Here is a 57,671-nt window from a genome sequence, read left to right as displayed (position 1 = left end):
GGTTTGACACTTATTCCTGTTGCGATTGGCAATATGGGAAATAATAGTGAAAAACCAACTGCACAAAGTTTGCTGTTAGCTGCTGTAACGATTTTGATTATACTGTTAGTAAATATCTTTGCAAAAGGCTTTCTTAAATCCATTTCCATTCTGATTGGCTTAATTATTGGAACGATTATTGCTAGCTTTATGGGCTTAGTAGATTTTGCGCCAGTAACTCAAGCTCCTCTTGTACATGTTCCGACACCGTTTTATTTTGGAATACCTAAGTTTGAACTTTCATCCATCGTCATGATGTGTATTATCGCAACAGTTTCTTTGGTAGAATCAACAGGTGTTTATTTTGCACTTTCAGATATTACAAACGAAAAGTTAGACAGCATTCGTCTGCGAAATGGTTATCGTGCAGAAGGACTTGCAGTGCTTCTTGGCGGTATTTTTAACACTTTCCCTTATACAGGATTTTCACAAAATGTTGGTTTGGTCAAACTTTCTGGAATTAAAACACGGCTCCCAATCTATTATGCAGCAGGATTCTTAGTCTTGTTAGGATTGGTACCGAAATTCGGCGCTTTGGCACAAATTATTCCAAATCCTGTACTCGGTGGTGCCATGCTTGTCATGTTTGGTTTTGTTTCTGTCCAAGGAATGCAAATGCTAGCACGAGTTGATTTTGAACACAATGAACATCATTTCTTGATTGCCGCTATGTCTATTTCTGCAGGAGTCGGCTTAAATGGAAGCAATCTTTTTAACAGTTTGCCAACTGGCTTACAAATGTTTTTCTCAAACGGGATTGTTATGGCGAGTGTCATTGCGATTGTATTGAATCTTATTTTAAATCGTGAGAAGAGATAAAGCTCGACAAGAGGCTGGGAGGATTTCCTCCTAGCTTTTTTGACTATTCTAAGTGCTTATAGTATAGTTAAGAGAGAAAGTATTGTTTGAGGAGATTGTATGTACCAAGCTCGCAATTTAAAAGAAAGAATGACCTTATTTATCTCGATTTTTTTGCCAATTTTGATTTATCAACTGGCCAATTTTTCAGCCTCGTTTGTGGATACAACCATGACAGGGCAATACCATACGTTGCATTTGGCGGGAGTTTCAATGGCGACTAGCTTATGGAGTCCATTTTTTACTTTTTTGACTGGTATTGTCTCAGCCTTGGTTCCGATTATTGGACATCATCTAGGACAAAAACAGGAAGAAAAAATCGCTTCTGATTTTTATCAGTTTATTTATTTATCTCTCGGCTTGTCTCTTCTCTTGTTTGGGCTCGTTTTTCTAGGTGCACCGCTTGTTTTGTCCAATATTGGATTAGAACCATTAGTAGCAGAAGTCTCTATACACTACCTCTGGTATTTGGCATTTGGTATTATCCCTTTGCTTTTATTTAGTGTTGTACGCTCTTTATTAGACGCATTAGGATTGACAAGATTATCCATGTATCTTATGTTGCTCTTGCTACCGTTGAATGCCAGTTTTAACTACATTTTAATTTATGGAGCATTTGGCTTCCCAGAAATGGGCGGAGCAGGAGCGGGGCTAGGGACTTCGTTGGCTTACTGGGTGCTGTTAGTCCTTTCGGTGGTAGTTGCCAAAAGACATCCTAGAATAAAAAAATATCAATTATGGAAAATTCGACCTTTGGATAAAGAAGGATTGCAGGAAGGGATTCGTCTCGGTTTTCCTATTGGCGGGACTGTCTTTGCAGAAGTTGTGATATTTTCAGTCGTAGGTTTGCTCATGGCTAAGTTTTCTTCGTTAATCATTGCCAGTCACCAATCTGCTATTAGTTTTTCCAATCTTATGTATGCTTTTCCTATGAGCATTTCTAATGCTATGGCGATTATCGTTTCTTACGAAATTGGCGCAAAGCGTTTAGACTATGTCAGAAAATATTGTGTTTTGGGAAGATTGACTGCGCTTGGGTTCGCTGTTTTCACGCTGACATTTTTATATCTTTTCCGTTATCAAGTCGCTTCATTGTATGGAACCAACAAGGAATTTATACGTTTGACGTCCATTTTCTTAACTTACAGTTTATTTTTTCAATTAGCAGATACTTTCGCAGCGCCTCTTCAAGGAATTTTACGTGGTTATAAGGATACAAAAGTGCCATTTTATTTGGGATTGATTGGCTATTGGGGGGTGTCGCTACCAGTTGGGTTACTATTGGATCACACGACAAATTTAGGTCCCTTTGCTTATTGGATTGGTTTAATCTCTAGTCTGGTCGTTAGTGGCATTTTATACCAACTTCGTCTTAATCATATTCAAAAAAGAAATTAGCTTAAATGTTGCATCTACATCATTTATCATTTTGAATAAAAAAAAGAATCTCAGATTTTTTCCAAGATTCTTTTTTGTTATTTTGTACGCATTTCACCTTGTGGGAAATAAGTCCCTTCTGGCATATCGTTGATGATGACATGAACAGCAGATTGTGGCGCGCCAGTATTTTTCACGATAGCAGCAGTAACTTCTTTTGCAAGAGCTTTCTTTTGTTCTAACGTGCGTCCTTCAAATAAATCAATTCTGACAAATGGCATTTCATTTCTCCTTTTTATTTTTGATATTTTTATTTTATCACAAATTAGGTTTTAAAGCGTGTCAGAATGTGGTAAAATAAGAAGTATTAAAAATTGGAGAATTTGGAACGAATTAAAGAAAATGGCTCAGTTGTATTATAAATATGGCACGATGAATTCGGGCAAAACAATCGAAATTTTAAAAGTAGCACACAACTATGAAGAACAAGGCAAAGGTGTTGTCATTATGACGAGCGCACTTGATACACGTGACGGTTTTGGCGTTGTTTCTAGTCGTATCGGAATGAAGCGAAAAGCAATTGCAATAGCAGAAGATACTGATATTTTCCACTTTATTCAGGAAATGCCCGAAAAGCCTTATTGTGTATTGATTGATGAAGCGCAGTTTCTATCTCGTCGTCATGTCTATGACTTAGCGAGGGTAGTTGACGAATTAAACGTACCAGTTATGGCTTTTGGTTTGAAAAATGATTTTCGCAATGAGTTATTTGAAGGCTCGAAATATCTCTTGCTTCTAGCAGATAAAATTGATGAGATTAAAACAATTTGTCAATTTTGCTCCAAAAAGGCAACCATGGTATTAAGAACAACGAATGGTAAGCCGGTCTATGAAGGTGAGCAAATTCAAATCGGTGGGAATGAAACATATATTCCTGTCTGTCGGAAGCATTATTTTAAGCCAGAAATTGACGAAATGAAGAGTTAAGGAGAGGTGTAGCAAACGATGAATATTTATGAACAACTACAAGCCGTTGAAGATCGCTATGAAGAGTTGGGGGAACTTCTGAGTGACCCAGATGTTGTTAGTGACACCAAGCGTTTTATGGAATTGTCCAAAGAAGAAGCGAGTACACGCGATACGGTAGCAACTTATCGTGACTATAAAAGGGTGCTCCAAAACATCACAGATGCCGAAGAAATGATCAAAGACGCTTCTGGCGATGCTGATTTGGAAGAAATGGCAAAGCAAGAGCTCAAAGATGCAAAAGCTGAAAAAGAAGAATACGAGGAAAAATTGAAAATTCTTCTTTTACCAAAAGATCCAAACGATGATAAAAACATCATCTTAGAAATCCGTGGTGCAGCAGGAGGTGATGAAGCTTCACTCTTTGCTGGTGATCTTCTGACAATGTATCAAAAATACGCCGAATCGCAAGGATGGAAATTTGAGGTTATGGAAGCCTCCATGAATGGAGTCGGTGGCTTCAAAGAAGTAGTAGCGATGGTTTCTGGTCAATCCGTGTATTCCAAATTAAAATACGAATCAGGTGCTCATCGCGTACAACGTGTCCCAGTAACAGAAAGTCAAGGACGAGTTCACACTTCAACAGCAACCGTCTTAGTCATGCCTGAAGTTGAAGAAGTGGAATATGATATTGATCCAAAAGATCTTCGAATTGACATTTATCACGCTTCTGGTGCTGGCGGTCAGAATGTCAACAAAGTTGCAACAGCCGTTCGGATCGTTCATTTGCCGACAAATATTAAGGTTGAAATGCAGGAAGAACGAACCCAACAAAAGAATCGCGACAAAGCTATGAAGATCATTCGTGCGCGCGTAGCGGACCATTTTGCACAAATTGCGCAAGACGAGCAAGATGCTGAGCGAAAATCAACTATTGGTACTGGAGATCGCTCAGAGCGAATTCGTACCTATAATTTCCCACAAAATCGTGTGACAGATCATCGTATTGGTTTAACGCTGCAAAAGCTAGATACGATTTTAGCTGGCAAACTGGATGAAGTTGTTGATGCCTTGGTATTGTATGACCAAACACAAAAACTAGAAGAATTGAATAAATAATGAAATTAGCTCAAATTCTTGCTGAAATGGAAAAACAGCTTGAAGCAGTTGGCGAAGAAGCTGAAAGTCTCTCCTTTACTTTTCAAGTTTTTAGAAACTTATCTTTTACCCAATTTGTGTTGAAAATGCAGGCAGAAGCAACAGAAGATGATATAGAATTACTGAAAAAGATTCAATCTCAATTATTAGTTCATAGACCTGCCCAATACATTATTGGGAACGCAGAATTTCATGGACACTCGTTCAAAGTAGATGAACGAGTGCTAATTCCCCGACCAGAAACTGAGGAATTGGTCAACCTTATCTTGTCTGAAAATCAAAATAGCAGTCTGAAAGTTTTGGATATTGGCACTGGAAGTGGAGCAATTGCTCTATCTTTGGCTGCTGAGCGTGCGAATTGGCAGGTCACGGCTTCCGACATTTCCCAAGATGCTCTGGATTTGGCGCAAGAAAATGCGGAAGCAATTGATGTAGTGATTGATTTTGTTCAGTCTGATTGCTTTCAGGCGATTACAGGAAAGTATGATATTATTGTATCCAATCCGCCCTATATTTCAGAGACGGACAGAGAAGAAGTAGGACTAAATGTCCTTGCTTCAGAACCTCATCTTGCTCTTTTTGCTGAAGAAGACGGGTATGCTGTTTATCGAAAAATTGCTGAGAACGCCCAAAAACATTTGACAGAAAAAGGTAAAATCTATCTCGAAATTGGCTACAAGCAAGGGGAACATGTAAAAAAATTATTTGAGTCTGCATTTCCAAAAATGAGAATTCGCGTCTTGCAAGATCAATTCGGAAAAGATAGAATGGTAGTGGTAGATAATGGATAAAATTGAGGAAATACTGAGCAGCGGAGGAGCGGTCGTGCTGCCAACAGAGACTGTATATGGTTTATTTTGTAAGGCACTGGACGAGCAGGCCGTCAGTCATGTCTATGACTTAAAAGGTAGACCTCGCGAAAAGGCCTTGAATTTAAATGTTTCAAGCTTAGAAGAAATTTATCAATTTTCCAAACATCAGCCTCAGTATTTAAAAAAGCTCTATCAAGCCTTTTTACCCGGTCCTTTGACCATTATTTTACAAGCTAATGAACAAGTTCCGATTTGGGTAAATTCAGGTATGAAAACAATTGGTTTTCGTGTCCCTAGTCATCCTAAAACATTGGACTTGATTAGAAAATTTGGACCTCTCATTGGTCCGTCCGCAAATTTATCTGGAAAGAGTAGCGGAGTAAACTTCCAGCAAATTATGACCGATTTCAATCACGAAGTTCTTGGTATAGAAGATGATGCTTTTCTAACAGGACAGGATTCAACTATTTTGGATTTATCTGGTGAAACAGCATATATTCTACGCCAAGGTGCTGTCACTTGCGAAGAAATTCTCGCTAAAATTCCAGAAATTCACTTCTAAACCTTGACTAAATAGGTTTTAGCCCCGCTTTAAGAGAAGGGAGACTCTTATGATTTTTGACCATAAAAACTATAAAGAATATGACGCTGAGCTTTGGGAAGCCATTGCTGCAGAAGAAAAACGTCAGCAAAACAATATTGAATTGATTGCTTCAGAAAACATTGTTTCAAAAGCTGTTATGGCAGCACAAGGTTCTATTTTAACCAATAAATATGCCGAAGGTTATCCAGGTCGTCGCTATTATGGTGGTACGGACGTTGTGGATGTGATTGAGACATTAGCAATTGAACGTGCTAAAGAAATTTTTGGAGCAAAATTTGCCAATGTTCAACCCCACTCAGGCAGTCAGGCGAATTGTGCGGCTTATATGGCCTTAATTGAGCCAGGTGATACAGTAATGGGAATGGATCTTGCAGCAGGCGGACATTTGACACATGGCGCAGCTGTTAGCTTCTCTGGGAAAACCTATAACTTTGTGCCTTATAATGTCGATCCTGAAACGGAACTTTTAGATTTTGATGCTATTTTGGCGCAGGCTAAAGAAGTCAAACCTAAATTGATTGTTGCAGGTGCTTCTGCCTATTCACATATTATTGATTTTGCTAAATTCCGTGAAATTGCAGATACTGTCGGAGCCAAACTCATGGTAGACATGGCTCATATTGCCGGTTTAGTTGCTGCTGGTTTGCATCCAAGTCCAGTACCGTATGCACATATTACGACAACTACCACTCATAAAACCCTTCGAGGACCTCGTGGCGGCTTAATTTTGACCAACGATGAAGAATTGGCGAAAAAGATTAATTCCGCAATCTTCCCAGGAATTCAAGGAGGACCGCTAGAGCATGTCGTGGCAGCTAAAGCAGCTGCTTTCAAAGAAGTATTGGATCCAGATTTCAAAGTTTATGCTCAGCAAATTTTGGATAACGCTAAGGCAATGGTTCAAGTATTCCAACAACATGGTAATTTCCGTGTTATTTCAGGCGGTACGGAGAATCACCTTTTCCTTGTGGATGTGACCAAAGTCGTTGAAAATGGAAAAATCGCTCAAAACCTTTTGGATGATGTCCATATCACTCTCAACAAAAACTCTATCCCTTATGAAACCTTATCTCCATTTAAAACAAGTGGCATTCGTATTGGAACTGCAGCTATTGCAGCTCGTGGCTTTGGGGTAGCTGAAAGTACTAAAGTAGCAGAATTGATCATCAAAACATTAGAGAATGCAAACAACGAAGCTGTTTTAGAGCAAGTCCGTGCAGAAGTTAAAGAATTGACCGATGCCTTTCCACTATATGAGGACTGAAATGGACATTTACGTAAAAAAAGCTATTATTCATCAATTTAGTCCATCAGACACCGACCTTCTTTTAGCAGATAAATATCTTAATATTACTCCTAAAATTGAAGAATATCTTCGCAAGAAGATTGAACGTGTCTATTCAGATGAGGCCAAAACGGGCATTTTTACCGAAGATAATGTCTTTTTATCACATATGACAAAAGACCTTTTAGAAACCTCTGTCAGTATTGCCAACCTCTGGAAAGAGGAGTTTTCGGTGAGCGAAAATCAGAAAACCAACGATTTGATTTTTGTTCAATTTGACAAGGAAGGAGTAGAGCATTTTGCTTTTTTGCGTATCGCTCTGCGGGAAACCCTCACCCATTTAGGTGGAGAAGTAGAAAATCCTATCAAGATTACCCAGAACAACTTGCCGGGATTTGGTACAGGTGCTGATGAGGCCTTGGTTATTAACCTTCAATCTCGTAAATACCATTTGATTGAAAAACGGATTAAATACAATGGTGCTTTTCTCAATTATTTTTCTGATAATCTATTACAAGTCCATCCTGAAATTTCTCCCAAGAAATCTATTAAAGCCTTAGAAAAAACGGCTCAAAAAGTTGCAGAGAGCTTTCATCAGGATGACTTTCAATTTCAATCCAAGGTTAAATCATCTATTTTTAAAAACTTAGAAGAAAATGATGAATTGTCTCCGGAAAAATTAGCAGATGACTTGTTTGATAACAATCTGACAGCTCGTTTGACTTTTATTGATCAGGTTAAGGAAACAATTCCAGAAACTGTTAAATTTGATGAAATTGATAGTAGTCGTCAGAAGAAAAAATTTGAAAACCAAAAACTCTCCCTTTCAAATGGAATTGAGCTTATTGTCCCCAATAACATCTATCAAGATGCGGAATCCGTAGAATTCATACAAAACGAGAATGGAACCTATTCCATTCTCATCAAAAACATAGAAGATATCCAAAGTAAATAATGTTTAAAATTCTTAGAAAATTGATCCTTCTCATTCTTTTAATCTTTGTTGGTTACAAGCTTGTTCAAGTTCATCATGATGTCAAGCAAGTGATGAACTACCGTAGCTTAGTAAGAGAAGTGCTAGACGAGCAAGATACTGCGGCCAATGAGGAACTAGTCCTTGCTATGATTTACACAGAAACAAAAGGAAAAGTTTCTGATGTCATGCAATCTAGTGAAAGTGCGACGGGTCAGAAAAACTCTATTTTAGATAATAAAGAAAGCATTCGTCAAGGTGTTCAGACTTTATCTGCGAATCTAAATGTAGCTCAAGAAAAGAAAGTAGATGTTTGGACCGCTGTACAAGCCTATAACTTTGGTCGAGCTTACATCGATTATATTGCAAAACACGGTGGCGAAAATACCCTTGATTTGGCAAAAAAATACTCCAAAAATGTCGTCGCACCAAGTTTAGGAAATGTGACCGGCAAAACCTATCCTTATTACCATCCCATCGCCCTCCTTCATGGCTCTAAGCTCTATATCAATGGTGGGAATTATTATTACTCCCGACAAGTTCAGATGAATATGCACATCATGAAAGTGATGAATTGGTTTTAATAAATCAAAAGGTTAGAGAGCTTTGTTTTCTAACCTTTTTAGATTAGTAATAGAAAACAGCAAAAAGATTGTTTTTTCTAAATATTTAAAATATTTCATATTTCTACTTTTATTTTTAAAACGAGAGTGCTATAATAATCACGTAGAATTCTATAATAATCAAAACGGAAGGATTTGAAAATATGAATTTTTCAGGTAAAACAGCAATTGTTACCGGTGGTGCAAACGGAATTGGCAAAGAAGTTGTTCGCGGTATTGTTGAAGGTGGTGGTAATGTCATTATTGCCGACATCAATCAAGGAGCAGCTGAACGAGTGATTGCCGAATTTGGAGCAGAACACACGAGCTTTACTTATATGGATTTAGGAAATCATGAATCTATTGTAGAAGCAATGAACAAAATAATCGCAACAGCTGGTAAAATTGATATCTTAGTCAATTGTGCTGGTGTTATTAGTGCGAAACCATTTGAACAATTAACTTACGATGAATGGGAACGCACCATTCGTATTAACCTCTCTGGTTGTTTTTCAACTATTAGTACTATTTTCCCACATTTTATTGAACAAAAGGGGGGAAGAATTGTTAATGTTTCCTCAGTAGCTGCAAAATTAGGCGGTGGTTTGCTTGGAACAGCTGCTTATGCGTCTTCTAAAGCTGGTTTGAACGGTCTTACAAAAGCAGTAGCAAAAGAAGGAGGCAAATATGGTATTGCATGTAATGCGGTTTGTCCTTCTTTTACACGAACGGATATGACTACTGTATTGTCAGAAGACCCTGAAAAGAGTCAGCGTGTCATCAACATGATTCCACTTGGACGTCGTGCAGAACCTGTTGAAATTGCTCAAATGATTCTTTTCTTTGCTAGTGACTTAGCCAGCTTCGTGTCTGGAGAAATCGGTGATTGTGATGGCGGTATCACGCTGGATGGCTAATTTTTTATCGAAAAGATGTATGGCATTCAAGCCTTGTTAAATAAAAACAAGGCTTGAATATATAGAGGAAATATGATTATGAAAATTTTTAATAAGAAAATTAAGATTCCTGGTGATACAATTATTGTTCCCATGTTTATCGGCTGTGTGATAAATACATTTTTCCCTCAAGTGTTGAAAATTGGAGGTTTTACAACCGCTATAGTTCAGGGAGCTGGTCCGCTCGTTGGAGCTTTTCTATTCTTTATAGGAGGAACAATCTCGTTAAAGAACACTCCAAAAGCTGTTGGGCGTGGAGCGGCTATTATCACATCTAAGATTGTCATTTCAGTTGTTTTAGGTCTGTTGGTAGCAAAAGTCTTCAATGATAATTTTTTAGGTTTAAGTGCTTTGGCGATTATTGGAGCTATGTCTGTCGCTAATAACGCTATGTATGCTGGAATTGTAGAAGTTTACGGAAATGAAATTGATGCAGGTGCTGTTGGTATTACTACCTTAAGTGTTGGACCGATGGTGACAATGGCAGCTCTCAGTAGTGCTGGTCTTGCTAACATTTCTATTTGGAGTTTAGTAGGAACTATTTTACCACTTGTTTTAGGGATTGCATTAGGAAATGCTTTTCCATATATGAAAAAAGTTCTATCAAATGGTGTGACAGCAATTATTATCATTGTTGGATTCTGTTTAGGAGCCAACATGAGCTTTATGCAAATTATTCAAGGTGGTTTACCAGGTATTATACTCGGAATCATTACAACCTTAGTTGGAGGCTTCTTTGCTATTTTTGCAGATAAAGCTACAGGTGGATCAGGAATTGCTGGTGCAGCTATTTCAAGTACAGCAGCTAGTGCCATAGCTACTCCAGCAGCTTTATCGGCTGTAGATGCTTCCTTTAAAGCTGTTGAAGCTACAGCTACCACCCAAATAACAGCATCCGTTATTGTAACAGCGATTTTAACACCAATTTTGACAGCTTGGGTAGCTAAACGTGTAGATACTACAAAACAAGTGAAAACAATGAATTGATTTTAAAAGTTCACTTGTTGTTTGATGATAACGTTTAATAGTTTACTAAAGGGGAGTTTTTGGGACTTTCCTTTTTTACTATTCAACAAATCGCCTTAAATCCAAAACGTCATTTCAAACAAATCAATTGTCATTTATATTGTTACATGTTATACTTAAAAATATATCTCACAGAAAGAAAAGCTAAACATGATGAAGAAAATAGCCCTAATTACAGGAATTTTAACAATTTTGATTGCTATTTCTACTTTTTTATTTTACCGTGTCAATGCTGAAGGGAAATTAGACAGACAGAAGTATGTGCAATCAACTACTCCAACCCTATTCTTTCATGGTTATGGAAGTAGTGCCAATGCGGAGCGGCATATGACGAATGCAGCAAAAAAAGCAGGGGTAACAAAAACAGTTATTCGAGCAAATGTTGATAGAAATGGTGCAGTTACGTTAAGGGGAGACATTCCCAAAGGTGCTATCAATCCAATCGTAGAAGTGAATTACGAAGATAATCGCAATCCCATTGATGTTGGACGATATGCAAAAGCTGTCGTCAGCAAGCTACAGGAAAAGTATGGCTTTACAAAAATGAATATGATAGGTCATTCTTTAGGGAATATGTCGATTTTGTATTATCTTTTAGAACATGCTCAAGATGAGAACTTGCCACAGCTGCAAAAACAAGTGAATATTGCAAATTTCGCTGCCGGTTTAGAAGCTATGGGCTTATCATCTGATGTGAAAGTTGACAAAACAACTGGTCAACCTAATCAAATTACGCAAACTTTCCAAAGATTATTACCATTACGTGAAGTATTCCCACAAAATCAAATTGATGTGCTAAACATCTATGGGGATTACAAAAATGGCTCCGATGGTTCCGTTTTAAACGCTTCATCTCGCAGCTTGAAATATCTGGTTGCTGATAATGCCAAATCTTATCAAGAAAAGAAAATTACCGGCAAACTAGCACAACATAGTCAACTGCACGAAAACTCAGAAGTAGACAAGTTATTGATTCAATTTCTATGGGGAAAATAAACTGATAAATTAAAAAGCTAAACTTTGAGAAATAAGAAGAAGTTTAGCTTTTTCTATTTATTGACTTTCAGTCCGTCTCGCGACCTTCGGTGCAAGACAAATAAACCGCTCGCTAATGAACTGCACCTCAATCATTAGTTTTTGTCTCTAACTTTTTAGGTGCAGTTCATAGACTGGTAATCATGATTTTTATTCCCACTCAACGACTAAATAAGGTCGTCAAATCGTTTATATAACAGTGTTTTTAGCGTGTGGTTATGATTTTGGAGACAGTTTTGGAGACTCTCTCAGTATTGCTTGATTTCCATTGAAATTAACTTTTGTATTTTTAGCGTGTTGTATATTGATTAATCCAGTCATTTCATTAGCCAGTTCCTTATCAACTCCTGACCACATATGAGCATAGTGCTTCAAAGTGATTTCTGGACTTGAGTGTCCTAGTCGTTTTGAAACGATCAGCACCGATGCGTTAAGCTCGTTAATAAGGTAGGATGCGTGAGAATGTCGTAAACCTTTTGCTTGAATCAATGGGACATTTGCTAATTTGGCATAACGCTTAATGATTCTTGAAATGGTTGATTTAAGCATAGGGTTACCATCGTAACTTAAAACAAAATTTACTTTTCCAAGTTCAGATTGACGTTCTTTCCATGCTTTCAAGATTTGGATGGTATCATCATCTAAAGTAACGATACGGAGACCAGCATCTGTTTTAGTGTGGTTCTGTCTTTGCCAATTATTCTTATTAGTCATAATCAGCATATGAGCCACTCTGAGCTCTTTTTTCTCAAAATCAATATCGTTCCACCAGATTGCTGTTCCTTCGTTCACACGCACCCCGGTACAGAAGTAGAGCCACAGCATAACAAAGCATAAATGCTCATAGAAATCAGAAATGCAGATATTGCTAATAACTTCTTCAAAGTCGTTTTTTGTCCAATACTCAGCGATACTTTTCCCTTTTGGAATAGATTTTACTTTCATTGAAACATTCTTCTGTAGATATTGCATATCAACAGCGAAATCCAATGACTTTCTAAAAGTTCCAAAAGTAAGACCTGCATAGGCTTGCGAATAATTACCACCATTTTTAGCTAATAGCCATGTTCTAAAGTTCTGAACTTCACGAACAGTTATGTCTTTGAGTTTTTTCTTCCCAAATCGATTGAAAACAATTTTTAAGGACGGCTGACGTGTTGCATAAGTATGTTCGCTTACTTCTGACTGATAGTAAGGTAAATAAACTGTATTCATGAACTGCTCATAAGTCATATCGTAATTAGAGTATCCATCTGACTGAAGATAGTCATTTTTGACCCTAATCGCTTCTGTATAGGCTTCTTTTGTAGTAGTGAATTTTTTACCATTTGAGTCTTTACGAGACTTTTTCTTGATACGTTTACCAGTGATTTTATCGTTACCTAGGCTAACTTCATAGTAGAATTGACCTTTATCATCAATATACACATCTTGGAAGTTTGTTTTAGCCATAAATTACCTACTTTCTATTCGTTCAGTAACTTAAAGCCAAGAATCTCCTCAACAGCTTCGATTGGAACAGTTCCTAATCGTCTATTGTTGTAAATGGTATACCCTTGTTGTACCATATTCAACTTAGTTTGTCTAATAATTTGTTGAGCTGTAGCTTTTGCGTAGCCTAGTTTAACCAAATCATCAGAAGTAATAGTCAACAGATTTTTACTATTCATTTTCTTCCTCCTTCTTGATATTGTTACGCTGAGGATTGCAACGCCGAGAATCAAGATACTTAGCAAAGAAGTAGGTACGTTCAATGATGAGCCCAAGAAGGGGAGTATGATTCGCACGTGCATACCATACTAGCTCTTCAAACTCAGTGAAGTCATTCTGTTCAATGATATCCACCACCTCTTGCATGAAGTCATCTGAGTTCATCTCTACAAGGAACTTATCAAGGTTAAATCCACAGCCTACCTCAATATCATTCAGATCATATTGCGTTTTATCCTTATTCTCAGCGTGGGTAAAGTAGTCAAAGAGTCCTTTTGGAGATTGGACAACTTCCACGTGAGAAGGGCCGTTCAGCTTATCTTTGATTAGTTCAGATACTTGTTTGTAGCTCTTGAGTGAATCGAAGAAGAATGCTCCGTGTTTGTGAGCCTTTTTCAATTCTCCTGTTTGGCGATTGATGTCTTTATCGTGCCACGGGCTCAAGATAAAGGGAATATGCAATTCTTCAAGAATTACAAGATAGTCTGCAGGGGCGCTCTCTTTGTAGAATAAGAATGTCCACTTGCTAGAACGTTGTTCTTTTGCCATTTTTCACCTCATTTCTGTGATTACTGATTATTGGATAAATGGGGGGTCGTAGTAACCCCCATTTATCTTGGTCAATAGAAAAGAAGGGAGCTATTTGGCTACTGCTAAACGCAAGCCATAGCCCCCTCTTTTACCGTTTTTTACCAACTAACCAAAGGTTATTGCGACCCCGATTAGGTGCAGAGAAGTAGTAGTCAGGATGCTGACTAGATACTTCCTCTTTTAGTTGGGAAGTCATATCACTCAAGACTTTTTGCCCCTGCTGGTCTCTTGGGACTTTAATGAATACTCTGACTTCATCTTTTTGGATGTCTACAACACTCTTACGAGCACAACGATTGAAGCTGCCGTTGATTGGGTTGTGGGTTGTAATGGTTTGGTTATCTATTGTTGTGACTTTCTCTGATTTTTCACGTTGTGTCAGGAAATTACGGAGCTTGAAAGTGTGGTAGATGGATTTGAAATAGTTGAAAAGATTATCAAATCGAACACGATTCATGATTTCAAGCGTAACGGATGCAAACAATGCACCTAGTAAGTAGCTCATAACCGTATAAGAGTATTGGCTTCCCATTGTTAGATAGCTACTGACTTGCGAAAGGTCAAGGGCGATAGGAAGCGTTAGGGCAATAGTGCTCGCTAGAAAGTCTAATGACCATCCAAGAAATCCTGTTATAAGTGAAAAGAGAATCAAGTAGATGTTGAGGTTGTAAGTCCTCATGAAGAATGATTTTTTTATCATTAGAGAATACCTTCCGTTGTGTAGTATGTAGGACAAAGTAGCGGGAGTACCTGATAGGGATGCTCATTGTCAATGACCTGTATCAAGCCAGTGCCGTGTCCAGTCGGAATAACAATACCTTCAGGATTTAGGTCAGGGAACAAAAATTGAACAGATTTGCTATTTATATTTCCAATCTGAATTAGAACATTAAGCTGTTCCCGTACTGATACTGGAATCGTGGTGTGGTCAAATCGCTGGCTTACTAAGAGCAAGTGAATTTTTGTAGCCCGTCCAAGTAGAGCAATTTGTGACAAAAGAGAGAAAAAAGATTCCTTGATTGCCTTATTGACTCCCTCTGAAAGAGCCAGTACCTCGTCCATGACAATTGTGAGATGTGCGAATTCATGACGGGGATTGTCATATAGAATTGCTTGACGTTGTTGAATCAGATTTAGGCATTGACTTAAACGCTCATTGACCTCTGAAACGAAATCAGACTTAGAACGGTTCTCCACGGGATGAATGACTGCGATTTTGTGTTCGCGAGCCCAACGACTTGGGGAATCAAACTTAGGGTCTACGATGATGAGGTCGCTCTGATTTTTGAGAACGGAGAGCAGGTAGGTAAGGGCATAACTTTTCCCTGAGCCCGAGTTTCCACAGATAGCCATGTGGTTCACCTTATCAAGATTGAGAGTAAAATTTTCCATAATTGGAATCTGATTCTTTGGTAGGTTGGATGTGTACTTGTCAAGGTCAGGGATGACCAAACGTTTTGAGATACCCACCTTCCAAGGGAAGAAGAGCCCACGCTGAACATGAATGTCATCTGTCTTGAGAGGGATAAAGTAAGTGGCATTCTGTTTCAGAAGTGTATAGTGAGGGTACAAGGAAGCGTTAGCAATCAAGAAGATTTTGTTATAGAGTTCATCATCTAGGATGTAGGCACAAGGAAGCCTAGGGATGAAGATGAAGCCACCCTCTTGAATGACAATATTGAAGCTATTGGTGTAGCTTGTTTCCCCCTGCATCAGAGCCCCAAGAGCCATGTTGAGGCTCTGGAGCAAGTAAGATTGCAGGACAGTATCTGCTTTAGTTGCCATTATTTGACCTCCTTGATACCGTCAGCTTTGAAGTAGACATTGTAGCGAACCTCAACGGCTTGGAGATTTTCAAATTTAATCAAGCTTAGAAATTCAGGAAGTTTGACCTTGTCTTCAAATTTTACTTGGAAAGGTTCAAGCCCTTCTTGAACAAAGGTTGCCTTGTAGGCGATAATCTCACCGGTTGGCTTTCCATCTTCAAAGAGTTGTTGGGGTTCAAGCTCAGTGCTTAAACTGTGAATCGGTTTAGTAGGAATGACATATTCCGTTGCAGTTGTGGCTGAGTAGCCACCTTTCTTGTGTTTGGTTTTAATTGCCATGGGTTTTATCCTCCTTTATGGCTTAATTGTTTTGTTAGGGGGACGTGCTCAGTTTGAGTCGTGAGCTGGACTGTCTTAGCTAAGTACATATCTATGATAGACGTTTTAGACTTTTCTTGATTTCAAGATTTTTGAAAGTGTAGCACTCAAAGTTGTGCTACGAGTGAGACGAATTCGATTAACCATTCAACTAGGCTATCAGCAATTTGGTAAGATGTTTCTTCCTTTGGAAAATCAGGGAAGAAATCATATAAGTCAGTTGCCAAGGTTGAGAGATTTTGTTGAATACCTTTCTTTTTGGATTTGAAAAGATGCTTTGTGGAATCGTGTCCTTCAGAAAGAATAAGTTCTGTCAATTGAGTAATGAGCGACTTGCAAAAGTCAATACTAGGGAAGAAAACACTCTTTACATTAGGAAGATTTAGTGTTTCTTGCAAGGCATCCACAGTGTCTAAGGTAATATTTCGTTTACCTCTTAGGATTTGACTAACGGCAGGAGCAGAGATTTCTATAGGTTCATCAAAATTATAATAAAAGATACTGTTCTGAGCTTTACCTTGCTCAATCAATTCTTGTTTGATAGCTTGACCAAGTAATTCACAATAGAGAGTTTTAACTTTAGCTTTTAGCATAAGTTGTCCTTTCCTGTCCTCAGATGGAAAGAAACAAATGAGCTATTACAGTTACCGAGTAGATGCAAAAATGGCACAAAAAAGAAACGGTGAAACAGTAATATGCAAAACTAAACCTTTACCGCATAGTAATCATATTGTTTCGATCCGTCCTTTGCTGGCCAGCTTTTGGACTTTTTATTTTTTGAGATATAAATATCCCTGATATTATTATAAAGTCAAAAAACGTGGTATAATTTAGGCGTAAATAATTTATTTTAATGAAGGAAATACCAGGTTTTGTATGAAGTTCAAGAATACTAAGAAATACTTGCTCGATATTGCTTCCCTTCGGTTAGATTGTAAAGTGAGAGAGATAAATAGAGAACGTAAAGAAGTATCTTCTCGGGAATACTATTGGGAACATGGTAAAAAGAAAAAACAGAATCCAAAATATAGCAAGTTGTCAAATGAAGAAATATATTCAAAAAATGCCCCTTTAATTGGACAAATTCGAGGAAGAAAAATAAATAAAAAAAATCCTCATTTATTTACCAATTCAGCAGTTAGGGCAATTTACAATAATTGTAAAATTAGTCCAACCGATACCAGCTTTGGATTAAATGAAGAAGAACAAATCAATTTTAGAAAACGAAATATGATGTTCAAATCATATGACGAAATTTTTTTCGGAAGTGAGTCGGAACAGCGTACAATGGAGACGTTTTTTCCAACAGCATTGATGCTAGATATTTTGTATGAAAAATATGATGAAAACTTATGGAGAATTGTTTTAGGTTATGTCCCATTAAATATTGTGTTTGAGAAAATAAAGCAAAATGTCAAAGATACTAAAAAGGTGTATAGCCTTCTTGTTAAGGATAACTGGGAATTACTTATGACAGGTATTTTTAGAGCCAGTGAAAGATTTGGTACACATGAGAATTCTTTTGAAGATATCTTTACATTGGATATAGAATACTTTGTAAGTTTTTATAATTCATCCTTCCCGAGTAGGCAGGAGGGGGAGAATAGATTGGCAAAGATTGAAAGAGTTTTATCTTTGTTTTATGAGGAGGTGTTGAAAGACAAGTTTGAGCAATTTATAAATGAGAGAGAAGGATTTGAATATCATAGTATTGAATCTATGGTTGCTATTCAAAAAGAAGCTCAGGGATATAAGAAGAGAATTATTGAATTTGAATCTTCGAAATTATTAGGAATTTATAGCTCTTCTTGGGATGATAATTTTTTAGACGAGCTTGAGGCTCTCAATGCAAAAGAAGAACTAACAGATGAATATTCGGATTTGCTCCATGTTACTAGGATATCCAAATTGATTGACAGAGTTTTTGGGGAAATGACTGTTTTACAGAGTAAACATGAAGACAGTAATCACTGGGGTGGTAACTATCTTGGGTATATCAAAAAATATCAAAAAGGGAATGAAATATTAGCTTATTTTTCCTCTGGTGACTCCGCTGAATTAAAGCCATTGATACTAGACAGTGAAAAACAAGCAGACCGATGGAACGAACATCTTAGAAGGAGATTATACATCAAAAAGCATCCTAATAGCTATTTAGCAAAAGAAGAACGAGAGCAAATGGAATGGTTTAGAGATAGGAGAAATAAAAAACTTTGAGTTTTATGTCTCAAAGTTTTTTGGATATGTCTAAAAAATTATTGAAGACTGAATTTTTATCCTTAAATGGTATAATAGAGTGAATATGAAAAATTGGTAAAGGAGTATCCTTTAGTGCATTGCTCACACAATATACTAAATAACTATTAAATCCCTTTTGCTGATGAAATATGTGAGGTATGTGATGTTAGATAAGGGGAACAGTGATCAGTCTAACAAGACTGTGATGACACTAAAGGAACAGAAGAATCAAGCAAATGAGTTTGTTGCACGTTGGAAAGATAGAGGGAATGAACGACAAGATTCACAGCCTTTTTGGCTTGACCTTTTGCAGTCAGTTTATGGCATTGAAAAGCCAACTGAGTATATCACTTTTGAAGATAAGGTTATGCTTGACCATACCAGTTTCATTGATGGCTATATTGAAAAGACTAAAGTCTTGATTGAGCAAATATGAAGAACTTATTAAAGAAAAATAATCTCCCTAAGACTGGACATACTGGTTAAGGGTAAGGGGTGTAGCGAGGTGGACAATGTACATAACCAACTGGATTAAAGATAGACTGAATCAGAAAAAAGAAAAACTAGAATCCGTTTCATATACGAATGTAAAGGAACTTGCATTAACTAAAATGTCAGATTCTCCAATATTGTTTGTTGACAATGGAAAAGAAAACATAGGTTACGATTACCAAACGTATGAGAATATTACTTATTTATTAAAAAACGGCGGTAGTCTCAACTACCTTATAGCTGATAGAGACATAAAAATTTCTTCTCATAAATTTGTACCCATTGAAGATAAAGGAAAAAATCTTTACGAATTAGATCTTGGTAAAATAGATGTATTCCTTAAGGATTTGAATTTAGGATATTTTCATGAACAAGACCACTATGGAGGAGCAACTTATACACTTTCATCATACATTTTAATGGCATTATGCTGTGACAATTACAAACATTACGATATTGAACTCAGTATATATCGAGAACGTGATGCAAGAGAAGCGTATGATGCAGGAATTGACATCTATTACTCAGTAATGAAGCAAAATAAAAATGTTAGCCAAATTCTTCCTCGAAACAGCATAATCCTAAAAGCTGAGGAGCGTGAAAGTGATATAGTTTATTATAAACAGCTTATTGAAAAATCAGAAAAAAAGTTACTTTCTCTGCCTAGTAATAGAGTTTGGGAAACTATACCTACACAACCAATATACATTTTTCACTATAAAATAGATGCCCCAGCATTCAGTAGTTCTATAAGAAAAATTGAAATGAAGGAAATTGATAACTTTTACATTTCTAAGTCTGGAGAATACATTAAACATAGTGTAGTGGAAAGAATTGGATTAGAAGGTTATTCTTTGATTCACATCACATTTTCTAGAGAGTTAAGCAATAAACAAAAAGAAAAATTAGACAACTATTTTTATAACGATTTTTCATTAAAAAAAATTCCTTTAGATGACTATAAGCAAATTGCGACACAAAAAGTAAAAAAATTAAACGAGCAAATCGAACAAGGATTAGATATTTTTGAAATTATCTCGGGAAATAAATACTAATGTTAAAGCTACATAAAAAAAGAGGCAGGTGTAAATACCTGCCTTTTGGATACCTCTGTCAAAATGAAATAAAAAAGAAGTTCATAAATCGAACTTCTTTTGGAGACACTTTGGAGACAATTCAAATGAATTCACCCCATTTTTAAGACCAATTAAAACAATTCAAATGCTGTTAAATTAAGGTTTCTTAGCCAAAGTTACTCTTATATTTTACTCCCACTCAACCGTTGCTGGTGGTTTGCTGGTAATATCGTAGACAATACGATTAACATGATCTACTTCATTGACGATACGAACAGAGATTTTTTGTAGTACTTCCCAAGGGATTTTAGCAAAATCTGCTGTCATTCCATCGATAGAAGTAATAGCACGAATGGCAATGGTATAATCATAAGTTCGACCATCACCCATAACACCGACTGAGCGAACACCAGTATTCACAGTGAAGTATTGCCAAATATCACGATCGAGTCCAGCTTTCACGATTTCTTCGCGGAGAATGGCGTCGGATTCACGTACAGTGGTGAGTTTTTCTTCTGTAATTTCCCCCATGACACGTATAGCAAGTCCTGGACCTGGGAATGGCTGACGCCAAACAATTTCATCTGGCATACCAAGTTCTGTACCAAGCGCGCGAACTTCATCTTTGTAGAGGGTGTTCAGAGGTTCAATCAGCTTGAACTGCATGTCTTCTGGCAGACCACCAACATTATGGTGAGACTTGATAGTTTGAGCAGTATCTGTACCAGATTCGATAACGTCAGTATAAAGCGTTCCTTGTGCGAGGAATTTTACATCTTTCAACTTACTTGCTTCATCATCAAAGACGTAGACAAATTCATTGCCGATGATTTTACGCTTTTGCTCTGGATCAGAAACACCAGCTAATTTATCAAGGAAACGTTTGGCAGCGTCTGCTTTGATGATATTCAGACCGAATTTTCCTCCAAGGGAATCCATAACTTGATCTGCTTCGCCCTTTCGGAGCAATCCATGATCTACAAAGATGCAGATAAGCTGGTCTCCGATAGCTTTTTGAAGGAGAACGCCAACAACGGATGAATCAACACCGCCTGAAAGCCCGAGAAGAACACGTTTATCGCCAACCGTTTCTCGAATTCGCTTGATTTGCATTTCAATAAAGTTATCCATTGACCAGTCGCCTTTGGCGCCACAAATATTCAAAGCAAAATTGCGTAGAATGTCATACCCATAAACAGAGTGGCGTACTTCAGGGTGAAATTGAATGCCATAAATCTGCTTTTCAGGTTGCTCAATAGCTGCAAATGGACAGTCGGCAGAAGTACCAGTACGTACAAATCCTTGAGGAATTTCGGTGACAGCATCTCCGTGACTCATGAGAACGATTTGTTTTTCAGGAGTTCCTGCAAACAGTTTAGAGACAGTATGAGTGAGCTCGGATTGACCGTACTCACGGTTTCCGGCATTTCCAGCAGGTACAACTTTCCCACCTAATTTGTGAGTCAAAAGCTGCATTCCATAGCAAATTCCCAAAATTGGAATACCCAATTCTAAAATTTCAGGATCAATGTCAAATGCTCCTGCTTCATATACAGACTTTGGTCCACCTGACAAAATGATTCCGACTGGATTTATCTCACGAACCTCAGCAGCTGTGATTTTATTGCTTTTCAGCTCAGAAAAAACACCAATCTCGCGGATTCTGCGTGAAATAAGCTGATTGTATTGGCTCCCATAATCCAGTACAATAATTCTTTCGACATCTTGCAATTCAGTTGTAGTTGTCATTTCTTCCCTTTCTTAAAAGACTTTTCTTTGTTTATTCTAACACAAAATAAAGACTTTTTCCAATAACATTAAGTAGCGATTGACTTTTATTTCAATTGATAATACAATGAAGAGAGGAAACCATTCTTGAAAGGGGTTACTATGCTTCCGGCTTATATTAAAATTCACGATCAAATAAAAAAAGAAATTGACGAGGAAATCTGGAAAATCGGGCAACGTCTGCCAAGTGAGCGCGATTTAGCTGAACAATTTGAGGTTAGCCGCATGACACTTCGTCAGGCAATCACTCTTTTAGTCGAAGAAGGAGTGCTAGAGCGTCGTATGGGTAGCGGTACATTTGTAGCCAGTACACGGGTTCAGGAAAAGATGCGCGGCACAACCAGCTTTACAGAAATCATCAAATCCCAAGGCAAGACACCTTCAAGTCAATTGATTTCTTACCGTCGAACACTGCCAAGTAAAGAAGAGGTCGAAAAATTAGGAATTGAGAAGACGGAAAACGTTGTCCGAATGGAGCGGGTGCGGTATGCGGATAATATCCCCGTAGTTTACGAAGTCGCTTCCATTCCAGAGAAATTCATCAAAAATTTTAATAAAGAAGAAATTACGAAGCATTTTTTTCAAACCTTACAAGAACATGGCTATAAAATCGGAAAATCTCAACAGACCATTTATGCTCGTCTTGCCAAGGAAAAGATTGCACATTATCTAGAAATCCCTAGAGGACGTGCCATTCTTGGTTTGACACAGATTTCTTACTTTGACAACGGTACCGCTTTTGAATATGTTAAAAGTCAGTATGTCGGCGAACGATTTGAATTTTATCTGGAAAATAACTGATTTAAATTACATAATTTAATATACGTAAACACTCTTAGTGATTTAAGAGTGTTTTTTAGTGAGTAAAGCTCTTCACTAGTAGAGTTTATCTGTATTTTTTGATATAATAATCTTTATGGAAATTGAAAAAACCAACCGAATGAATGCTCTTTTTGAGTTTTATGCAGCGCTTTTAACAGATAAACAAATGAATTATATCGAGCTTTATTATGCAGATGATTATAGTTTAGCTGAGATTGCTGAAGAATTTCAAGTTAGTCGTCAGGCTGTTTATGATAATATCAAACGAACAGAAAAGATTCTGGAAGACTACGAAAAGAAGCTCCACATGTATTCAGACTATATCGTCAGAAGTCAGATTTTCGATCAAATAATGGAAAAGTATGCAGATGACACCTATTTACAAGAGCAAATTGCAATTTTATCCAGTATTGACAATCGAGAATAGTGAATTGTCGACTCAAAAATACCAAAACATCATCAATAACAATAACTAGGAGAAATAAAATTTATGGCATTTGAAAGTTTAACTGAACGTTTACAGAATGTTTTTAAAAATCTACGCAGAAAAGGAAAAATTTCAGAGAGCGATGTTCAAGAGGCAACCAAAGAAATTCGCTTGGCACTCTTGGAAGCCGATGTGGCTTTGCCAGTTGTTAAAGACTTTATCAAGAAAGTTCGTGAGCGCGCTGTCGGACACGAAGTCATTGATACACTAAATCCTGCTCAACAAATCATCAAGATCGTTGATGAAGAATTGACCGCTGTATTAGGCTCTGATACGGCAGAAATTATCAAATCTCCAAAAATCCCGACTATTATCATGATGGTCGGTCTTCAAGGTGCTGGTAAGACTACGTTTGCCGGAAAGTTGGCCAATAAACTCAAGAAGGAAGAAGGCGCTCGTCCTTTGATGATAGCTGCTGATATTTATCGTCCGGCGGCCATTGACCAGCTTAAAACTCTTGGTCAGCAAATCGATGTACCAGTCTTTTCGCTAGGCACAGCAGTACCAGCAGTAGATATTGTTCGTCAAGGTCTGGAGCAAGCCAAGGCTAATCACAACGACTATGTCTTGATTGATACGGCAGGTCGTTTACAAATTGACGAAAAACTCATGAATGAGCTGCGCGATGTCAAAGCACTGGCTCAACCAAATGAAATCCTCTTGGTCGTAGATGCTATGATTGGTCAAGAAGCCGCCAATGTAGCTCGCGAATTCAACGCTCAGTTGGAAGTGACTGGGGTTATTCTGACCAAGATTGACGGCGATACACGTGGTGGTGCAGCCTTATCTGTCCGGCAAATCACTGGTAAACCAATCAAGTTCACTGGTACTGGTGAAAAAATTACCGATATTGAAACCTTCCACCCAGACCGAATGTCTAGCCGCATTTTGGGCATGGGAGATATGTTGACCTTGATTGAAAAAGCTTCTCAGGAATACGATGAACAGAAATCACTTGAGATGGCTGAAAAAATGCGAGAAAACACTTTTGATTTCAATGATTTCATCGACCAGCTAGATCAAGTGCAAAACATGGGACCAATGGAAGACTTGCTAAAGATGATTCCTGGTATGGCTAACAACCCTGCGATGAAGAATTTTAAGGTAGATGAAAACGAAATTGCTCGTAAACGTGCCATTGTATCATCTATGACACCTGTCGAACGGGAAAATCCCGACCTTCTTAATCCAAGTCGTCGCCGTCGGATTGCTGCAGGTTCTGGTAATAGCTTTGTCGAAGTGAATAAGTTTATTAAGGACTTTAACCAAGCAAAATCCGTCATGCAAGGTGTCATGTCTGGCGATATGAATAAGGTGATGAAGCAAATGGGGCTCAATCCTAACAATTTACCGAAAAATATACCAAATATGAACGGTATGGATATGTCAGCCCTTCAAAATATGGACATGTCCGCTCTAGGAGGTGCTGGAAATCCTGACATGAGCCAGATGTTTGGTGGCGGACTTAAAGGAAAAATTGGTGAATTTGCAACCAAACAAGCCATGAAACGTATGGCAAATAAAATGAGAAAGGCTAAGAAAAAACGGAAATAAACATATTTTGTAGTAAATGATGATTGGAATAAAGCAGTTCAATTTGGTGGGCTGTTTTATTTTTTTGAAAAAACTGAGGACAATTACAACGCGCAGGTATCTGTCGTGCGTCGTGCTATGATAAATCAATATTGTCTTTATGCAAAATACTTACTGAACTAGAAAATATAAAAAAACAAAACCAAGATATTCAAAACGATAACGATATAACGATATTGATAATATAATAAGATCAGTTGTATAAAATTCAGTGATTCCAACCGATCTTATTTTGTATTGTGTATTATCTATTACAAAGTAAAGAAACGAATCTTTCAATAGCCCCTTACACACATCTTTCCGAAAAACTATAATTTTCTTGAAAAAAATACAGGAGTGTGCTATACTTCTATTATAGTATAGAAAATGATGGAGAATATCTTAGTGAAACGCGAAATATTGTTAGAAAGAATTGAAAAACTAAAGGCCATCATGCCTTGGTACGTTTTGGAATACTATCAGTCTAAATTGACTGTTCCATACAGTTTTACAACCTTATATGAATATCTCAAAGAATATGACCGTTTTTTTCATTGGATTTTAGACTCTGGAATTGCTGATGGGTCACAGATTGCAGAAATTCCTCTGTCAGTATTGGAAAATATGACTAAAAAAGATATGGAAGCGTTTATTCTTTACTTACGGGAGCGTCCATTGCTGAATGCTAATACTACACAGAACGGAGTATCGCAAACCACCATTAATCGCACTCTTTCTGCTCTCTCTAGCCTTTATAAATATTTAACTGAAGAGGTGGAAAATGAGAATGGGGAACCTTATTTCTATCGTAATGTCATGAAAAAAGTGTCTACTAAGAAAAAGAGAGAAACTTTAGCTGCGCGCGCTGAAAACATCAAACAAAAACTCTTTTTGGGCGAAGAAACTGAACAATTTTTGAATTATATTGATGAAGAATACCCTAAAAATTTATCAAATCGGGCTCTCTCCTCTTTTGACAAAAATAAAGAGCGAGATTTGGCAATCATAGCACTGCTTCTTGCATCTGGTGTTCGTCTATCCGAGGCAGTAAATCTTGATTTGAAAGACCTAAATCTCAAAATGATGGTCATTGAAGTTACTCGTAAGGGCGGGAAAAGAGATTCTGTCAATGTAGCAAGCTTTGCGAAACCTTATCTAGAACAGTATTTAGTCATTCGTAAGGCTCGATACAAAGCCCAAAAGCAAGATACCGCCCTCTTTTTGACAGAATATAGAGGGGTTCCCAATCGGATTGATGTTTCTAGCGTAGAAAAGATGGTTGCTAAGTATTCTGAAGATTTTAAAGTTCGAGTGACGCCTCACAAACTCCGCCATACGCTGGCTACTCGACTTTATGATGCTACTAAATCTCAAGTTTTGGTCAGTCATCAGCTAGGACATGCCAGTACTCAAGTTACAGATCTCTACACCCATATTGTTAATGACGAACAAAAAAATGCATTGGATAATTTATAAAATAAAAAGTTTGCATAATTTAAGGTATGCAAACTTTTTATTTGAATTGAGCTAAATGCTGCTAGTTTGTGCCCATGCTCATAGTTTCTGGTAGGGTACTACCACCGTCAATGACAATTTGAGATCCTGTAAGATAGGAGGATTCGTCACTACCTAAAAAGGCAAAGAGTTCCCCTACTTCTTGCGGTTTAGCTAATCTTTTCATTGGGACAGCGGTCGCAATATCTTGAATAGGAACTTCTGGATGTTCTGGGTTGGATTCCAGGGCCATTTTTTCGACCATCGGTGTCCGAGCATAGCCTAGCTGGCTGCAGTTAACCCGGATATTGCGATCGGCATATTCTACTGCCAAGGCCTTGGTTAAGCCGACCAGAGCTGCCTTGGTCATCGCGTAAGCTGCTTCTCCAGCATCAGCAACCAAATCGCCTGTCACAGATGATGCGATGACGATAGCGCCTGCTCTCTGTTTCAACATGGGCTTGATGGTTGCCTGACAAGTGTTCCAAACGCCCTTGATATTGACATTAATATGTTGATCCCGTATCTGGTCTGTCATTTCTTCAAAGGGCGCCAGCTTGCAGATACCAGCATTACAGCAGGCAATATCAAGATGCCCAAAGGCTTGGATAGTCTGAGAGACAGCCGCTTCCAAATCTTCTAGACGACTGACATCACCGATATAGCTGATAATATCTATTTGGTAGCTGTCACAAAGTTCTTGAGCAGTTGCTTCTACTTGAGGGTCTCGATCGAAAAGGCAGAGCTTGGCGCCATATTTAGCATAGACTGAGGCAATGCCCTGACCCAGACCGACAGCAGCTCCAGTAATCAAAGCAACTTTTCCATCTAATTTAGCCATAGTAACCATCCTTTCTAAAACGAAGAAGTTTGACAGATTTTTGTGACATTTTATGATGTATTTCTAACTTTAGTCTAGTACTTTTCTAGTTGCTTGTCAATATAATAATGAAGGAAAACCTCGCATTTGCTATGATGTTTCGTCCTCTTTATAAAAAATCTATCCAATAATTTCTGTAGGGTTCGATAATAAGGAACTTGCTCCAAAGCAGATATTCTCCAAACGATTATTGGCTGTGGTGTATCCCATAAGCATCTGAACATTCTGATAACCAACTTCTTCAAACTATAGAAAAAACATCCTTAGTTAAATAAATGTAAGAATGTTTTTATTTTGTTATAGTCTTGTGATTTAGCCAACCACTGCTTCTGCAATTTCTTCTTGGCTAATTCCAGCGAAATAGCGAGAAATATCCAGGTTTTCAAGAGCATTTAAAACATCTTCTCTTTCATATTTAACACCCTTGAGGACTTCTTCTACTGCTGCTACATCTTCGATTCCAAAAAAATCTCCGTAAATTTTGATGTTTTCGATTTTTGACTGAACAACATTGGCAAAGATTTCCACTTTACCGCTAGTAAATTTGGTACTACGATGAACATTGTACTCTGGCGATTTGCCATAGTTCCAATCCCAAGTAGCAAATTTAGTTTCCTTGATATGGTTGATTTCAGCTAGTTCATCATCGGAGAAGACATATTCTGTCATTTCTGGATATTCTTTCTTCATATAGTCTAGCAGGAGGTCGCGAAATTGCTCGACAGTAATCTTTTCAGGCAATTCATCAATGATATTGGTTACACGAGCTCGAACAGACTTAACACCTTTGGACTCGAACTTGTCCTTGGAAACTTTTAAGGCATTCGCTAAGACGGATAATTCTACGTCAAACAGCAAGCAACCGTGATGCATGATTCGGCCATTGATGTAGGCCTGAGCATTGCCACAGAACTTTTTACTGTCAATTTCCAAATCGTTGCGCCCTGTAAATTCGGCTTTTACACCTAATGCTTCCAAGGTCTTGATGACCGGAATAGAGAAGCTCTTAAAATCAAAGGCTTTGTTCTCAGATTCTTTGGAAATGATGGTGTAGTTGAGATTGTTATAGTCGTGATAGACGGCTCCACCTCCACTGATACGACGAACAACCTCAATGCCATGCTCTCGGACATAGTCACGATTGATTTCTTCAATAGTATTCTGATGACGTCCGACAATGATAGAGGGTTTATTGATCCAAAGTAAGAAAATCATATCTTCATCAAGGAGATGCTTGAAAGCATATTCCTCAAGAGCGATATTGAAAGCTGTATCGTTACTATTATTGATAATGTATTTCATAGTGCCTCTTATCTTTTCTTTGGAGCATGAATAGCCATGCCGAGTACGTCTGCAAATGCTTCGTACATAACTTCTGAGAATGTCGGATGACCGTGAATGGTTTTGAGCATTTCTTCCACCGTGATTTCCATTTCGATGATAGTAGAAGCTTCATTGATTAACTCAGCTGCTGCAGGGCCGATAATGTGAACACCGAGAACTTCTCCGTATTTCTTATCAGCAATCACTTTGACAAATCCTTGAGCAGCATCAGATGCAATTGCTCGTCCGTTTGCTGCGAAGTTGAATTTGCCGATAGCTACATCGTATTTTTCGCGAGCTTGTTCTTCTGTCAGACCGACTGCCGCAACTTCTGGTAAAGTGTAGATGGCTGCTGGAGTTAGATTTAATTTAGCAACTACGTGATTGCCTTTGAGAGCATTCTCTGCAGCTATTTCTCCCATACGAAAGGCTGCATGCGCCAACATCTTGGTACCGTTAATGTCTCCTGGTGCGTAAATTCCTGAAACAGAAGTTTCCATATATTCATTGACCTTGATGCGACCACGGTCTAGTTCAAAGTCAACCTCGCCAATTCCCTCCAAATCAGGTACGCGTCCAATAGAAAGCAAAGCTTTATCAGCTATGATATCTTCTTTTCCTGCAACTTTGATGCGGAGCTTGCCATTTTCTTCGACAATTTCTTCCAACTTGGTCTCTGTCAAAATGGTCATGCCCTTGCGCTCAAGGATGAGCCGAAGGTTTTTAGAGACTTCTGCATCCATAGCTGGAACAATCCGATTCATCATTTCGACAACCGTCACCTTGCTACCAAAGGTCATGAAAGCCTGTCCTAGCTCAATACCAACAACGCCACCACCAATGATTATTAAACTTTCTGGAACTTCCTTCATATCCAGAATATCATCGCTAGTCATAACAAGTGATGATTCCATGCCTGGAACGTTAATCTTGCTGACTTTTGATCCACCAGCTAAGATAATCTTCTTGGTCTCAAGAAGTTCAGCACCATTCACCAAGACATTCTTATCTTTGGTAATGGTACCAATTCCTTTGTAAACATCAACGCTGTAGCTGCGAAGCAGACCTGCAACGCCTCCGACAAGTGTATTGACAACCTTGTTTTTGGTTTCCAAAACTTTATCCATATTGACAGTAAAGTTTGGATTTTCAATGATAATACCACGATTTGCTGCATGGGCTAGACTTTCAATAATTTCAGCATTGTGGAGGTAGGTCTTAGTCGGGATACAGCCACGGTTGAGGCAGGTTCCACCTAGTTCAGATTTTTCAACAAGGGCAATCTTGCCTCCTAATTGAGCTGCTTTAATCGCTGCCACATAGCCAGCTGGTCCGCCACCAATAACCACAATATCATAAGCGTCATTACTCTTATTATCGTCGTTAGAAGTTGTGGTTGCAGTTGGTGTTGGACTATCATCTGAAGTAGCCAGAGCAGTCGGAATATTTTCTCCTTCTTCGCCCAGATAACCGATAACTTCCGTTACAGGAACAGTCTCACCATCTCCTTTCAAGATAGCAATCAAGTAGCCGTCTTCCTCTGCTTCTAACTCCATGCTGACTTTATCTGTCATGATTTCCAGAAGGATCTCTCCTTCTTTTACAAATTCGCCAACTTTTTTATTCCATTGAACAATCTGTCCTTCTGTCATATCAACGCCGGCTTTTGGCATAATTACTTCTAAGGCCATGTTTTTATTTTCCTCTCATTTTAACTTTTTTTACACCAACATTGAAATCGGATCTTCAATCAGTTCTTTTAGGTCTTTCATGAATTTAGCACCTGCCATACCGTCCACAACTCGGTGGTCAATAGTTAATCCAAGACTCATGATTGGTCGAATAACAATCTCTCCGTTCACTACGACTGGTTTTTCAACGGTTGAGCTAACGCCCAAAATCGCTGAATTGGGTTGATTGATAATTGGGCCGAACGATTGAACACCAAACATTCCTAGATTACTAATCGTAAAAGTTGAGTTTTGCAATTCGCTTGGTGCTAATTTTCCATTTAAAGTCCGTTCAATCACATCCTTAAAGGCAACGACTAACTCAGACAGACTCATTTTTTCGGCATTGTAAACCACTGGTGTCATAAGCCCATTGTCCATCCCAACAGCCATAGCCAGATTGACATAATTGTGCATAATAACAGTCTGCCCGTCTTCTGTCAGAGACGAATTGAGATAAGGGTGCTTCATTAAGATTTTAACAACTGCCATAGAAAGTAAATCCGTAACCGTCATTTTCTTTCCTGTCGCTTCCATAATTGTCTCTAAAACCCTCTTGCGCAGCGCCAGCAACTCTGTCATATCTACGTCATAATTGAGAGTGAAAGTTGGTGCTGTCAGATAAGAATCCACCATTCGTTTAGCAATGACCTTCCGCATTGGCGTCATTGGAAGGCGCTTAATTTCTCCATAAGGAGTGGTGTTGTCAGGTATTTCTTCCGCTTTCTCAATTTGAGCCGGAGACTTGATACTGTCTGAGTCAACATTTTCAGGCAGCAAAGCCAGAATATCCTTTTTCATAATCTTGCCGTGCACGCCTGTCCCTTGGATTTCCTGCCAAGCGATGTTATTTTCTTCTGCAATACATTTTGCAAGGGGCGTAATTTTCACAATATTGAATTCTCGATAACTTTCAATATCTTCTTTGTGAATGCGTCCCTTTGCGCCAGTACCAGATACGTCATAGAGATTGATACCCAAATCATCTGCTAATTTTCTAGCAGCAGGGGTCGCTCTTAACTTATCATCAGTCATAGCTTCTCCTATTTCTTTTTTTTATTGATTGTTCTTTAATCTTGGACTGTTTTTGTTTTTACATAATTTTAGTTATGTAAAAACGTTGTAGCCAATATCAATTTCAGTTTTATTCTTTATTGTAAGTCTTACGGATAACCTCTTTGATACTTTCAACTGTCGGAATCATAGCATTTTCAAGATTCTGAGCATAGGGCATAGGAACATCTTCGCCAGCACAACGGCGAATTGGTGCATCCAAATAGTCAAATGCTTCTGATTCAGAAATAATAGCGGAAATTTCACCGATATAACCACTAGTTTTATGGGCATCATTGACTAGAACGACTTTTCCTGTTTTTTTGACTGAGTTGATAATGATATCCTTGTCCAGAGGCACCAAGGTACGAGGATCAACCACTTCTACTGAAATGCCTTCTTCTACCAATTCTTCAGCTGCTTGCATAACCCTACGGAGCATTTTTCCATAGGTCACAACTGTCACGTCCGTTCCCTCTTTTTTGATGTCACCAACACCGAGAGGGATTGTATAATCAGGATCAAGCGGAACTTCGCCTTTTTGGTTGAATTCTGATTTGTACTCAAGGATAATAACAGGATTGTTGTCGCGGATAGAAGATTTTAGCAACCCTTTCATATCCGCAGGAGTGCCAGGTGCCACGACCTTTAAACCTGGAATGTGGGTAAACCAAGATTCCAAAGATTGTGAGTGTTGAGCAGCTGATCCGACACCATTTCCAGCTGCGCAGCGAATTGTCATCGGAACTTGACCTTTGCCACCAAACATATAGCGAGTCTTAGCGGCTTGATTAACAATAGCATCCATGGCAATGACAGAAAAATCCATAAAAGTCATATCTACAATTGGGCGTAGCCCAGTCATGGCTGCTCCTGCTGCTGCTCCAGAAATAGCTGCTTCCGAAATCGGACAGTCACGTACACGCTCTAGCCCGAACTCTTCCAGCATACCAACAGATGTTCCGAAATCTCCACCAAAGACTCCGACATCTTCTCCCATCAAGAGTACATTTTCATCGCGACGCATTTCCTCAGACATGGCAAGGATAATGGTATCACGGAAGGACATTGTTTTTGTTTCCATTTTATCTCCTCTCTTAGTCCGCGTAAATATCTTCAAAAGCTGACTCAAGCGGTGGGAATGGACTTTCCTCTGCAAATTTTACAGATGCTTCCACTGCTTCTTTAACCTCTGCTTGGATAGCTTCTAACTCTTCGTCGCTTGCAATCTGATTTGCTAGCAAGTATTTACGAAGATTTTCGATTGGGTCTTTTTTCTTCCACTCCTCTACTTCTTTGCGCGTTCGATACTTACCAGGATCAGAAGAAGAATGTCCTAACCAGCGATAAGTAACACTTTCAATCAAGACAGGCCCTTTACCACTTCGAACGTATTTAACAGCTTTTTGAAAACCTTCATAGACCTCAATAACGTTGTTCCCGTCTGGGATAAAGATGCCAGGAATACCATAGGCAGCACTCCGCTCATGAATGTGCTCTATATTGGTCATTTTCTTAATATCCGCAGAAATACCATAGCCATTATTGATACAATAGAAAATCACTGGCAAATTCCAAATAGAAGCCATATTAACCGCTTCATGAAAAATACCTTCGTTCGTTGCTCCGTCACCAAAGAAGCAAACCACGATTTTATCTGTTTGGTGCATTTGCTGAGTGAGGGCAACACCGACTGCAATTCCCATGCCTCCGCCAACGATACCATTTGCTCCTAAGTTTCCGGCATCCAAATCAGCAATGTGCATGGAGCCACCTTTTCCTTTGCAGGTTCCGTTATATTTGCCCATGATTTCTGCCATCATGCCGTTCAGATCAATTCCTTTGGCAATCGCCTGACCATGACCACGGTGGTTAGAAGTAATCAAATCATCAGGATTGAGGGCCAGCATAGCTCCAACGCTAGCTGCTTCTTCTCCAACAGAAAAGTGAGTCATTCCTGGAACTTTCCCCTTTTTTACGAGTTGGGCAATTTTTAAGTCCATCCGACGGATCTCTTCCATCTTACGAAACATCTCTAGCAAAAGATTTTTATCTAAAGTTGACATAGTCGAGCCTTTCTATGAGTGTAATTCTATAATTTCATTCTATCCAAACTAAAAAATACTGTCAAAATTTATGCTTGAACAATTTCACAAAGAAAAATCAGCTAACCTTGCTGGCAAGCTGATTTGAATTGACTAAATAAAAATTTCACAAATAGATTTTTCTACTTTTTCCCAAAATCCTCTATCATTTGATCGATTTCCGAACGACTTGGTGTTGTCAAAATATAATGAACATCTCCTTGTAAGTCTGCAAATGCCTTTGGCATGATTTTGACTGCTTTTAATTTATCGCCGTACTTTGCACGCAATTCTTCTTCTGAATACACATAATTTGAGGTTGAACGGCGTGAAGTAACCAAGCCATATTGTGCTTCGACTTGAGGTTGTGGGAAAGGTTCGCCATTCACAATATCTGCATATCCACGATAAAGGTCAATGGAGTGAGCAAAGTTATACAAATCAATCGTAAAAGCACCTGCTGGACGATTATTGTATTCTATGGCAATATAATCATCTCCGTCACGGAAAAATTCAATATGGAAGAAGCGTTCTTTCATGCCAAACGCTTTAATGATAGCTTCCCCATATTGACGTAACTTGGGATCCATGTCTTTTATAATATAATATGAGTTTTCATAATGATTCAAAACTAAGTCTAAAGGGGTATAAGCATAATCAAAAGTTGTTGAAAACACAATATTTCCTTTTGAATCCAGTAATCCGTCAAACGTACAAATTTGTCCAGAATCAACGAATTTTTCAAAGAAATAAACGGTTTGCTTATCCCACTCTTGTTTAAATTGTTCAACATCTTCAGTGGTTTCCAATTTATAAGTTCCTGCTGCGCCAACTCCATTGTCTGGCTTCGCAATCATCGGAAGTCCAATTTTACTGACAGCCATGTCAACTGCCTGCAAGGTTTTTACAATTTGACCAGGAACGACAGGAACTCCAGCCTTTTTAAAGAGTTTCTTCATTTCAGACTTAAATTTTGTCTTTTTCAAGTCTTTTGGCTTTGGTCCTACAACATTAAATTGTTCACGTAATTTTGCGTCTTGGTCCAACCAATATTCATTGTGTGACTCAATGCGGTCAATTGGTCCGTGCTTGTAAAAAAGGAAAGCTACAGCACGTTTCACTTCATCGAGATTTTCTAGATTTTCCACACGAAAATATTCTGTTAAAGCATTTTTCAAAGGTTGATCTAATTGATCATAAGGCTCTTGCCCAATCCCTAAAACAGTAATTCCTTTGTTAGCAAGTTCAACGGTAAATTGTTGAAAATTTTGTGGATAATAAGGTGAAATAACGATATAGTTCATAATATTGTTTCCTTTCTAATCATAAGTTTAATTGACTGAGAAAATAAGGCATTTGCTTGCGCCACCAAATCCAGTCATGCGAAACATCATATCCCCATTCAGCAAACCATGCAGGAATGTTCTTATGCTCGAAAGCTTCTTTTAAGGTGTAGAAAGAAGGTAGTCCATCCTGCTCCCATGCACCAAGTCCTGTACAGACAATGATATCAGCATTGCGATAGCGGTCAATAAACCAACCATCGTTTTGATTCCAAATGTAATCTGCTGGTGAATTTTGATAAATTGCTTCATCATCTAAATAATCACCGACAAAGAAGCGGGCATCGTAAACTCCGCTGAGGGCGATGACCTTGTTAAAGACATCGGGGTGCTGGAGAAAGAAATTAACAGCGTGATAGGCTCCCATGGAACAACCTGTCGTCATCATTGGATCAAACCAACCTGTTTTATGCTTGATAAAAGGAATGGCTTCCTCAATGACATAGCGCTCATAAGCTCGGTGCATTTCCGCGCGGTCGTGAGGAGCTTTCCAATCAGCCAGCCAGCTTTCACTATCTACACTACTCAAAGTGAAGAATTGAATTTTTCCTGTTTCGATAAACCATGAACAAGCCTCAATCATACCAAAATCTGCATATTCATTGTGACTGCCACCAGACGAAGCAAAAACGACTACAGGTATTCCAGCGTTCCCGTAACGATTCACATACATTTCACGATTTAAATGACCACTCCAATGACTTAAAAATTCAACGTGCATATAAATTCTCTCCTCATATTCTTAATTAATTTATTTACCATTTTTCGCTAAAGAAGCGAAGACAGGCAGGTAAATGCTCAGCCCAGACTACTTCATTGTGTTCTGCCCCAGCTTGGATATGAAACAACAGATTTTCCAAATCCAAACCGCCCGCTATTAACTGACGGAAGTAGGTTAATGACGAATCAATATAAGCTTGCTTGATATTGCCAACCATCAAGGTTTTATCGGTGTCATCTGCTTCTTCTGTTCCAACATAAATATAAATACGCTGATCTGCTAATAAGTTATGGCGTTCTATATAACGATTGAACGCTTCCTGATGCAGCCAGTTTGCAGATGAGAAAACACCCAAGCAGCCAATTTGCTCTTGGTATTCAATTCCCATAAACTGTGTAATGTTTCCGCCTAAAGAAGAACCAACCATAGCCGTGTGCGCTCGGTCTGACTTGGTACGATAATACTCGTCAACAAAGGGTTTAACAACTTCCATGACAAACTCCGCATATTCTGTCCCCTTGCCGCCAAATTGCATACCTGGAATAGTTGATTCTTGATATTTCCATGCAGAATACTCATTCATTCGATTAAAACCGTCATTGTCAATCGCCACCACAATCATTTTTTCAATATCGGGATTTCTCTTAATCGTTGGAATGATTTTCCAAGAATGTCCACTAAAAGACTCTTTACTATAAAGGATATTTTGACCGTCGTGAAAATAAACTACAGGATAGGATTTCTGAGTATCTTGCTCATAATTTCTAGGAAGTAGCACTCGAACACGACGCTTTTGTTTGCTATAAGGCACTTCTAATGCATGTTCCCTTACTTCAAGGTAAAAATAGGATTGATTCATTGTCAGAAAACTTTCTATTTTCAAAATTTTTATCTATTATATCATAAAATATGCAAAAAAGTTAGGGAATGCCTAACTTTTTTAATACTTTTATAATAAATCATCATTATTTCTATCCTTTCCAAAAGAAAACTAGAGATTTTGATAATTTTCGATAGCTTCTAGCGCTCGTTTTGATATTTTTTCATAGCGTTCTTTTTTGTCTCGAATGCGTGGACCGTCCAACTCCTTGATAATTCCAAAATTGACATTCATCGGCTGGAAATGTTTGCTATCAGCATGCGTGATATAATGAGGTAAGCTTCCAATAGCAGTTGTTTCTGGAAAGACCAGAGCTTCTTCTCCATTGAAAAGTCTAGTTGCATTGATACCGGCTACCAGCCCAGATGCAGCGGATTCCACATACCCTTCTACACCGGTCATCTGACCTGCAAAAAAGATATTCTCTTGTTTTTTAGACTGGAACGTCTGTGTCAGGAGATTTGGTGAATCCATGTAAGAATTGCGGTGCATAACTCCATAGCGAACAAATTCTGCATTTTCTAATCCCGGAATCATCCGAAAAACGCGCTTCTGTTCTCCCCATTTGAGATGAGTTTGAAAACCAACGATATTATAAAGGCTTCCAGCTGCATTGTCCTGACGAAGCTGCACAACTGCATAGGGTGTCTTAAATTCACCGTCACGGGGTCCTTTATAGTCATCCGGGTATTCCAAACCAACTGGCTTCATAGGTCCATAGAGCATGGTTTTTATTCCTCTTTTTGCCATCACCTCAATCGGCATACAGCCTTCAAAGTATTTTTCTTTTTCAAAGCTATTTAACGGTGCTTCCTCGGCATTTACCAAAGCGTCATGAAAAGCCATAAACTCATTCTTAGTCATAGGAGCATTGAGATAAGCAGCCTCTCCCTTGTCATAGCGAGATTTGAGGTAAACTTTCTCCATGTCAATTGTATTGACATCTACAATCGGTGCTGCTGCATCATAAAAATAGAATCCAGCTCCACCATTTAGCGCGTGAATCTTTTCGGCGAGTGTATCACTTGTCAAAGGTCCCGTCGCAATAACAGTAATCGTATCATCAGGAATTTTGGTAATTTCCTCACGAATAACTTCGATTAAAGGGTGGTTTGTCACCTCATCAGTCACCATTTGTGAAAAACCGTCACGGTCAACTGCTAATGCTCCTCCAGCAGGAACACGCGTAGCTTCTGCTGCTCTCATAATGATGGAATCCAAACGGCGCATTTCTTCTTTTAAGAGACCAACCGCATTCGTTAGCGAATCCCCCCGTAGAGAGTTAGAACAGACTAGCTCTGCAAAATCACTAGTCTTATGTTGTGGAGTAGATTTCACTCCTCGCATTTCATACAGCTTAACAGGAATACCGCGTTTAGCAATTTGATAGGCTGCTTCACTACCTGCAAGACCAGCTCCTATGACATTGATGTAAGATTGAGACATGAAACAAATACCTCTTTGGGAGGAGACTCCCACAAATCTTTCTAATTATTCTTAACCATTATAACAGAAAAAGCCCCTACTGACGAGTGAGACTTTCTAGAATGCAAATACACTAACTTATTAGTATCCATCCTCAAACATTGGTGTAAAGAATATAATGATTGGTCATGTATCTATTTCTTTAACATTTTTTCCAGATAAGCAATTTTAACAAAATCCTTATCATTATTTTGGTCATTTCGATAGGAATCTTGCGAAGATGCTGTGTAAATCTTAAGATATTGTTCAACATCAGGAAGAAAATAAATTACCCCTGCTGTTTCATGTTTTACCAATTCATCTAAAGGAATCCCAGCAAAGTTTTCCAAAGTATTCATGCTACCAAACTCAACCGATAGATTTCCTTTTTGAAATTCGTGCTCGTGCAAATCTACTAATTGGTAGCCAAGCCGGTTCATAATCGTTTCAATCTTTTTAAAATCATAAATTCGTACCTCATCAGGTGCGTCCCATCCCCTAGGATCTCCTGGAACATGGATATCAATATCTCGTGCTTGCCAGTCGTGGTCAGTTACCTGTTCAAGCCCTAGTGAACCCATAAGCAAAGGAGTGATTCCAATTCCGTTCAATTCCTTTGCAATCTTTAAAAATTCATCAAATTTCTCTTTCATACAGTTTCCTTTGCTATATACAAAGAAAGTTTACATAAAATAAATTACGTAAACATCTTTAACTTATTTTACTTTTTCTTCTTCGTAATCCCCATTACTGCAGACAACTTGCTTGCCTCCACCACGAACTTTCTTTTCTACAAGATACTGACCGCATTTTGGACAAGAGCGACCAATCGGTTTATCCCAAGAAGTAAAGTCACAATCTGGGTAGCGATTGCAGCCATAGAAAAGGCGATTGCGTTTGGTTTTGCGCTCAATGATTTGCCCTTTGTGACACTTAGGACACTCTACACCGATTTCTTTGACAATCGCTTGAGTATGACGACAGTCAGGAAAATTGCTACATGCATAGAATTTACCATAGCGGCCCAATTTGATAACCATAGGACTTCCACAGACTTCACAGTCAAATCCAGCAGGTTCATCTTTGATTTGAATTTTTTCCATTTCAGTTTCTGCTTTTGCAACTTCTTTTTCAAATGGCTTATAAAATTCATCAATGACCTTTTGCCATTGCTCTTTTCCTACTTCGACATCATCTAGCTTAGCTTCCATATCAGCGGTAAACTTCACATTGACAATATCGGGGAAAAATTCAACAATCAGAGAATTCACGATTTCTCCCAGTTCAGTTGGCTCAAAGCGCTTAGAAACTAATTTGACATAGTAGCGTTTTTGAATAGTTTCGATTGTTGGTGCATAAGTTGATGGACGTCCGACACCATTTTCTTCCAATGTCTTAATCAAGGTCGCTTCAGAGTAACGAGCAGGTGGTTGTGTGAAATGCTGTTCAGGATTGGTATTGACCCGTTTCACTATGTCACCCTTTTCCATATCAGGCAACATTTTATTCTTATCAGAATCATTGTAAATAGCTAGATAACCGTCAAATTTAACTTGACTACCATTTGCAGCAAATTGAACACCGTTTTGCTCCAACTTCACACTCATAGTGTCAAATACTGCTGCAGTCATTTGACTAGCCACAAAACGATTCCAAATCAGCGTGTATAGTTTTAATTGATCTTTATCTAGATATTTCGCGATATTTTCAGGTGTGTTGAACACACTTGACGGACGAATCGCTTCATGGGCGTCTTGTGCGCCAGAAGCATTTCGGACTCTACTACCGTGTTTAGAATATTTCTCACCAAAACGATCTGTAATAAAGGTTGCAGCTTCGTTTTGAGCCACTGGACTAATACGAGTGGAGTCTGTACGCATATAGGTAATCAAACCTTGCACACCAGATCCGATATTAATTCCTTCATAGAGCTGCTGAGCAACCATCATGGTCTTACGAGTTCGGAAATTAATTTTATTGGCAGCGTCCTGCTGCATAGATGATGTGGTATAAGGCAGCGGAGCATTGCGCTTGCGTTCCTTTTTCTCAACGCTTTCGACAGTAAATTCATCGCCTTCAATATGAGAAAGGACGTTTTTTACATCATCGTTGGTAGCAAGCTTCATCTTCTTGCCATTCATGCCATAAAAGCTGGCTTGAAATTGACGAGTTCCTTTTTTGAAAGTTCCGTCAATCGTCCAATACTCTTCCGGCTTAAAAGCATTGATTTCATTTTCACGGTCAATGATGAGTTTCAAGGTAACAGATTGCACACGTCCAGCTGACAATCCCTTTTTGACTTTTTTCCAGAGAATTGGAGAGATAGAGTACCCCACAATACGGTCAAGGACACGACGCGCTTGTTGAGCATCTACCAAATCCATGTCAATCTGGCGCGGTTCTTTAAAAGCATTTTTTACTGCATCTTTCGTGATTTCGTTGAAAACAACACGATTTTTATCTGTCTCGTCCAGATTTAAGATATGAGCCAAATGCCAAGAAATAGCTTCTCCTTCACGGTCCGGGTCACTTGCAAGATAGACTTGTTTCGCTTTTTTAGCTTCTTTTTTCAAATCATTGATAAGAGGCCCTTTCCCGCGAATATTGATATATTCTGGCTCATAGTTGTTTTCAAAATCGATGGACATGGTAGACTTTTTCAAATCTCGAATATGTCCAACACTGGCTAAAACCTTATAGTTCCGTCCTAAATATTTTTCAATTGTTTTTGCTTTAGCTGGCGATTCTACAATCACCAGATTCTTTTTGGCTGTTGTTTTTTTCTTTGTTTTCGTTACCAATATAAACACCTTCTAAAAGTAATAAACCTCATAGAGTTTAAACTATTTTTTTTAAGATGTCAACTAGTAACATTCTCTTATAGGAGAACTTGTTTTAAAATTGGAATTCAGAAAGTACGTCAGCGCCTGATGTGACACACTTTGCACCCTCTTGAATCAAATGATGACAGCCATCACTTCTGCCGTCTAAAATTGACCCTGGAATAGCAAACACATCTCGTCCTTCTTCCATTGCGCGCTCACAAGTAATTAAACTTCCTGAGCGCATTTTGGCTTCAGCAACAATAACCCCTCTGCACAATCCTGCTATAATCCGATTACGCTCTGGAAAATGAAATTTTAATGGCTCTGCTTCAGAACCATATTCACTAAGTACTAGATGATGTTCTCCCAAATACGATTGGAGTTTTTTATTCGCCCTTGGATAAAAAACGTCTAGACCCGTTCCGATAACTGCAATTGTTCGACCACCATTTTGCAATGCTGCCATGTGAGCCGAGGTATCAATTCCGCGTGCTAAACCACTCACGATAACCAATTCATTGCTTAGCTCTTTAATAATCTTTTGAACGGATTGACTGCCTACTCGGCTACTATTCCGACTTCCTACAACAGCTACTTTAGGTAATTTTAGCAAATCCAAATTACCTTTATAAAAAAGAAGAACGGGCGGATTGTAAATTTCGCTCAAATCCCAAGGATACACATCATCCAAGATAGAAAAGGATGAGAACTTTTCAAATTCTTGACGTAATAAATCATCATCTAGCTGCAGATATTTTTCAATGAAAAGAGCAGGATTACGGCATTCCGAAACAACTGCCATATCTTTTACCGATAATTCTTTTTCTTGTATCTCAGCATACGAGAGAACATTGATGACCTGCTGATTGGTCAAGCCAGCTTCTTTTAATTTATAAATATCAAAATTATCCATTTTATCATTCCTTTTACTTTTTAATTACACTTCACTTATATTATTCGTAAAAGGAATTAAAAAAACGAGAATTTCTCGCTTTTCACATTTTATCTAATTCTTTAATAATTCGAGCCGGGTTTCCAGCCAAAACAACATTATCACCATAAGATTTGGTAACAACCGAGCCTGCTCCAACGACGACATTGTCTCCCAATGTTACTCCAGGCAAAATCGTTACACCGCCACCCGCCCAGAAATTATTGCCAATGGTAATTGGTGCACCGTACTCTACGCCTGATATGCGCTCTTGTGCATCTAAAGGATGAAGAGGAGTCAGAAGTTGACAATTTGGTCCAAACAATGCATTTTTTCCAATAATAATCGGACAAACATCAAGCATGGTCAAATTCCAATTAGAATAGAAATTTTCTCCTAAGTGAATGTTGATACCATAATCGCATACAAAGTTTGGTTTCATCGAAATGTTCTCACCAGTTGAGCCGAACCATTCTTTTACGAGTTTACTTCTTTTTTTACCGTCCTGTTCTGCATTAAATGCGTATTGAAATTGACGAGAACGTGTTACCAATTTTCGTAATTCGGAATCCTGCGGATTGTATAATTCTCCTGCAATCATTTTTTCATATTCAGTTTTCATTGACGTTCCTTTTCATTCTTGATAAGTGAATGGTTAGATATATTTGTTCATCATCAGACGTCTGATAATTTCGCGTCTGCTTGAGATATTGGGTAATCTTTGTTGCTGTTTCATAAGCTGATGGATACTTAATTTTCAGTAAATCAAACATATCGTTGTCATCTAACTCCTGATGTCCGGTGTCCGTTAAAACACGTTCGCAAAAAAATTTCAGATGCGTAATAAAGCGTTAAACATAAATATCCTCGTCATCTAATGAGATCTTTAAGCTGTATTTGACGATTGTCATGATTTCTTCCATTAGTTGCGTCAAATCTTGAGCGGCTACATTGCCATTATCTAATTCAGCATTGACAATGGTCAAAGCCATAAAACCTGCTTCGTCCAAAGGTAAATCTTGCCCTAAATAGTCACCCAACAATTGATTGGCATACTTGCCAACTTCAAATTCGTCAGGAAAAAATCGCTTAATGTCCCACATGAGGAAATTTTTCATAAAGAATTGATCTTTTGTCCGCAGAACAACACCATACATATGGTCAGCCATTGCTAAAAAAGCACCATCTTGCAATTTTTTATTTATTTTTGCATGTGCGTAAGTGATAATTTTATCAGCCATTTCTATGATGTCAGCAGGTAATTCTAACAATAATTCACGCTTGTTTTCTGACAAAACATATTTTTTCTCAATCAGATTATCCCGAATATCATCTCCTGCTTTACATCCAAAAGCCAGTCCACGTCCCATCAACACTACTTCTTGGTGGTTTTCTTCAGAAATGACCACATTATTATTTAAAACTTTAGTAATAATCATCTCTTGTCCTCGACTTCTTCAAGCATGGATTTAATTGGTTCAAAGGTTGTCCGATGAATAGGAGTGATTCCCTTTCGTTTCAATCCTTCTAAATGATGCTGGGTTCCATAACCAACATTGTGTGCAAAGTCATAACCTGGATAAGTTAGCTCATAATTTGTCATCATGCGATCTCTAGTCACCTTGGCTACGATTGAAGCGGCCGCAATAGACAGCGAATTGGCGTCTCCTTTGATAATAGACGTTTGCGGAACTTGAACATCTAACTGCATAGCATCAATCAAGAGATGTTGCGGAGCAACTTCAAGATTTCCCACCGCCTCTAGCATAGCTAATTTCGTCGCTTCATAGATATTCACTTCATCAATAACTTGATTATCCTTGATACCAATACCAACTGAAATTGCTTGTTTGAGCACTTCTTGATAGATTTCTTTGTGCTTTTTCTTGGGAACTTTCTTGCTATCGTTGAGACCTTTGATTTTACAGTTTTTAGGTAAAATAACTGCCGCTGCCACAACAGGACCTGCTAAGGGGCCACGCCCAACCTCATCAATCCCAGCGATATATTGGCAACCAGTAGCATAAAGCTCCTTTTCATATCGTAACATTTGCTCCAAACGACGGTATTCGTCCAATTCAGCTTGAATTTGTTTTTTACGTTTCACAATGAGCTTGTGGACACCAGCTCGACTATCATCTCGAAATTGCTCAAAAACAGGACTCTCTATGTCTGTTATTTCAGATAAGATTTCTTGAATCTCTTTAATCGTTGCCATGTATCTCACCTAAAGTATCTAAAGTATAACGTCCCAATTTACCGTCACGAATGTCTTTGATAAAAAGACGATAAAAACGATCATAATCATCTCGAAAACCCAATTTTTGTGTCATATCCATAATGATTTCCGGTGCTTCTTCTTCCAAGTCCATTTGCTTGAACCGTTCTTGAAGTTCCTTTGGATAATGTTCTTTGAAATAATTGATTCCAAAAATAGTAACCTCATCCATTGGAAGCAAATCGTCTTTAATCGCTCCTGTTAAAGCGAGTTTCAAAGCAACTTTTTCATCTTCAAACTTAGGCCAGAGAATTCCTGGAGTATCTAAAATTTCCAAGTTCCTATTAGATTTGAGCCACTGCTGCCCCTTGGTAACACCCGGTTTATTTCCAGTCACAGCGATTTTTTTCCCAGCTAAACGGTTCATCAGGGTTGATTTACCAGCGTTCGGGATACCGATAATCATAGTCCGCAATGTTTCAATTTGGATCCCACGTTCTTTTTGCCGAGCAATTTTTTCTTTCATCAATGACTTAGCTGCTTCTGTGACTTTTTTAACAGTTGATTGTTCTTTAGAATTGATTGCCAAGGTCTTGATACCTTGACTTTCAAAATATCTTCGCCACTCTTTCGTCAGATCAGAATCAGCTAAATCCCCCTTATTTAAAATAAGAAGCTTGGGTTTCTCTCCCACGATTTTAGTTAGCATAGGATTTTGACTAGATAATGGCAAACGCGCATCTACTAAAATTGTCACAAAATCCACAAATTTGATATTTTCTTGTACTTGTCTCCTAGCTTTTGACATGTGTCCTGGAAACCATTGAATTGTTGCCATGAAAACCTCTTTCTTACAGTATTCTAACATTTTCATTATATCAGAATTTTAAATAATCCGCATTGATAAATCATGCAACAAAAAATCACCTTTCAAAAACAAAAGGCAATTTTCGAATTTTTGAATTTTAATGATACAAAGCAGGCTTTCTATCCTGTTTATCGGTAAACGGAAGTCTTGGTTCGCGAATCCGTTTTACATAGTCAACAATTTCTTTCCCTTCGTTGTCAAATTCTACAACAGCAAAAAATTGATCATGATAAAAGAAAAATTTATAATGATTTTCAAATGCTTCCTTGAGCCATTTTTCTTTTGCAATAATAGAACGCATGGGGTAATCATCTACAGCAGCGACCCATACAGGCTTGCGATGCGCGTGAGTTAAGAGCAAGTCTGCCATATGAATCATGGTTTCATTTCCTTGTTTCAACAAAATGATACTATGACCATTGCTATGACCACCAGTATGAACCATTTGAATTTCCGGTATGACATTTAAGTATTCCGTAAATGTCTCCACTTGATGTTGAATAGGTTCCCAATTTTCTCTGAGATAAGTCCCTTTAGTCCGATTATTTGGGTTCATCATCTCGTACCATTCAATATCATTTACAAAAATCTTAGCATTAGGAAAAGTTGAAACCAACTGATGATTTTCATTTAATTTTGTCAATCCACCAGAGTGATCGTGATGCATGTGAGTCATCAACACATAAGAAATATCTTCAGGAGTCAAACCTAAAAGTTCCAAGCTCTCTTCAATTCTGCTTTCAGATAAAATCCCTAAATTTCGTCTTTGTTTATCAGATAGTTTCGCAGTGTTAAAACTTGCATCAATTAAATAATTTTTATTTTTGTATTGAATCAATATTGGATCGGTTAATTCAACCATCATATTTTCTTCAGTTGTTGGATAATAGCGTGACCAAACAACTTTTGGTACAGGACCAAATAAAGTGCCTGCATCCGTCATTTTGTCAACTCCACGTAACCAAATTAATTTCATGTCTCCAAATTGATACTCTTGTAGAGCGAGTTCTGTCATTTCTTACTCCTTTAGCCACCTTTCGGCAATTTCTCTTCTGATAGAATTTCCAGATCTTCCATAGTTTTCAATAGTTTCTGCATCCTTTAAATAACGTTTGATATTAACCTTGTCGAATTTTTGTAAAGGACCAATTAGTCGAAGGATTTCATCGGATATCTCAATGGCAACTTTCGTCGTGTACAGTTTTATTCGAGAAACAAATTTTGCATCTTCTTCAATTTGACTAGGATAAGAATCAAAATAAGCTTCTGCAGAGCATAATTTATTGTATAAATCAGCAAATTTATTTTGATGAATTTCCACATCAATCAAACGCTTTCCAAATCCTCTCTTCACCTTTGCAAATTCAATACCTTTATTGAAAGCCCCCTCAGCAACACCTAATGCAATAGCACTTAAGCCAAGTTGCATATTTTTAATGATGTTAGCAAATTGGACATCCCCGGCTAATTCGTCTCCCAATAAGGCGTTTTCCGGGAGCAAGACATTTTTCAGCGTGACTGAACTCAAAGGAAGACCTATCAAGCCCGGTTTTTCAATCTGTTCACCAATTAGCACATCCGAATCTTTTGGATCAACAATAAAGAGTCCGTACTTCTCCACCTTACCTTGTTCTTTTACTTTTGCCAAAACCAGTAGTATATCTGCAACGCTGCTATTGGAAATCATCGCCTTTTTCCCTGAGAGACACCATCCCTGCTCAGTCTTTGTTGCATACGTTTCAAGATCTTCTAGCCCCTTTAGATGTTTATACTCGCAAAATCCTAATCCAGCTATGTACTGACCTTTTAGTAACTTTTCAAGATATAATTCCTTTTGCTCTGCTGTCCCAAAATTCAAAATAGAATAAATTCCATAGCAACCTTGTGTTAATAAAATAGCTGAAAGAGCAGCAAATTCATTAGCAATTTTTCGGATAAATGTGATGAAATCAGAACTTAAAGTGTGATTCTCTTCAGATAAAATGGGCAAAAATATATCCATTTCGTTCGTCAACTCATCCCACATTTCCTTTGGAAAATAAGTTGATTCATCATGTGATTTTACATAGTTTTTGATTGCTGTATTCGTATATGAATCAATCATAGCTGCTATAGTGCTAATTTTTGACATCGATTTGCTCCTTTGTTAGGTATCAAGGCTCGAAATAGGCTGATAGTAACCTTTCAAAAGTTCTTCATAAACGTATGCTTCAACTTCATTATAATTTGCTTTATACGACCTACAGAACCAGATATTAAATGGAATCGGATCTTTAAAACGAACAGCTTTAAACTTATTTTTATCCACAAAATATTCTACTGGACGAGGTAAAATAGCAATCATATCATTCTTATACGTAGACTCTGTTAAAAAATCCCATGCTGATGATAAATATGTAAAATTTGTCTCTATCTTTTTATTTTTTAATTTTTCAGCTACTAATTCATAAGTAGTAAATGATTTATTAAATGTTGCTAAATCATAAGCAGCGATGTCTTTCCATTCAAGAAATTCTTTATCTGCTAAAGGATGATTTTTATCCATATAAGCTGCATATTCATCGGCTTGTATAATATATTGCTCGTACTTTTTAGCATCTAAATTAGTCGGCTCAATCAATAAAACAAAATTTAAATCACCTTCAAGAAATTTTTGGCGTAAATCCTTACTGCCTCCCTCTACGACTTGAATATTAATGTGCGGATTATCCTTGAAAAATTTAGGAAGAGCACTAGCAAAATAAACACGCAAAATCAGAGAAGGAATGCCTAAATTAATAGTTCCTTTTTGTTTTTGCGCTTCCATATGAATCATGGATTGCATTTCTTCATGACGATTGACAATTTCCGTAGCAAAACGATAAATTTTCCCACCAGCTTCTGTCAGACTTTCTAATCTTCCATTTCTACGATTAAAAAGCTGCAGTCCTTCAGTCGCTTCAAAATTTGTGACAAATTGACTCAAAGCAGATTGACTAATATGAATTTTTTTAGCAGCAATCGAAAGATTACATCCACATTCGACGATATTGATAAAGTAAGTCATTTGAATAATATCCATGTTCATCGTCTCCTATCTTTCAATATTTGTAATATAATTTGTCAGGAATAAAATAGCAACTGATCTTTTTAATATAGATGATCAGTTGCTAATAGGTTGATTAAAAACTTATCATCGATAAAGTTCGTTATAAGCATATAGTAACACACTTTATGGCAAACAGTAGCTATATTTGCTTGATAATTTAACTAGATAGACATTGTTTTTAAGTCATCTGACACGATTACTTCTCCCTCTGTCTTTTCAAGAACTTCTTCCAAAGAGACACCGGGAGCTAATTCTTTCAAAAGGAATTTCCCATCTTGAAAACCAAATACTGCTAGCTCTGTGATGACCAAATCCAAAACTTCTTTAGCTGATAAGGGCAGTGTGCATTCTTTCAGCAGTTTTGATTTGCCGTCAACGGTAGTATGTTGAATGGCCGCGATAACCCTTTTGGCACCAACTAGAAGATCCATAGCTCCCCCCATTCCTGGAGCAAACTTATCGGGGATAATCCAGTTTGCAATACTACTATCTTGGCTAACTTCTAACGCTCCTAAAACTGTAGCATCAACGTGGCCTCCACGAATAATGGCAAACGATGTTTGAAGGTCAAATAAAGATGCTCCCGGTAAAAGAGTAATGGGGGCTCCACCAGAGTTGGCCAGATTCGCATTGTAGTTTTCTTTTGTTGGTGTCTCACCAAAACGAAGAGCACCATTTTCTGCTTGAAGGATAACATTCACGCCTTCAGGAATGTAATCAGCAGAAGCGTTCGGAATCCCAAAACCAAGGTTGATGACATCTCCATCTTTAAATTCAAGAGCTACACGTCTTGCAATAATTTCTTTTGATTTCATATTAATTTACCCCTGCCAATTTTTTAGTCTCTATCCAGAGGTCGCCCATCATTTCATGATGTTCTTTAGAAGTCAAGCTTTTAACAACATAGTCTACAAGAATTCCGGGAATATATACATCGTTAGGATCAATTTCCCCAACTTCAACAATTTCATTGGCTTCAACAATGACTGTATCAGCTGCAAGAGCCAGCTGCAATGAAATATTTTTAGTTGTCCCATCAATGTATAAATTGCCATATTTATCTGACTTGGTAGCCTTAATCAAAGCAACATCAATTTTCAAAGGGTCATAAACAAGATATTCTCTGCCGTTGCGAGCTACTTTTTCATAATCTTTTTCCAAAATAGTCCCAACGCCAGTCGGAGTCAAAACAGCTCCCAAACCAGCACCCGCAGCATGAAGTCGTTCAACCACGGTTCCCATTGGTGTGAATTCAACTTCCATATCGCCACTAAAATATTCATGTTGTACGGCAGCGGAAGTTCCCACATGAGCTGCGATATATTTTTTAACTTGGTGATTTTCACACAAGCGACCAACGCCAATCTCTTTACCCGGTTGTGAGGTAACAACAGATACTATTGTTAAGTTCTGTTGATTTTGTCGAACCAATTCTTCAATGAGTTCAAATGGCTCACCCACTCCAAGAAAACCTGAGATACCTACAATATCTTCAGATTTAATGTTAGAAATTGCTTCTGATAATGTTACAATTTGCATACCAATATCTCCACTTATTTACTTACGATTGAAAACAGGCTTGCGCTTTTCTACAAAAGCACGCATCCCTTCTACTTTGTCCTCTGTAGAGAATAATAATGCTTCCGCTTCGGTTTCGAGTCTAATAGCATTTTTAAGTGGAAGTTCAGAACCAACCTGAATAACATGTTTAGCTTTCTCTACTGCTAACGGTGCATTTTTCATAATTGCAGCAGCCATTTCTTCAGCTGAAGTTAACAGTTCTTCAGCTGAAACCAACTTGTTAAGAATTCCCAGTTCGTAGGCTTCTTGACCTTTCACTGTACGAGCAGTGAAAATCAATTCTTTCGTACGGCTTGTTCCAATCAAACGAGACATACGTTGAGTACCAGCGAATCCCGGAATAATGCCCAAGCCAACTTCTGGAAAGCCAACAACTGTCTTTTCAAATCCAATACGGATATCTGTCGAAAGTGCTAATTCCATTCCTCCGCCAAGTGCATACCCATTGAGCACTGCAATTGTTGGTTGACGTAAGTCAGAAAGTCGAGTAAAAGTATTGTTTGCAAATGTCATATATTCAAAAGCTTGAATTGGCGACATCACGTCCATTTCTTTAATATCAGCTCCAGCTACAAATGCCTTTTCTCCTGCCCCTGTTACAATCACAACACGGATTTCTTCACTTTGTTCAACTTGATCAAGAACATCATTCAGATCAGTTAATACTTGAGAACTCAAAGCATTTAATGCTTCAGGACGATTGATCGTAATGTAGCCGATGCTGTTTTTTACTTCTAGTAAAACAGTTTTACTCATTTTAATGCTCCTACTTATAAAATTTGAATTATTAAGTATAATGTCAACAAATACTTGAACCCAAAATGTAAGAGCTTACAATGCTATGATATCTCATTTTTCTACTCTCGTCTACTTAATCTTAATTTATAACTCTATAAGTTTAACTTATAGAGTTATAAAAAATACTAAGACTTTTTGATTTTCAAAATAAAAAAACAAATTCTACTAAGAATCATTTAAGATAAACGTCTTAGATAGAATTTGTTTGACAGAGTAAAAAAATCAAATGGTAAATTAAATTTAGTAGGTAATTATTTTTAACGTTCTACAATGACTGCGGTGCCCATTCCTCCTCCGATACAAAGAGTTGCAAGACCACGTTTAGCATCGCGTTTTTCCATTTCATGCAACAAAGTAACCAGAATACGGCAGCCTGATGCTCCAATTGGATGACCAAGTGCAATGGCTCCGCCATTGACGTTTACTTTTTCTGGGTCAAAATTCAACTCTTTTCCGACAGCACACGCTTGAGCTGCAAAGGCTTCATTGGATTCAATCAAATCAAGGTCTTCAACTGTAAGGCCACCTTTTTCAAGTGCTTTACGAGAGGCATAAATTGGCCCACAACCCATGATTTTGGGATCTAAGCCCGCACTAGCATATGATTTAATAGTTGCTAAAACGGGGATGCCTAATTCTTTTGCTTTTTCTGAACTCATGACAACAACTGCTGCTGCTCCGTCATTGATACCAGAAGCATTACCAGCCGTGACAGTTCCACCTTCTTTAAAGACAGAACGCAATTTAGCCAAACCTTCTAACGAGGCATCTTTTCTTGGAAATTCATCCGTATCAAAAATAATTGGCTCACCTTTTCTTTGTGGAATAACCACTGGAACAATTTCTTCTTTGAAACGTCCAGCTTCAATAGCTGCCACAGCACGTTGTTGAGATTGCACAGCAAAAGCATCTTGAACTTCACGAGAAATATCATACTGTGCAGCAACATTTTCAGCTGTGATTCCCATGTGGAAATCATTAAAGGCGTCAGTCAGACCGTCGCGCAACATAGTATCAACAACTTTAGAGTCTCCCATACGAGAGCCCCAACGTTGATTTTGCAACACATATGGTGCTTGGCTCATATTTTCTGCACCACCCGCTACGATGATATCAGCATCTCCACAAAGGATAGCTTGTGCAGCCAACTGAACAGTTTTAAGCCCTGAACCACATACTTTATTGACTGTGAATGCTGGAGAAGATACAGGGATACCTGCATTGACACTCATTTGACGTGCCACATTCTGACCAAGTCCTGCCCCTAAAACATTTCCCATAATCACTTCATCAACTTGTTCAGCCTTCAAATTTGCTCGTTCCAGCACGCTTTTGATAACCAAACTTCCCAAATCAACAGCTGAAATATTTTTCAAACTTCCACCAAAAGAACCTAATGGTGTACGAACTGCTGATACAATAACTGCTTCTTTCATTTCTTGCTCCTCATCTTAGTATTTAAAGAAACCTTCCTTGGTCTTACGTCCAAGTTTATTAGCTTCAACCATTTTTTTCAACAATGGAGCAGGACGATATTTCGGATCACCAAATCCATTATTCAACACTCCCATAATAGCCAAGCAAACATCCAAACCAATCAAATCAGCTAATGCTAATGGTCCAATCGGATGGTTGGCTCCGAGTTTCATAGCTTCATCAATTTCTTCAGCTGATGCTACTCCTTCTCCAAGAATGAAAATCGCTTCATTAATCATCGGAATCAACACTCGATTTACAACAAAACCATAAGAATCTTTCACATCAACTGCTGTTTTACCGATTTTTTCAGTCAATTCGCGAACAGTTTTAACTACTTCTTCTGATGTTTGAAGTGCTTTAATTACTTCGACCAATTTCATGACAGGAGCAGGATTAAAGAAATGCATACCAATAACTCGTTCTTGATGCACTGTTGCTGCTGCAATGTCAGTAATTGACAAAGATGATGTATTGGACGCTAAAATTGTTTCTGGTGTTGTTAATTCATCTAATTGTTTAAAAATACTCAACTTAATGTCTCGGTTTTCAGTAGCTGCTTCAATAACTAACTGAACATTTTTTGCATCTTCGTATGAGGTTGAGGGAATCAACTTACTCAAAATACTATTTTTATCAGCTTCTGACAGACGCCCTTTCTCTACAGAACGTGTTAATTGCTTGGTGATATTTCCAATCCCTCTTTCAACAAATTCGTCTTTAATATCATTCAAATACACCGTAAAGCCTGATTGGGCAAAGACTTGTGCAATACCGCTTCCCATCTGACCTGATCCAATGATCATCACTTTTGAAATATTCAATTTTTTCTCCTATTCAATATTAACATTAAAAAAACTAAAATGAAAGAATAGGAACGATTGATGATCACATTCTCCAATCGCTCCTGATTCGTCATTATACAAATGCACCTAATCCAGTGATTTCACGACCAACAATCAAAGCGTTGACTTCATGAGAACCTTCATAAGTATATACAGCTTCTGCATCAGCAAAGAAACGTGCAACATCGGTTTCAAGAGTAATTCCATCGCCTCCACATGTTTCACGAGCAAGAGCCACCGTTTCACGCATAACGAGTGAATTGTGCATTTTAGCAAGAGCAGAATTTAACATCAATTCATTACCTGCTTCTTGCATTTCAGCGATACGAACCGAATAAGCGATTGCTGCCACGGCGTTTGCTTGCATTCTAGCCAATTTTTCTTGAATAATTTGGAATTTAGCAATTGGACGTTTGAATTGTTGACGATTTGTAGCGTATTTCAAGGCTGCATTAAATGAACCACAAGTTATTCCCATAGCGATATGAGCAACATCAGCACGAGTAAATGTAAGAATACGAGCTACATCTTCAAAACCATTGATGTTTACCAAACGGTCTGAGTCTGGAACTTCAACATTTGTCATTGTGATATGACCATTTCGAACACAACGAAGTGCAATTTTATGTTGAATAACTTCTACATCGTAACCAGGAGCTCCTTTGCGAACGATAAAGCATTTAATTTTGCCATCTGCAACGTCACGAGCAAATACTGGAATAACATCAGCTGTATCTGAACCACCAATCCAACGTTTTTCACCATTAAGAATCCATTTATCTCCAACACGTTCAGCAGTTGTTGCGAGTCCACCTGCAATGTCTGAACCCGAAAGTGGCTCTGTCAAAGCAAAACATCCTTGCCAATCAAATGCTGCTAATTTAGGAAGAAATTCTTTTTGTTGGCGTTCATCACCACCGAGCAAGATTGTATTATAGCAAAGTCCACCATGCACAGTATAGAATGTAGCCATTGATGTATCAAAGCGAGCCAATTCCAAGTAAAGGAATGCGATATAAAGTTCTGATGGTTTGTAGCTGCCTTCACGTCCCTCAAACAATTTAGGATTGTTCATAATTTGAGCACCTTTGGCAACTGCGTAAAATTGTTCAAATGGAAAATCAGGTTTTTCCCAATGTTCATTGATCACAGGACGAAGATGTTTTTCAATCAAACGACGAGTTTCTTGTAAGACTTCTGCTTCTCCTAGTGTCAAACCATCTGCATAGTGAAAAAGATCTTCAGGATATAATTCACGTAAAATTTCTTCTTTAGTTGCCATAGTATGGACTCCTTTATAATAATGTTATAAGAGCGCTTTCATTTCAAGGCTCAGTATTTGTTGACGCTTACATTTTATATCAGATATGATCTTGTGTCTACTTAAGAAAAATTAATCGTCCCATAAGTTTCTATTATACATATTGATTTTACTGACTTTTCAAAGGATAAAGACAAGATTTTACAAATAAAATTTTTGCAAAATCTAAAAATTTATTTGTAAAATGATTGAATTTCTAAAAATATTTTCTCTAATTTCAAAGAAATTCTTTTCCCCAATCCTTTACCAATCCTCCAGAGCAAAATGCAAGCATTTGCAAAATGAATATGTTACAATGCTTATAAAAACGGAGGAAAAATCATGTTAACATACGATTTAATTGTTATTGGTTTTGGTAAAGCTGGTAAAACATTAGCAGCAAAAATGGCAACCCAAGGAAAAAAGGTTGCTTTAATTGAACGAAGCAAAGCTATGTACGGTGGAACTTGTATCAATATTGCTTGTATTCCAACCAAAACTTTATTAGTCGCCGCAGAAAAAGAACTATCATTTGAAGAAGTAATGGCTGAGAAAAATGCGGTTACTAGCAGACTTAATGGGAAAAATTACGCAACCATTAGTAGTGCTGGAGTGGATATTATTGATGCAGAAGCTCATTTTCTATCCAATAAGGTAATTGAAATTGTAGCAGGCGACGAAAAGCAAGAGCTAACAGCTGAAAATATTGTCATCAATACGGGCGCTATCTCAAATGTTTTACCAATTCCAGGACTTACTACAACAAAAAATGTTTATGACTCAACAGGCATTCAAAATCTTGCTACATTACCTAAACGTCTTGGTATCCTTGGTGGTGGAAATATCGGTCTTGAATTTGCAGGACTTTTCAATAAGCTAGGAAGTAAGGTTACTGTCCTTGACGCTGCTGATACTTTTTTGCCACGTGTAGAGCCCTCAATTGCCACTTTGGCTAAACAATATATGACGGAAGACGGTATTGAAATTCTTCAAAATATTTACACTCAAGAAGTGAAAAATGATGGTGAAGAGGTGCTTGTCATTGCTAAAAACGAAACATTTCGCTTTGACGCTTTGCTTTATGCTATCGGTCGTAAACCAAATATCGAACCATTAAAACTTGAAAATACAGATATCCAAGTTACAGACCGCGGTGCTATCCAAGTAGATAAGCATTGCCAAACAACTGTTCCTGGCGTTTTTGCTGTTGGCGATGTCAATGGTGGACTACAATTTACTTATGTTTCGCTAGATGATTTTCGTGTCGTTTTCAATTACTTAGCTGGTGATGGCTCCTACACACTTGAAAATCGCAAACATGTACCGACTACTATGTTCATCACTCCTCCACTGGCACAAATTGGTTTGACAGAAGCTCAAGCTAAAGAACAAGGCCTGCCTTATGCAACCAAAGAAATTCCAGTTGCAGCCATGCCACGTGGACATGTCAATGCGGATCTTAGAGGAGCGTTTAAAGCTGTTGTTAATACAGAAACCAAAGAAATTCTAGGTGCTACTATCTTCTCGCAAGGTGCTCAAGAAATCATTAACATTCTAACTGTAGCTATGGACAATAAGATTCCTTATACTTATTTCACAAAACAAATCTTTACTCATCCAACTTTGGCTGAAAATCTTAATGATTTATTTGCGATTTAATCACGACTTCTGCACTTTGACAAAAATATTGTCATAAACCATTTTAATTTCATTCAGCAAAAAATAAAAGTGGGATAGGACTGAAAACTAAAAATTTTTAGCCCGTTCTCTCACTCTTGCAAAGCTTGCTCAAGTATCGCGTGACTATTTATTTCCATCATAAAAACGAGGCTGGGATATTATCGTCCCCACCTCGTTTTTATTATAGCTGCATTTGATTATACGTTTTACTAAATGCATTCAAAATTTCTTTTGGTGCGTCTTTATAAGAAGTCTCTCCTTCTAGCGTTCCTTTAACAATCGTTCGTGACGTAGCTGCAGCATCTTCACAAGTCACCAAAGTCACTTCATTGACACCTTCGCGGTCATTAATCACATCTACTCTATCAGGTGCTACATTCTCAACTGAAGTAATGGAGTAAGTATAAATTTTTTCCTTATCTGTCAGATAAATTTTCATTCCGGTTTTAGCACGATCTAAAGGAGAAAAGAGCATATTGCTTGCACCTGTAATCCCAAATACATGGTGGCTAGCCAATGCGTAATTCCCTTTCCCCATTTGCTGCGTTTCTTTCATTGTACCTGCGCCATAATAAAGACCCACATTGTCTAAGCCCTTGAAAATCGGCAAATTCATCGAAAGTTCAGGAATAGCAATTCCACCAATAACTGGTAATTGCTGTGCTTTCCATTGCGCGTTAATCACATCTTCGGTAGACAGCGATTTAACTTTATCGAAATTAAAGCTAGTTTTGGCTTTTTTATTTTGAGTGATTTTATCTTTTGAAACATTGCTCACTTGATATCGATTGGTATGCCAAACCATGATCATATTCCGAATAGAAGAGTTGAAAATAAGTGCAAGTGCAACAATGATTAACAATGTCGCAATAATGTTAATCAGAATATTTTTTCTTTTATTATGTTTTTTTCTTGTTGATGACATAACATTTCCTTTTATTTAGTTTATTCTTCATCCACTTCTTTTTCATTCTCTGCTACAACGCTTGTAAAAGTAACAATCTGTGCTCCCTTATCTAGCCGCATCACTTTAACACCCAAAGTTGCGCGCCCTGTTTGAGAAATATTGGCAACATTTGTCCGAATAATGACCCCTGTATTTGTGATAATCATCAAATCTTCATCACCATTCACAGCCATCAAACCTGCTAATGGACCATTTTTTTCAGTAATATTAGCTGTTTTCATTCCTTTTCCACCACGACTTTTCGTAGCGTATTCACTAGCTAAAGTACGCTTACCATAGCCTTTTTCAGTAATGACTAACACTTCTTGATCGTCTGAAATGACACTTGCTCCTACAACATGGTCACCCGCACGCAAATTCACTCCGCGCACGCCGGTCGCAGCCCGTCCCATGTTTCGGACTTGGTTTTCGTTAAAACGTACAGCATAACCCATTTTTGTTCCAATGATGATATCTGCTTGACCATTTGTCAAAAAGACATTGATGAGTTCATCCTCATCTTTTAAATTCAGAGCTTTCAGACCGTTTTGACGAATATTAGCGAACTCTGTTACGCTTGTCCGTTTCACAACACCATAGCGCGTTGTAAAGAAAAGGTAGGAATTATCATCATGCTCGGCTTGAACATTGATAATCGTTTGGATTGTTTCGCCTTCGTCCAATTTCAATAAATTAACAATCGGCAAACCTTTCGCTGTACGACCGTATTCAGGAATTTCATAGCCTTTCAAACGATAAACGCGACCTTTATTGGTAAAGAAGAGCAAATGATCATGTGTGCTGGTAGAAACTAGTTCACGGACAAAATCGTCATCTTTTACACCTGTTCCTTGAATACCACGACCACCACGTCTTTGCGCAGTGAATTCATCTTGGTTCAACCGTTTGATGTAACCTTTATTGGAAAGTGTAATCAAAACATCTGCTTCCTCAATGAGATCCTCATCTTCCAGAGACAGTACTTCACCAATCATTAGTTCAGTACGACGTTCATCAGAAAACTTACGTTTAATCTCTTCTAATTCTTCCTTGATAATCGCAACAACTCGTTCTGGTTTTGCCAAAATATCTGCTAAATCAGCTATCAATTTCATCAAGTCGTCATATTCAGATTGAATCTTATCCCGTTCCAATCCCGTTAAACGACGCAAACGCATATCCAGAATCGCCTGACTTTGACGTTCGGACAATTTATAGCGTGCCATCAATTCTGCTTGCGCTTCTGCATCTGTCTCGCTGTTTCGGATGATGCGAATCACTTCATCAATGTGATCTAGTGCAATCAGCAAACCAGCTAAAATATGTGCACGAGCTTCCGCCTTTTCCTTATCAAAAACTGTCCGGCGTGTCACCACTTCTTTTTGGTGTTCAATATAAGCAAGCAAAATCTCGCGTAAAGACAGAATCTTTGGCACTCCATTTTGAATCGCCAGCATATTGAAGCTAAAATTCGTCTGCATTTGCGTTAATTTGAATAAATTGTTCAAGATAACATGCGCACTTGCATCCCG

55 protein-coding genes and 2 pseudogenes (2 of these 57 cut by a window edge) are annotated in these 57,671 nt (G+C 38.0%); 20 read left to right on the top strand and 37 right to left on the bottom strand.

The window, feature by feature from the left end; translation table 11 throughout:
* Positions 1–858, top strand: the 3' portion of a protein-coding gene (locus IYQ91_RS00600; RefSeq protein WP_195672772.1) for a nucleobase:cation symporter-2 family protein. Its footprint begins 408 nt before the window's first position; only the last 858 of its 1,266 coding nucleotides appear in the window; the start codon falls outside the window, past its left edge; its stop codon occupies positions 856–858.
* Positions 859–957: 99 nt separating this feature from the next.
* Positions 958–2,295, top strand: coding sequence for an MATE family efflux transporter (locus IYQ91_RS00595; protein ID WP_195672771.1), 1,338 nt, complete (start codon positions 958–960; stop codon positions 2,293–2,295).
* A 77-nt stretch (positions 2,296–2,372) separates the two neighbouring features.
* On the opposite strand, the gene IYQ91_RS00590 is transcribed toward IYQ91_RS00595, so the two are convergent.
* Positions 2,373–2,573 carry a 4-oxalocrotonate tautomerase gene (locus IYQ91_RS00590; protein ID WP_224783693.1) on the bottom strand — a complete coding sequence of 67 codons (201 nt, stop codon included), beginning with the start codon at positions 2,571–2,573 and terminating at the stop codon, positions 2,373–2,375.
* Positions 2,574–2,676: 103 nt separating this feature from the next.
* Here IYQ91_RS00590 and IYQ91_RS00585 point away from each other — a divergent pair, with 103 nt between their 5' ends.
* The 10 genes from IYQ91_RS00585 (at position 2,677) to IYQ91_RS00540 (ending at position 11,652) form a co-directional block, all read left to right on the top strand.
* Positions 2,677–3,261: a thymidine kinase gene (locus IYQ91_RS00585; RefSeq protein WP_003024566.1), complete on the top strand. Its 585-nt coding sequence runs from the start codon at positions 2,677–2,679 to the stop codon at positions 3,259–3,261.
* An 18-nt stretch (positions 3,262–3,279) separates the two neighbouring features.
* Positions 3,280–4,359, top strand: a complete 1,080-nt coding sequence (prfA, locus tag IYQ91_RS00580; protein ID WP_195672770.1) for a peptide chain release factor 1 — start codon at positions 3,280–3,282, stop codon at positions 4,357–4,359.
* Entirely contained in the window at positions 4,359–5,189 is an 831-nt protein-coding gene (gene prmC, locus IYQ91_RS00575; protein WP_195672769.1) for a peptide chain release factor N(5)-glutamine methyltransferase, read from the top strand. Before prfA ends, prmC begins: the two co-directional genes overlap by 1 nt.
* Entirely contained in the window at positions 5,182–5,772 is a 591-nt protein-coding gene (locus IYQ91_RS00570; protein ID WP_003034403.1) for an L-threonylcarbamoyladenylate synthase, read from the top strand. Before prmC ends, IYQ91_RS00570 begins: the two co-directional genes overlap by 8 nt.
* Before the next feature lie 49 nt (positions 5,773–5,821).
* Positions 5,822–7,078: a serine hydroxymethyltransferase gene (gene glyA, locus IYQ91_RS00565; RefSeq protein WP_195672768.1), complete on the top strand. Its 1,257-nt coding sequence runs from the start codon at positions 5,822–5,824 to the stop codon at positions 7,076–7,078.
* 1 nt (position 7,079) lies between these two features.
* Positions 7,080–8,054 (top strand): nucleoid-associated protein, encoded by a 975-nt coding sequence (locus IYQ91_RS00560; protein ID WP_117644478.1) that lies wholly within the window; start codon positions 7,080–7,082, stop codon positions 8,052–8,054.
* Entirely contained in the window at positions 8,054–8,656 is a 603-nt protein-coding gene (locus IYQ91_RS00555; RefSeq protein WP_106388323.1) for a lysozyme family protein, read from the top strand. Before IYQ91_RS00560 ends, IYQ91_RS00555 begins: the two co-directional genes overlap by 1 nt.
* A 182-nt stretch (positions 8,657–8,838) precedes the next feature.
* Entirely contained in the window at positions 8,839–9,591 is a 753-nt protein-coding gene (locus IYQ91_RS00550) for an SDR family NAD(P)-dependent oxidoreductase (protein WP_003029712.1), read from the top strand.
* Between the two features lie 78 nt (positions 9,592–9,669).
* On the top strand, positions 9,670–10,617 hold the full coding sequence (locus tag IYQ91_RS00545) for a 2-keto-3-deoxygluconate permease (protein WP_195672767.1): 948 nt from the start codon (positions 9,670–9,672) through the stop codon (positions 10,615–10,617).
* Between the two features lie 189 nt (positions 10,618–10,806).
* Positions 10,807–11,652, top strand: coding sequence for an alpha/beta hydrolase (locus tag IYQ91_RS00540; protein WP_195672766.1), 846 nt, complete (start codon positions 10,807–10,809; stop codon positions 11,650–11,652).
* A gap of 255 nt (positions 11,653–11,907) precedes the next feature.
* Here IYQ91_RS00540 and IYQ91_RS00535 read toward each other — a convergent pair whose 3' ends face one another.
* From IYQ91_RS00535 to IYQ91_RS00505, 7 genes are all read right to left on the bottom strand, one after another.
* On the bottom strand, positions 11,908–13,143 hold the full coding sequence (locus IYQ91_RS00535; RefSeq protein ID WP_195672765.1) for a tyrosine-type recombinase/integrase: 1,236 nt from the start codon (positions 13,141–13,143) through the stop codon (positions 11,908–11,910).
* Positions 13,144–13,157: 14 nt separating this feature from the next.
* Entirely contained in the window at positions 13,158–13,361 is a 204-nt protein-coding gene (locus tag IYQ91_RS00530) for a DUF3173 domain-containing protein (RefSeq protein ID WP_001086263.1), read from the bottom strand.
* Positions 13,354–13,950 (bottom strand): replication protein, encoded by a 597-nt coding sequence (locus IYQ91_RS00525; protein ID WP_002900373.1) that lies wholly within the window; start codon positions 13,948–13,950, stop codon positions 13,354–13,356. The genes IYQ91_RS00530 and IYQ91_RS00525 overlap by 8 nt, the downstream gene beginning before the upstream one ends.
* 130 nt (positions 13,951–14,080) lie before the next feature.
* Positions 14,081–14,692: a hypothetical protein gene (locus IYQ91_RS00520; protein ID WP_195672764.1), complete on the bottom strand. Its 612-nt coding sequence runs from the start codon at positions 14,690–14,692 to the stop codon at positions 14,081–14,083.
* Positions 14,692–15,777: a helicase HerA domain-containing protein gene (locus IYQ91_RS00515; RefSeq protein WP_195672763.1), complete on the bottom strand. Its 1,086-nt coding sequence runs from the start codon at positions 15,775–15,777 to the stop codon at positions 14,692–14,694. The genes IYQ91_RS00520 and IYQ91_RS00515 overlap by 1 nt, the downstream gene beginning before the upstream one ends.
* A complete protein-coding gene (locus tag IYQ91_RS00510) occupies positions 15,777–16,097 on the bottom strand; it encodes a hypothetical protein (RefSeq protein WP_195672762.1) in 321 nt (106 codons plus the stop codon). Before IYQ91_RS00510 ends, IYQ91_RS00515 begins: the two co-directional genes overlap by 1 nt.
* Before the next feature lie 146 nt (positions 16,098–16,243).
* On the bottom strand, positions 16,244–16,729 hold the full coding sequence (locus tag IYQ91_RS00505) for a helix-turn-helix domain-containing protein (protein ID WP_195672761.1): 486 nt from the start codon (positions 16,727–16,729) through the stop codon (positions 16,244–16,246).
* A 283-nt stretch (positions 16,730–17,012) separates the two neighbouring features.
* Between IYQ91_RS00505 and IYQ91_RS00500 the strand changes: the two genes are divergently transcribed.
* From IYQ91_RS00500 to IYQ91_RS00490, 3 genes and pseudogenes are all read left to right on the top strand, one after another.
* Positions 17,013–18,353: a hypothetical protein gene (locus IYQ91_RS00500; protein ID WP_195672760.1), complete on the top strand. Its 1,341-nt coding sequence runs from the start codon at positions 17,013–17,015 to the stop codon at positions 18,351–18,353.
* 226 nt (positions 18,354–18,579) lie between these two features.
* A pseudogene (locus IYQ91_RS00495) lies at positions 18,580–18,804 on the top strand (type IIL restriction-modification enzyme MmeI); the annotation flags it as partial.
* A gap of 82 nt (positions 18,805–18,886) precedes the next feature.
* Positions 18,887–19,921, top strand: coding sequence for a hypothetical protein (locus tag IYQ91_RS00490; protein WP_195672759.1), 1,035 nt, complete (start codon positions 18,887–18,889; stop codon positions 19,919–19,921).
* Positions 19,922–20,131: 210 nt separating this feature from the next.
* On the opposite strand, the gene guaA is transcribed toward IYQ91_RS00490, so the two are convergent.
* Positions 20,132–21,691 carry a glutamine-hydrolyzing GMP synthase gene (gene guaA / locus IYQ91_RS00485; protein ID WP_195672758.1) on the bottom strand — a complete coding sequence of 520 codons (1,560 nt, stop codon included), beginning with the start codon at positions 21,689–21,691 and terminating at the stop codon, positions 20,132–20,134.
* Positions 21,692–21,832: 141 nt separating this feature from the next.
* Between guaA and IYQ91_RS00480 the strand changes: the two genes are divergently transcribed.
* From IYQ91_RS00480 to xerS, 4 genes are all read left to right on the top strand, one after another.
* Complete coding sequence (locus tag IYQ91_RS00480) at positions 21,833–22,531, top strand: GntR family transcriptional regulator (RefSeq protein ID WP_195672757.1); 699 nt, start codon at positions 21,833–21,835, stop codon at positions 22,529–22,531.
* 115 nt (positions 22,532–22,646) lie between these two features.
* A complete protein-coding gene (locus tag IYQ91_RS00475; protein ID WP_195672756.1) occupies positions 22,647–22,979 on the top strand; it encodes a putative DNA-binding protein in 333 nt (110 codons plus the stop codon).
* Between the two features lie 63 nt (positions 22,980–23,042).
* Entirely contained in the window at positions 23,043–24,593 is a 1,551-nt protein-coding gene (gene ffh, locus IYQ91_RS00470) for a signal recognition particle protein (RefSeq protein WP_195672755.1), read from the top strand.
* Positions 24,594–25,016: 423 nt separating this feature from the next.
* Entirely contained in the window at positions 25,017–26,087 is a 1,071-nt protein-coding gene (xerS, locus tag IYQ91_RS00465; protein ID WP_195672754.1) for a tyrosine recombinase XerS, read from the top strand.
* 61 nt (positions 26,088–26,148) lie between these two features.
* Here the strand turns inward: xerS and ucpA are convergent, their stop codons facing one another.
* From ucpA to IYQ91_RS00335, 26 genes and pseudogenes are all read right to left on the bottom strand, one after another.
* Entirely contained in the window at positions 26,149–26,946 is a 798-nt protein-coding gene (ucpA, locus tag IYQ91_RS00460) for an SDR family oxidoreductase UcpA (RefSeq protein WP_195672753.1), read from the bottom strand.
* A gap of 351 nt (positions 26,947–27,297) precedes the next feature.
* Positions 27,298–28,287 carry a lipoate--protein ligase gene (locus tag IYQ91_RS00455; RefSeq protein ID WP_021001687.1) on the bottom strand — a complete coding sequence of 330 codons (990 nt, stop codon included), beginning with the start codon at positions 28,285–28,287 and terminating at the stop codon, positions 27,298–27,300.
* 8 nt (positions 28,288–28,295) lie between these two features.
* On the bottom strand, positions 28,296–29,999 hold the full coding sequence (gene lpdA, locus IYQ91_RS00450; RefSeq protein WP_195672752.1) for a dihydrolipoyl dehydrogenase: 1,704 nt from the start codon (positions 29,997–29,999) through the stop codon (positions 28,296–28,298).
* Positions 30,000–30,029: 30 nt separating this feature from the next.
* Positions 30,030–31,073 carry a dihydrolipoamide acetyltransferase gene (locus IYQ91_RS00445; protein WP_195672751.1) on the bottom strand — a complete coding sequence of 348 codons (1,044 nt, stop codon included), beginning with the start codon at positions 31,071–31,073 and terminating at the stop codon, positions 30,030–30,032.
* 109 nt (positions 31,074–31,182) lie between these two features.
* Positions 31,183–32,175, bottom strand: a complete 993-nt coding sequence (locus IYQ91_RS00440) for an alpha-ketoacid dehydrogenase subunit beta (protein WP_195672750.1) — start codon at positions 32,173–32,175, stop codon at positions 31,183–31,185.
* A 13-nt stretch (positions 32,176–32,188) separates the two neighbouring features.
* Positions 32,189–33,157 carry a thiamine pyrophosphate-dependent dehydrogenase E1 component subunit alpha gene (locus tag IYQ91_RS00435; protein ID WP_195672749.1) on the bottom strand — a complete coding sequence of 323 codons (969 nt, stop codon included), beginning with the start codon at positions 33,155–33,157 and terminating at the stop codon, positions 32,189–32,191.
* 161 nt (positions 33,158–33,318) lie between these two features.
* A complete protein-coding gene (locus IYQ91_RS00430) occupies positions 33,319–34,479 on the bottom strand; it encodes an ATP-grasp domain-containing protein (protein ID WP_106079310.1) in 1,161 nt (386 codons plus the stop codon).
* Between the two features lie 19 nt (positions 34,480–34,498).
* The gene (locus tag IYQ91_RS00425) at positions 34,499–35,239 is read right to left on the bottom strand and encodes an esterase family protein (protein WP_195672748.1); all 741 of its coding nucleotides are present in this window, start codon (positions 35,237–35,239) and stop codon (positions 34,499–34,501) included.
* 34 nt (positions 35,240–35,273) lie between these two features.
* Positions 35,274–36,098, bottom strand: coding sequence for an alpha/beta hydrolase (locus IYQ91_RS00420; RefSeq protein WP_195672747.1), 825 nt, complete (start codon positions 36,096–36,098; stop codon positions 35,274–35,276).
* A 132-nt stretch (positions 36,099–36,230) separates the two neighbouring features.
* Positions 36,231–37,565 (bottom strand): methylenetetrahydrofolate--tRNA-(uracil(54)-C(5))-methyltransferase (FADH(2)-oxidizing) TrmFO, encoded by a 1,335-nt coding sequence (gene trmFO / locus IYQ91_RS00415; RefSeq protein ID WP_195672746.1) that lies wholly within the window; start codon positions 37,563–37,565, stop codon positions 36,231–36,233.
* A gap of 173 nt (positions 37,566–37,738) precedes the next feature.
* Positions 37,739–38,236, bottom strand: coding sequence for a phosphoribosylanthranilate isomerase (locus IYQ91_RS00410; protein ID WP_049508513.1), 498 nt, complete (start codon positions 38,234–38,236; stop codon positions 37,739–37,741).
* A gap of 63 nt (positions 38,237–38,299) precedes the next feature.
* A complete protein-coding gene (gene topA / locus IYQ91_RS00405; protein ID WP_229311575.1) occupies positions 38,300–40,384 on the bottom strand; it encodes a type I DNA topoisomerase in 2,085 nt (694 codons plus the stop codon).
* Between the two features lie 94 nt (positions 40,385–40,478).
* Complete coding sequence (gene dprA / locus IYQ91_RS00400) at positions 40,479–41,321, bottom strand: DNA-processing protein DprA (RefSeq protein ID WP_117644466.1); 843 nt, start codon at positions 41,319–41,321, stop codon at positions 40,479–40,481.
* Between the two features lie 82 nt (positions 41,322–41,403).
* Positions 41,404–41,961, bottom strand: a complete 558-nt coding sequence (locus IYQ91_RS00395; protein WP_117644465.1) for a sugar O-acetyltransferase — start codon at positions 41,959–41,961, stop codon at positions 41,404–41,406.
* Positions 41,951–42,778 (bottom strand): annotated as a pseudogene (locus tag IYQ91_RS00390) (PRD domain-containing protein). The gene IYQ91_RS00395 and the pseudogene IYQ91_RS00390 overlap by 11 nt, the downstream one beginning before the upstream one ends.
* Entirely contained in the window at positions 42,775–43,557 is a 783-nt protein-coding gene (locus IYQ91_RS00385; RefSeq protein ID WP_106384757.1) for a ribonuclease HII, read from the bottom strand. Before IYQ91_RS00385 ends, IYQ91_RS00390 begins: the two are co-directional and overlap by 4 nt.
* A complete protein-coding gene (gene ylqF, locus IYQ91_RS00380; protein WP_117644463.1) occupies positions 43,544–44,395 on the bottom strand; it encodes a ribosome biogenesis GTPase YlqF in 852 nt (283 codons plus the stop codon). The genes IYQ91_RS00385 and ylqF overlap by 14 nt, the downstream gene beginning before the upstream one ends.
* Positions 44,396–44,522: 127 nt before the next feature.
* Complete coding sequence (locus IYQ91_RS00375; protein ID WP_022525860.1) at positions 44,523–45,440, bottom strand: MBL fold metallo-hydrolase; 918 nt, start codon at positions 45,438–45,440, stop codon at positions 44,523–44,525.
* A 3-nt stretch (positions 45,441–45,443) separates the two neighbouring features.
* Complete coding sequence (locus IYQ91_RS00370) at positions 45,444–46,556, bottom strand: acyl-CoA dehydrogenase family protein (RefSeq protein WP_195672744.1); 1,113 nt, start codon at positions 46,554–46,556, stop codon at positions 45,444–45,446.
* 15 nt (positions 46,557–46,571) lie between these two features.
* The gene (locus tag IYQ91_RS00365; RefSeq protein WP_022525128.1) at positions 46,572–47,486 is read right to left on the bottom strand and encodes a LysR family transcriptional regulator; all 915 of its coding nucleotides are present in this window, start codon (positions 47,484–47,486) and stop codon (positions 46,572–46,574) included.
* A 188-nt stretch (positions 47,487–47,674) separates the two neighbouring features.
* Positions 47,675–48,328, bottom strand: coding sequence for a 3-oxoacid CoA-transferase subunit B (locus IYQ91_RS00360; RefSeq protein ID WP_195672743.1), 654 nt, complete (start codon positions 48,326–48,328; stop codon positions 47,675–47,677).
* 1 nt (position 48,329) lies between these two features.
* Positions 48,330–49,052, bottom strand: a complete 723-nt coding sequence (locus tag IYQ91_RS00355; protein WP_003030281.1) for a CoA transferase subunit A — start codon at positions 49,050–49,052, stop codon at positions 48,330–48,332.
* 18 nt (positions 49,053–49,070) lie between these two features.
* The gene (locus IYQ91_RS00350; protein ID WP_003029670.1) at positions 49,071–49,850 is read right to left on the bottom strand and encodes an enoyl-CoA hydratase/isomerase family protein; all 780 of its coding nucleotides are present in this window, start codon (positions 49,848–49,850) and stop codon (positions 49,071–49,073) included.
* A gap of 299 nt (positions 49,851–50,149) precedes the next feature.
* Positions 50,150–51,328, bottom strand: coding sequence for an acetyl-CoA C-acetyltransferase (locus tag IYQ91_RS00345; RefSeq protein WP_195672742.1), 1,179 nt, complete (start codon positions 51,326–51,328; stop codon positions 50,150–50,152).
* A 15-nt stretch (positions 51,329–51,343) separates the two neighbouring features.
* Entirely contained in the window at positions 51,344–52,192 is an 849-nt protein-coding gene (locus IYQ91_RS00340) for a 3-hydroxybutyryl-CoA dehydrogenase (RefSeq protein WP_003024438.1), read from the bottom strand.
* A 94-nt stretch (positions 52,193–52,286) separates the two neighbouring features.
* Positions 52,287–53,495 carry an acyl-CoA dehydrogenase family protein gene (locus IYQ91_RS00335; protein WP_195672741.1) on the bottom strand — a complete coding sequence of 403 codons (1,209 nt, stop codon included), beginning with the start codon at positions 53,493–53,495 and terminating at the stop codon, positions 52,287–52,289.
* 360 nt (positions 53,496–53,855) lie between these two features.
* On the opposite strand from IYQ91_RS00335, the gene IYQ91_RS00330 reads away from it, so the two are divergent.
* Positions 53,856–55,172 carry an FAD-containing oxidoreductase gene (locus tag IYQ91_RS00330; protein WP_195672740.1) on the top strand — a complete coding sequence of 439 codons (1,317 nt, stop codon included), beginning with the start codon at positions 53,856–53,858 and terminating at the stop codon, positions 55,170–55,172.
* A 202-nt stretch (positions 55,173–55,374) separates the two neighbouring features.
* Here the strand turns inward: IYQ91_RS00330 and IYQ91_RS00325 are convergent, their stop codons facing one another.
* Positions 55,375–56,118 carry a class A sortase gene (locus IYQ91_RS00325; RefSeq protein ID WP_049508490.1) on the bottom strand — a complete coding sequence of 248 codons (744 nt, stop codon included), beginning with the start codon at positions 56,116–56,118 and terminating at the stop codon, positions 55,375–55,377.
* Between the two features lie 20 nt (positions 56,119–56,138).
* Positions 56,139–57,671 carry the 3' portion of a DNA gyrase subunit A gene (gene gyrA, locus IYQ91_RS00320; protein ID WP_162614539.1) on the bottom strand. The gene runs 915 nt beyond the window's last position, so only the last 1,533 of its 2,448 coding nucleotides appear in the window; its start codon lies beyond the right edge, outside the window; the stop codon is at positions 56,139–56,141.

This window comes from Streptococcus sp. HF-2466 (assembly GCF_015594645.1).
Taxonomy (GTDB): domain Bacteria; phylum Bacillota; class Bacilli; order Lactobacillales; family Streptococcaceae; genus Streptococcus; species Streptococcus anginosus.
The sequence above is the reverse complement of the archived record's forward strand: the minus strand, read 5'-3'. Positions and strand labels throughout refer to the sequence as shown.

Excerpts from the sequence above, each read along its gene's own strand:
- IYQ91_RS00595 (WP_195672771.1), top strand. The coding sequence starts at position 958 with ATGTACCAAGCTCGCAATTTAAAAGAAAGAATGACCTTATTTATCTCG.
- IYQ91_RS00585 (WP_003024566.1), top strand. The coding sequence starts at position 2,677 with ATGGCTCAGTTGTATTATAAATATGGCACGATGAATTCGGGCAAAACA.
- prfA (WP_195672770.1), top strand. The coding sequence starts at position 3,280 with ATGAATATTTATGAACAACTACAAGCCGTTGAAGATCGCTATGAAGAG.
- prmC (WP_195672769.1), top strand. The coding sequence starts at position 4,359 with ATGAAATTAGCTCAAATTCTTGCTGAAATGGAAAAACAGCTTGAAGCA.
- IYQ91_RS00570 (WP_003034403.1), top strand. The coding sequence starts at position 5,182 with ATGGATAAAATTGAGGAAATACTGAGCAGCGGAGGAGCGGTCGTGCTG.
- glyA (WP_195672768.1), top strand. The coding sequence starts at position 5,822 with ATGATTTTTGACCATAAAAACTATAAAGAATATGACGCTGAGCTTTGG.
- IYQ91_RS00560 (WP_117644478.1), top strand. The coding sequence starts at position 7,080 with ATGGACATTTACGTAAAAAAAGCTATTATTCATCAATTTAGTCCATCA.
- IYQ91_RS00555 (WP_106388323.1), top strand. The coding sequence starts at position 8,054 with ATGTTTAAAATTCTTAGAAAATTGATCCTTCTCATTCTTTTAATCTTT.
- IYQ91_RS00550 (WP_003029712.1), top strand. The coding sequence starts at position 8,839 with ATGAATTTTTCAGGTAAAACAGCAATTGTTACCGGTGGTGCAAACGGA.
- IYQ91_RS00545 (WP_195672767.1), top strand. The coding sequence starts at position 9,670 with ATGAAAATTTTTAATAAGAAAATTAAGATTCCTGGTGATACAATTATT.
- IYQ91_RS00540 (WP_195672766.1), top strand. The coding sequence starts at position 10,807 with ATGATGAAGAAAATAGCCCTAATTACAGGAATTTTAACAATTTTGATT.
- IYQ91_RS00535 (WP_195672765.1), bottom strand. The coding sequence starts at position 13,143 with ATGGCTAAAACAAACTTCCAAGATGTGTATATTGATGATAAAGGTCAA.
- IYQ91_RS00530 (WP_001086263.1), bottom strand. The coding sequence starts at position 13,361 with ATGAATAGTAAAAATCTGTTGACTATTACTTCTGATGATTTGGTTAAA.
- IYQ91_RS00525 (WP_002900373.1), bottom strand. The coding sequence starts at position 13,950 with ATGGCAAAAGAACAACGTTCTAGCAAGTGGACATTCTTATTCTACAAA.
- IYQ91_RS00520 (WP_195672764.1), bottom strand. The coding sequence starts at position 14,692 with ATGATAAAAAAATCATTCTTCATGAGGACTTACAACCTCAACATCTAC.
- IYQ91_RS00515 (WP_195672763.1), bottom strand. The coding sequence starts at position 15,777 with ATGGCAACTAAAGCAGATACTGTCCTGCAATCTTACTTGCTCCAGAGC.
- IYQ91_RS00510 (WP_195672762.1), bottom strand. The coding sequence starts at position 16,097 with ATGGCAATTAAAACCAAACACAAGAAAGGTGGCTACTCAGCCACAACT.
- IYQ91_RS00505 (WP_195672761.1), bottom strand. The coding sequence starts at position 16,729 with ATGCTAAAAGCTAAAGTTAAAACTCTCTATTGTGAATTACTTGGTCAA.
- IYQ91_RS00500 (WP_195672760.1), top strand. The coding sequence starts at position 17,013 with ATGAAGTTCAAGAATACTAAGAAATACTTGCTCGATATTGCTTCCCTT.
- IYQ91_RS00490 (WP_195672759.1), top strand. The coding sequence starts at position 18,887 with ATGTACATAACCAACTGGATTAAAGATAGACTGAATCAGAAAAAAGAA.
- guaA (WP_195672758.1), bottom strand. The coding sequence starts at position 21,691 with ATGACAACTACAACTGAATTGCAAGATGTCGAAAGAATTATTGTACTG.
- IYQ91_RS00480 (WP_195672757.1), top strand. The coding sequence starts at position 21,833 with ATGCTTCCGGCTTATATTAAAATTCACGATCAAATAAAAAAAGAAATT.
- IYQ91_RS00475 (WP_195672756.1), top strand. The coding sequence starts at position 22,647 with ATGGAAATTGAAAAAACCAACCGAATGAATGCTCTTTTTGAGTTTTAT.
- ffh (WP_195672755.1), top strand. The coding sequence starts at position 23,043 with ATGGCATTTGAAAGTTTAACTGAACGTTTACAGAATGTTTTTAAAAAT.
- ucpA (WP_195672753.1), bottom strand. The coding sequence starts at position 26,946 with ATGGCTAAATTAGATGGAAAAGTTGCTTTGATTACTGGAGCTGCTGTC.
- IYQ91_RS00455 (WP_021001687.1), bottom strand. The coding sequence starts at position 28,287 with ATGAAATACATTATCAATAATAGTAACGATACAGCTTTCAATATCGCT.
- lpdA (WP_195672752.1), bottom strand. The coding sequence starts at position 29,999 with ATGGCCTTAGAAGTAATTATGCCAAAAGCCGGCGTTGATATGACAGAA.
- IYQ91_RS00445 (WP_195672751.1), bottom strand. The coding sequence starts at position 31,073 with ATGACTGATGATAAGTTAAGAGCGACCCCTGCTGCTAGAAAATTAGCA.
- IYQ91_RS00440 (WP_195672750.1), bottom strand. The coding sequence starts at position 32,175 with ATGGAAACAAAAACAATGTCCTTCCGTGATACCATTATCCTTGCCATG.
- IYQ91_RS00435 (WP_195672749.1), bottom strand. The coding sequence starts at position 33,157 with ATGTCAACTTTAGATAAAAATCTTTTGCTAGAGATGTTTCGTAAGATG.
- IYQ91_RS00430 (WP_106079310.1), bottom strand. The coding sequence starts at position 34,479 with ATGAACTATATCGTTATTTCACCTTATTATCCACAAAATTTTCAACAA.
- IYQ91_RS00425 (WP_195672748.1), bottom strand. The coding sequence starts at position 35,239 with ATGCACGTTGAATTTTTAAGTCATTGGAGTGGTCATTTAAATCGTGAA.
- IYQ91_RS00420 (WP_195672747.1), bottom strand. The coding sequence starts at position 36,098 with ATGAATCAATCCTATTTTTACCTTGAAGTAAGGGAACATGCATTAGAA.
- trmFO (WP_195672746.1), bottom strand. The coding sequence starts at position 37,565 with ATGTCTCAATCTTACATCAATGTCATAGGAGCTGGTCTTGCAGGTAGT.
- IYQ91_RS00410 (WP_049508513.1), bottom strand. The coding sequence starts at position 38,236 with ATGAAAGAGAAATTTGATGAATTTTTAAAGATTGCAAAGGAATTGAAC.
- dprA (WP_117644466.1), bottom strand. The coding sequence starts at position 41,321 with ATGGATAATTTTGATATTTATAAATTAAAAGAAGCTGGCTTGACCAAT.
- IYQ91_RS00395 (WP_117644465.1), bottom strand. The coding sequence starts at position 41,961 with ATGAAAACTGAATATGAAAAAATGATTGCAGGAGAATTATACAATCCG.
- IYQ91_RS00385 (WP_106384757.1), bottom strand. The coding sequence starts at position 43,557 with ATGGCAACGATTAAAGAGATTCAAGAAATCTTATCTGAAATAACAGAC.
- ylqF (WP_117644463.1), bottom strand. The coding sequence starts at position 44,395 with ATGGCAACAATTCAATGGTTTCCAGGACACATGTCAAAAGCTAGGAGA.
- IYQ91_RS00375 (WP_022525860.1), bottom strand. The coding sequence starts at position 45,440 with ATGACAGAACTCGCTCTACAAGAGTATCAATTTGGAGACATGAAATTA.
- IYQ91_RS00370 (WP_195672744.1), bottom strand. The coding sequence starts at position 46,556 with ATGTCAAAAATTAGCACTATAGCAGCTATGATTGATTCATATACGAAT.
- IYQ91_RS00365 (WP_022525128.1), bottom strand. The coding sequence starts at position 47,486 with ATGGATATTATTCAAATGACTTACTTTATCAATATCGTCGAATGTGGA.
- IYQ91_RS00360 (WP_195672743.1), bottom strand. The coding sequence starts at position 48,328 with ATGAAATCAAAAGAAATTATTGCAAGACGTGTAGCTCTTGAATTTAAA.
- IYQ91_RS00355 (WP_003030281.1), bottom strand. The coding sequence starts at position 49,052 with ATGCAAATTGTAACATTATCAGAAGCAATTTCTAACATTAAATCTGAA.
- IYQ91_RS00350 (WP_003029670.1), bottom strand. The coding sequence starts at position 49,850 with ATGAGTAAAACTGTTTTACTAGAAGTAAAAAACAGCATCGGCTACATT.
- IYQ91_RS00345 (WP_195672742.1), bottom strand. The coding sequence starts at position 51,328 with ATGAAAGAAGCAGTTATTGTATCAGCAGTTCGTACACCATTAGGTTCT.
- IYQ91_RS00335 (WP_195672741.1), bottom strand. The coding sequence starts at position 53,495 with ATGGCAACTAAAGAAGAAATTTTACGTGAATTATATCCTGAAGATCTT.
- IYQ91_RS00330 (WP_195672740.1), top strand. The coding sequence starts at position 53,856 with ATGTTAACATACGATTTAATTGTTATTGGTTTTGGTAAAGCTGGTAAA.
- IYQ91_RS00325 (WP_049508490.1), bottom strand. The coding sequence starts at position 56,118 with ATGTCATCAACAAGAAAAAAACATAATAAAAGAAAAAATATTCTGATT.